We start from the raw sequence: 55,054 nt of genomic DNA, 5'->3' as shown, positions 1-55,054 counted from the left end.
CGGTCCCGGCCACAACGCGCGGGCGGAGCATGTCTATGCCGCGCTCCATCACGTGCCGGCCTTCCGCAGCTGGGCCGGCGTGCGCCGCGCCTCGCAGGAACTGCTGTGGCAGTCCGTCTGGGATACCGTGGAGCGGCAGGCGCCTTCGCTGGACGGCCTGGCTCAGGCTGCCCCCGCGCTGGGCTCGCTCAGCCTCGACCCGCATTTCACGGTTCCCGACTACCTGGAGGACGCTCACGTGCACCTCATGCCCGGCGGCTACAGCCTCGATGCCGACGGGGTGCGGCAGGGTGCGGTCATGGACCGGGGCGGCGCGGTCTACATGCTCGGGCGCAACGGCGGGTTCATGAACGACGGTCGCGGGCAGACCGTGCTGGGGCATCTCGCCGCCTGCTACCCGGACTTGGTGCCGGCGCGGCTGCTCGAACTGGGCTGCGGCATCGGCGCCAGCATCGTGCCGGTCGCGCGCGCGTTCCCGGACGCCGAGAGCGTCGCGATCGACGTCGGATCCTCGATGCTGCGCTACGCGCATGCCCGCGCCGCGCACCTGGGCGTCGCCGTCGATTTCGTGCAGGCCGACGCAGAGGCGACCGGCTTTGCGGACGAGAGCTTCGACCTGGTGTTCTCCGCCGCGCTGCTGCACGAGACCTCCGCGGAGGCGATCACGCGGATCATGGCCGAGTGCCACCGCCTGCTGCGCAAAGGTGGCGTCGTAGTGCATCTGGAGGTCCCCAGCCGCTACGCCCAGCTCGACCTCTGGACGCAGGTCCGGGCCGAAGTGGAGCACGACTACAACAACGAGCCCGCCTGGCGCGCGGCGACGTCGGCCGACTATGCCGCGCTGCTCACCGCCGCAGGCTTCGTCGATTGCCGGATCGGCTTCCAGGACGCGGTGCGCAACGGCGATCTCGCGGCAAGCCATTTCGGGCCCGAATCCAAGGGCACCTTCCTGTCGTGGTTCGTCGCGTCGGCCCGTAAGGTCTGAGCCGTCCATCTCTTCGACGGCGCATGGAACCGGCAGCGCAGGGCGGCACAGCGAAAGGCTAGCTGAAGGCGCGGCGTGGCGGGGCCTCGTAGACCGCTGCGCCGGCCTGGGTGATGCGCTCCGCCAGGATGGCGGCGGCGCGATGCAGGTCGCCGACGTAGCGGCCCATGATCTGCTTGCGCGCGTCGAGGGTGCCGTGCATGCGCATGTTGAGCGCGCAGGAGATCCGGCCCTCGCACGAGACCGGGACGGCGATGGCGCTGTGCGTCTGCAGGTGGAGGTGGGCAAAGCCGTCGCGCCGGGTTTCCGCCACCTTCTCGCGCACGTCCCCCTCGGTCCAGCCCAGGCGTGCCATCGTCGCGCGGTCGGTCTCCAGCGCGTGCTCCAGGAAGCGATCGCCCTGCGTCGCGGGCAGCAGGGCCATGAGCAGGTATCCCGCGGTGCTTACCAGCGGCGCCACCTCGGTCCCTGCGGAGTCGCGCCGCTCCAGCATCTGCGACCCATGATCGGTAAGCGCCTCGACGATCAGCGTCATCTCGTGCAGCCGGATCACCGCCAGCGGCCAGATCAGGTCCGCCTCCAGTTCGGCGAGGAACGGGCGCACTACGCTGCGCAGCCAGGTCTCCTCCTCGTAGCCGCAGCTCAGGTCGCGCAGCCGGCGGGTGGCCCTGTAGCGTCCGTCGGACTCGGAGCGCGCGACGTAGCCGGCGTCGCTCAGCGTGTTGAGCAGGCGCAGAACGGTGGGGCGGGGCAGCGCCACCAGGCGGCTGAGTTCGGTCGCCTGCAGCCCGTTGTGCTGGTTCAAGGCGCGCAGGATCGCCAGCGATCGGTCGAGGGCGCGGACGTGATAGCGCTGGGATTCGCTCAATGGAGGGCGCCTCCGCGCTGGTCGAGGGTCCGGCTGATCCGTTGCGCTGTCGCCGCCAGCGGGCCAAGAAAGCGCTCGACCGCATCGCTGTGTCGCATGGCCGAGTTGAAATAGCGCAGGGCTAGCGCCGCAACAGCGTGGCCGGAGGCGTCCACCACCGGCACCGCCAGCGCCGACTGCTTGCCCTGCGGCATCGGCAGCACATCGTACCCCCGGGCCCGGATGACGCCGCCGATCGCCTCGAATTCCTCGCCGCAGGTGCGTCCGAAGGTGCTGATCCCGTCCGGCTGGTGGCGCAGGTAATCGAGCAGGGTTCGCTGCCGCCGCTGGGGGGCATAGGCGAGGAGAACGCGCCCCGAAGCGGTGTCGAGCATGGACATGCGGTAACCCGGCTTGGTTTCCGCAAAGACCAGCGTGCTTTCCGGGTCGGTGGTCTCGCGCACGAGGGCAATGCTGCCCGACTGTTCGCTCAGAGTGAGGGGCCAGTGCACGTCGCGGCCCAACTCGCGCATGATCGGACGCGCCACCTCGCAGGTCCAGTCGTCGTCGAAGCCGTGGCTCAGCGTGCGCACCTTCTGCGTGATCCAGTAGCGGTTCTGGATGCGCTCTACGAGGCCCGAGTTCTCGAGCGTGAACAGCATCCGGTAGGCCGTGCCGCGCGGCAGCCCCGATCCCTCGGCCAGCTCCGTCAGGCTCTGGCCCGTCCTCATGTTGAGCAGGCGGAGGATTTCCAGCCCGCGCGTAACCGATTCCACATTCGCCATCGAACCACACCCCCGGTAATTCAAATCAGCGCTGTCAGTCCGCCTCCCCGCAAGTGGTCGCTGCCCCCGCACCCGTGTCGATGGATCGCAATCACCGCAAGAATACTGACATGTGAAGCGGCTATCGCGCAACCTGTGGGCCGGGTGGTCTTCCGGGCAACCCCTTGCAGGCGCGAGTTGAACAAACTGCGCCGCGGTTACCGATTCCCTTTTTCGGATTCGTCCGCAGCGCGAACATCGCGGCGCGATCGGTTGGCCACGGCGCGCGCCGGGTGCGAATCCAAGGGCATGAACATCGTGCCTTCCACGCCGTCCCGGGGCCTGCCGCATGGCTGAGGTCCGCATCGCGCCGCTGATCGACGAGGACTGCTTCGAGATCGGGCTCAATCACCTCTTCCCCTCGGCCGACGCCGCGCGCCTGGCGGGGGAGGCGGACTGGCTCTGCCCCGACCACCTCGACCCCTCGATGGCGACGGTGCGGCTCGGCATGAAGTCCTGGCTGGTGCGCGCGGGCGGGCGCACGATTCTGGTCGACACCTGCATCGGCCAGCACAAGGAGCGTCCGCGTCATCCGGCCTGGCACCGACGTGCGAGCGACCGCCTGCTGCGGGAGCTGTCGCACGCCGGACTTGCCCCGACCGACATCGACCTGGTGCTGTGCACCCACTTGCATGCCGATCACGTGGGCTGGAACACGCGGCTCGAGGACGGGCGCTGGGTGCCGACGTTCCCGCGCGCCCGCTATGCCATGTCGCGGCGGGAGATGGAGGACTGGAGAGCGCGTGCGCGGCATAGCGCGGAGCCGGTCAACCACGGCGCCTTCGCCGACAGCATCCTGCCCGTGGTGGATGCCGGCCTCGCCCTGTTCGTCACCGCCGGTGACGCGCTGGCAGAGGGCGTCACCGTCGAAGCGCTGCCGGGCCATACCGCCGAGCATTTCGGCCTGCACGTGGACCGGCCGCAGGGCGCGGCGCTGTTCTGCGGCGATGCCATCCATTCCCCCGTCCAACTGCTCGTCCCCGAGTGGACGAGCGCCTTCTGCGGAGATCCCGACCTTGCCATCGCCACCCGCATCGCCATGCTCGACCGCGCCGCGCACGAGGGGCTGGAGCTCTATCCCGCTCATTTTCGCGGCGCTGGCAGCCTGCGCATCCGCCGCCACGGCGGCGCCTTCCGGCCCGCCTGACGGTCGCGCCTCGCCGCCCGCCGCGCAGGTCGTGCCCGTGCATGCTAGCGCCGTGGCGCCCGGGACCACCAAGCCAGGGACCACCAAGGAGGCATCGTTGCACACGCTGGAAACGCTGCGGGCGCGCTATGCGACCGAACGGTCGCGCTTCGCGACGCTGGAGGGCATCCCGCTCCACTACACCGACGAGGGCGCGCGCGACCCGGATGCGCCGGTCATCGTGCTGGTCCACGGCTCGTTCCTCGACCTTGCATCCTACGATCCCTGGCTTCCGGCTTTCGCTGGTTACCGCGTGGTGCGCTACGACCGGCTGCGGTGGGGGCTCACCGGGCAGGGCGCCGGGCCGACGATCACCTATGCCGACGAGGAGGCGCTCCTGGCAGCCCTGGTCGCGCACCTTGGTCTCGAACGCTTCGTGCTGGCCGGCTCTTCAAGCGGGGGCATGACCGCCGCGGCCTATGCCGCGCATCACCCGGAGCGCGTCTCCCGGCTCGTGCTCATCAACTTCCCGCTGGGGCACGGGCGCATCAACAATGCCGCGAAAGCCAAGGAGCCTGCTCCGGCGCCGCTCCCGCCGGTGGAGGCGATGCGCAAGCTGCTGGTGGCCAACTTCGCCGAGCCGGGCCTGGTCACCGAAGCGATGGTGTCGCGGTATGGCGAGATGATGGACCGCGAGGATCCGACCGGCGCGATCGCCTCCAGCTACGCGCAGGCGGCGCTGTGGGGCGAAGCGGAGCGGGCGAAGCTGCTGGGCGAGCTGAGCATGCCGACGCTGGTCATGTGGTCGCGCCACAACCGCACGCTGGCGGTCGAGCACGGTGAGGCAGCCTTCGCCGCGGTTGGCGGGCAGGACAAGCAGTTCGTGGTGATCGAGGGCGCGGGCCATATGCTGCCGCTGGAGAAGGGGGAACTCTCGGGCCAGGTGGCGGGCCGGTTCGCCGATGGCGAGGAACTGCCCGCCGCCATTTCCGAGTGACCGCCGAACGCACCGTGCAGGCGCTCGCACCCTGTGGCCGGGCGGTCGACATCGCGCTGCGAGCGCCCGCGCGGCCCGGCGCCGTGGTGGGCGGCATCGTGTTCTCGCACGGGGCCAACGCCTCGCCGGCACGCTACCGGGTGCTGCTGGACCATTGGGCAGGTGCGGGCTTCGCGGTGGCGGCCCCGCTGCACCTCGATTCGGAAGAGCATCCCGCGCGCCTGGTGGACGATCCGCTTCGCGTGCGCCGCACCCGCCTGGAGGACTTCGCCCTATGCGCAAGGCTGCTGTGCGAAGGCGGCGGGGGGCTGCCGCCTGTGCGCCGGCACGTGGCGGCGGGGCACAGCTACGGCGCGCTCGTCGCCCAGGTGGCGGGGGGCGCGCGCCTGGCGAGTGGCGAAGGCGGCTGTGGACCGGCGCCGGCCTGCGTCATCGCGCTCTCCCCGCCGCCGCCGATACCCGGGGTCATCGATGCGCAGGGCTGGAGCGCGTGTCGCGCGCCGATGCTCTGCATCACCGGCACGGCCGACGTGCTGCCGGGCTTCGTCGACGACTGGCGGCTGCACCTCGCCTCCTACGAGGCCGTGGGGCAGGGCTTTGCCGCGGTGTTCGACGGGATGGACCACTATGGCAACGGCGCCTTCGGCCGCCTTCGGCCGGGTCATGGCGATCGCGATGCGAGAATCGCGGCGCTGAACGCGATGGTCACGGCCTTCGCCCGCGCCTGGACGGCGGGTGGCCCAGTGGCGGCGCGGGATTGGGCCGCGCAGGACCTGCCCGGCATACGCTGCTTCGCCCGCCCGGCTTGAGCCCGGCAGTGCAGGCGCTCATGCGCGCGCGGGCGCTGTCTCCCCGGACGGGGCGGCGGGACGGCCCGTGGACAGTTCGGCGCTGATCGCGGCGGCGCAGGTGAGGACCAGTTCGGCGAAACGCTCCACCGCGTCCTCCATCTTCATGGCCGAGGCGAAGAAGGCGAGCGAGATCGCGCCGGCGGGCTGCTCGCCCTCGAACACGGCGGCGGCCAGCGAGGAGGTCTTGCCCGGGTTGCGCGTGAAGCGGTTGAAGCTGCGGGTGGTGTAGCCCTGGCGCCGCACCTGGGCGATGAAGCCGTCATCCTCGATCTGCCCGACGGCGTGCGCCCACTCGGAATTTTCGAGCACGCGCAGCGATGCCACCAGCGCCGCGCGCTTCGCGTCGTCGATCGAGGCGAGGAAGATCAGCCCCGATGCGGTCTCCAGCAGCGGGCTGGCGTAGCCGGGGAAGTACTCGTTGAAGGTCAGCGCGCTCAGCGCATGGGTTGAATCGCGAATCACCATCGAGTGCCCGACGTGAGTGGAGAGCGTGATCGGCCACCCCACCATGCGCGTCAGCTCGACGATGTGCGGGCGTGCCGCTTTCACCAGGCGAGCATCGCCCTGGAAGCCGTGGGCCAGGGTTTGCACCAGCGCCGTGGGCCGGTAGTGGCGGCGGTTCGGCTCGCGCTCGATCAAACCTTCGTGAAGCAGCGACTGGACCAGCCGGGATACCGTCGGAAACGGCAGGCGACAGGTCTTGGCGATGTCCGTCAGCGTCGCCGAGCCGTCCCGGTTGATCGCCTGCAGGACCGCGATCCCGCGCGAAAGCGACCGGATCGGAATGCCGTTGTCCATGGTGTGCGCCCCCGAGATGCTGGCGCCTTGAACGGCGGCCTAGTGCGCGCATCATGCCGATGCTGCGCTGCAATGTCCACCGTGCGGATATCATGCCGCAACGCCGTTCTAACCCGCCGCGGCGCGGCATAGGGAGGATCCATGCCGCGCGGTCGATCGCCGGAACGCTCCACCCCCGAAGAGGACACCATGGCCCAGCCGATCCTGCGCAAGATGCTCGCCGAAGGCCGGTTCGTGACCGCGCCCGGCATCCAGGACATGATCTCCGCCGTCGTCGCCGCGCAGTTCGACTTCGAGGTGGTCTACGGCTCGGGCTACTGGCTCACCGCCTCGGCGCACGGGCTTCCCGATGCGGGCATCGCCTCGGTCACGCAGATGACCGACCGCATGGCGACGCTGGTCCGCTCCTCCAAGGCGGCGGTCATCGCCGATGCGGACACCGGCTTCGGGGGGCTGCTCAACGTCCACCACACGGTGCGCGGGTACGAGGCGGCGGGCGTCACCGCGATCCAGATCGAGGATCAGGAGTTCCCCAAGAAGTGCGGCCACACCCCGAACAAGCGGGTGATCCCGGTGGCGGACATGGCGCGCAAGATCGAGGTCGCCTGCGACGCGCGCTCCTCGGAGGACTTCCTCGTCATCGCCCGCACCGATGCGCGCCAGTCGGAGGGCTACGACGGCGTCATGCGCCGCATGGAGGCCTATGCCAAGGCCGGCGCCGACGTGCTCTTCCCCGAGGCGCTGGTGAGCCAGGAGGAGGTCCGCGCGATCACCGCCGCGTTCGACCTGCCGATGCTCGCCAACATGGCGCACGGCGGGCTCACGCCGATCGTCTCGCCGGCGGAGCTGCAGGCGCTGGGCTATGCCATCGGCATCTACCCGGCGATGGCCTCGCTGACCGCGGCGGCGGCGATGGAGGACGCGTTCCGACGCCTGCGCGCGGGCGAGGCCCCGCGCAACGACGAGATGTTCGACTTCCAGCGCTTCTGCCGCCTGATCGGCTTCGAGGACGTCTGGGCGTTCGAGAAGCGTTGGGCGCAGGACTGACGCCGTGGCGCCCCGCACCCTCTACCAGAAGATCTGGGATGCGCACGTCGTCTCCAGCCGCGAGGACGGCACCAGCCTGATCTACATCGACCGCCACCTCGTCCACGAGGTCAGCAGCGCGCAGGCCTTCGAGGGGCTGCGCCAGGCGGGCCTGCCGGTGCGCCGCACCGACCTGACGCTGGCGATGCCCGACCACAACGTGCCGACCACCCCGCGTGTCGACGCGGCGGGCAGGCCCGTTCCGGTCGCCGACCCGGCCAGCGCCCGGCAGCTCGCCGCGCTGGAGGCCAACGTCGCGCAGTTCGGCGTGCCCTTCTTCACCGCGACCGCGCCCGAGCAGGGGATCGTCCACGTCGTCGGGCCCGAGCAGGGCTTCACGCTGCCGGGTTGCACCCTCGTGTGCGGCGATAGCCACACGGCCGCCCACGGCGCGCTGGGAGCGCTGGCCTTCGGCATCGGCACGACCGAGGTCGAGCACGTGCTCGCCACCCAGACGCTGCGCATGACCCGCGCGCGGGCGATGGAAGTGCGCGTCGAGGGCAAGCTGGGGCACGGCGTCTCGGCCAAGGACGTGATCCTGGCGGTGATCGCCCGCATCGGCGTGGGCGGCGGCATCGGCCACGTCATCGAGTACCGCGGCTCCACCTTCGCGGCGATGAGCATCGAGGAGCGCCTGACGGTCGCCAACATGTCGATCGAGGCGGGCGCGCGCACCGGCCTGTTCGCGCCGGACGAGACCGCCTTCGCCTACCTCAAGGGGCGGCCGATGGCGCCCAAGGGCGAGGCCTGGGACCGCGCCGTCGCGCATTGGCGCACGCTGCGCACCGACGAGGGCGCCGTCTTCGACAAGTCGGTCACCATCGACGCCGCCGCAATCGCGCCGAGCGTGACCTGGGGCACCAATCCCGAGCAGGTGGCGCCGGTCACCGGCCGGGCGCCGCGCCTGGAGGACATCGCCGACGAGGCCCGCCGCGCCGCCGTCGCCCGCGCGCTGGACTACATGGGCATCGCCCCGGGGCAGGCGCTGGCGGAAGTGGCGGTCGATCACGTCTTCATCGGCAGCTGCACCAACAGCCGCATCGAGGACCTGCGTGCCGCCGCCCGGGTGGTGCAGGGTCGCCACCTGTCCGACCGCATCCGCTCCGCGATCGTCGTCCCGGGCTCGGGCCTGGTCAAGCGGCAGGCCGAGGCCGAGGGGCTCGACCGCGTCTTCGTCGAGGCGGGCTTCGAGTGGCGCGAGCCCGGCTGCTCGGCGTGCCTGGGCATGAACCCGGACGTGATCCCGCCCGGGGGACGCTGCGCCTCCACCTCCAACCGCAACTTCGTCGGGCGCCAGGGCCCCGACGCGCGCACCCACCTGATGAGCCCGGCGATGGCCGCCGCAGCCGGCGTCGCCGGCCGGCTCGCCGACGTTCGCGAGTTCCTCGGAGAGCCGGCATGACCCTGACCCGCGTCGAGGGGCGGGCCTACCCGCTCGGCCTCAGCAACGTCGACACCGACCAGATCATCGGGTCGGATTGGCTCAAGACGATCAGCAAGGCCGGCCTCGGCGCCGGCGCCTTCGACGCGCTGCGGGCGGGCGGGGTGAGCGTGTTCGACGATCCGCGCTGGAAGGGCGCCGAGATCCTCGTCGCGGGCGCGAACTTCGGCTGCGGGTCGAGCCGCGAGCATGCCGCCTGGGCGATCGCCGACATCGGGATCCGGGTGGTCCTTGCCCCCAGCTTCTCGGACATCTTCTCGGGCAACGCGTTCAAGAACGGCATCCTCACCGCCGTGATCGACGAGGCCGCCCTGGCGCCGCTGATGCGCGCGGCGCAGGCCGAGGGGGCGGCGGGCGTGATCGCCGTCGACCTGGTCGAACAGCGGGTGGAGACCGCACAGGGTGCGTCCTGGCCCTTCCGCATCGACCCCTTCCGCCGCGAATGCCTGATCGAAGGCCTCGACGAGATCGCGCTGACCCGCACCGAGGACGCCGCCATCGCTGCGCACGAGGCGCGCATCGCCGCCGCCGAGCGATGGCTCGCGCGCACGGCCTGAACCCGACCCCCCGGCTCCACCCCTGAGGGCCCCCGGGCCCTCGACACGGAGAATGAGATGACGACCACTCGCAGCAAGGACAGGCAGGGCTACCGGATGAAGTTCGGGGTGCTCGGCCCCTCGACCAACACCATCGTCCAGCCCGACTTCGACGACCTGCGCCCGCGCGGCGTGACCAACCACTACGCCCGCATCCACGTCGACAACGCCCAGGCGGTCTCCAACGACAGCTTCATGGCCGGTGCGTGGAAGATCAGCGAGATGACGCACGACGCGGTGCGCCGGGTGCTGACCTGCGAGCCGAACTACCTGGTCATGGGCATGTCGGCGGTGACGTTCTTCAACGGCGCGGAAGGCGGCCGCAAGTGGCGCGAGCAGGTCGAGGATGTCTCGGGCCTGGGTGTCTCCACCGGCGCCGAGGCGGTGGTCGCCGCGCTGGAGACCTACGGCGGCATCAAAAAGGTGGCGTTCGTCTCGCCCTACTTCCCCACCGCCAACGCGGAGGTGAAGAACTTCCTCTCGGACTACGGCTACGAGACCGTGCGCGACGTCGCGCTGCAGCGGCCGAGCTGGATCGCCATCGCCGAGACCACCGAGCAGGACCTGCGCGCGGCGTTCCACCAGCTCGAGGGCGACGACGTCGACGCGCTCATCCAGGTCGGCACGAACCTCGACTGCATGCGCTTCGCCGCGGCGGCGGAGACGTGGCTGGCCAAGCCGGTGATCGCCATCAACACCGCCACCTACTGGCACGCGCTGCGGCGCAACGGGATCGACGACCAGATCGACGGCTTCGGCCGCCTGATGGCCGAGTTCTGACCACTTTCGATTTTTGAACCGGCGCCCGGTCGTTCCGGCCGGGCCAAGGAGAACAGGGAAATGACGATTACCAAGCGGGTGCAGGTCGTGGTCGCGGGAGCCGGGCCGGTTGGCTCCGTCGCCGCGATGTATCTGGCGATGAACGGCGTGGACGTGATCCTCGCCGAGACCGGCGCGGACTGCGCGGCCGACCTGCGCGCCTCCACGTTCCATCCGCCGACGCTGGAGATGCTCGACCAGCTCAAGGTCACCGACTACCTGATGGGGATGGGCCTGAAGTCGCCCGTCTACCACTGGCGCGATCGCAAGTCCGGCGAGATCTATCCCTTCGACTTCGCGGAGCTGGCCGGCGACACGCGCTATCCCTTCCGCCTGCAGTGCGAGCAGTACCACCTCTCGCGCAAGCTGTCCGACCGCCTGGCGGAGGAGCCCAACGCCGAGGTGCTGTTCAACCACCGCCTGGTGTGGTTCCAGCAGGACGACGACGGCGTGGACGTCGCGCTGGAGACCCCGACCGACCTCGTGAAGGTCCGGGCCGACTACCTGATCGGCGCCGACGGCGCGAGCTCGATCGTGCGCAAGTGGCTCGGCATCGAATTCGACGGGTTCACCTATCCCGAGCGCTTCCTGTGCCTGTCGACGGCGCAGGAGATCCGCGACGAGATCCCGGACCTCGCCTACGTCAACTACGTCTCCGATGCCGACGAGTGGATGGTGCTGCTGCGCGTGCCCACGCTGTGGCGCGTGCTGGTGCCGGCCAACGAGGAGACCACCGAGGAGCTCCTGTCCGACGAGAAGAAGAACCGCGTCTTCAGCGGCTTCCTCAAGGACGGCGAAAGCGTGGAGACGCGCCACCGCACGATCTACCGCGTCCACCAGCGCGTCGCCAAGCAGTTCCGCCAGAACCGCGTGCTGCTGGTGGGCGATGCCGCGCACCTCAACAACCCGCTCGGCGGCTTCGGCATGAACAGCGGCGTCCACGACGCGTTCAACTTGTGCGAGAAGCTGGTCGACGTGCTCAAGGGCGCGGACGATGCCGTGCTCGACGTGTTCGAGCGCCAGCGCCGTACCGTCACGCATGCCTTCACCCAGCAGCAGACCATCGAGAACATGGAAATCATGCGCGGTGGCCAGAGCGAGGCGCATGCCCGCCGCCGCGACAAGATGCAGGCCCTGCTCAACGACGACGACGCACGCCGCAAGTACCTGCTGCGCCAGTCGATGATCGCGAGCCTGCAGGACGCCGCGGCCATCGCGTGACGCCGCTCCGGCGCGCCGTGCCTGCGGCGCGCCGCGAGATGCAGGCTGATGCCGGAGCCGCCTAGGACGCGCTCTTCGCGCGCCGGGCGCTCCGGGTCTTGCGGGCGGCCGGCGCGAGTTCGACCCAGACCGGCGCGTGGTCGCTGGTCTTCTCCCAGCCGCGGGGCCGCCGATCGACGTCGGCGTCCACCAGCCTGGCGGCGGCGGCCGGGTTCAGCAGGATGTGGTCGATGCGCAGGCCCGCATCGCGCTCGAAGGCGCCGCGCCAGTACTTCCAGAAGGTGTAGATCGTCTCGTCCGGGTGCATGTGGCGCAGGGCGTCGGTCCATCCCTGCTCCAGCAGCCGGGCGTAGGCAGCCTTCACTTCCGGCGCGAAGAGCGCATCGTCGCGCCACCGCTCGGGCACGTAGACGTCGCGGTCGGTGGGCATCACGTTGAAGTCCCCCGCGATCACCACCGGCGCGTCCAGCGCCACCAGCTCGGCCAGGTGCGCATGCAGCCGCTCGAACCAGCGCAGCTTGAAGTCGAACTTCGGGCCGGGCCGCGGGTTGCCGTTGGGCAGGTAGAGGCCCGCCACCAGCACCCCGCCGACCGCGGCCTCGATATAGCGGCTCTGCTCGTCCAGCGGATCGCCGGGAAGACCGCGCCGGGTCTCGTGCAGCGTGCCCGAGCGGCTGAGGATCGCCACGCCGTTCCAGCGGCTCTGCCCGTGCCAGATCGCCTCGTAGCCCGCCTCGCGCAGCGCCGCTTCGGGGAACTTGTCCTGCGGCGCCTTGAGTTCCTGCAGGCACACCACGTCGGGCCGGGCGAGCGCAAGCCAGCGCAGCAGCACGGGCAGGCGGCCGTTGACGCCGTTGACGTTGTAGGTGGCGATCCTCACCGGCCGGGCTCCTCGCCCGCGGGTTCCAGCGGGGCGGCGAAGCGGTAGCTCGCCTGCGCCAGGCCCATGCGCCGGAAGAAGCCGTGCGCGTTGCGGATCTCGATGTCGCTCATCACTTCCAGGGCGGTGCAGCCGGCGCCCGGCAGCGCGGCGCGCACCGCATCGAGCAGGGCCCGGCCGACGCCGCGGCGCCGCTCGCGCGCGGCGACGAAGAGGGTCGAGAGGCGACCCACCGGCGGACGATGGAGCGCCGGCACCACGCTCCAGGCGGCGCAGCCCACGATCGCCCCGCGCCGCGCCAGGACCAGCCCGCTGCCCGGGCGGAGCAAGGCGGCGATCCGCGCCTCCAGCGCCGCCTCGGAGGACGCGAGGCCGGCAGCGGACAGGAACTGCGCCAGCGCCGCCACGTCGGCGCGCTTGCCGGGTCCGATCCGCAGCGGCTCCGGTTGCGGCTTCGGCTCTGGGGAAGGTTGCGGGGAGGGCTTGGGGGGCGGCGGGGCTGCGCGGGCGGGCTGCGTACGGCGCGGCTTGCGCGGCGCCGGGGCCGTCGCTGCCGCTGCCGCTGCCGCCCGGCGCCGTCGTCGGGCTGGAGGCTCCGCAGGCGCGGGCGGGGCCGTCTTCCGGGAAGGGGGGGCAGCCGGGCCGAGCGCGGCGGACTTGCGCCAGGTATCGACCTCGCCGCTGCGCAGGAACGCCGCGACTTGCGCGGCGCTGGCGGTCAAGCCGTCCGGACCGAAGCCGAAGACGGGCTTGCCCTCGCCATCCGCCAGCCCGAGCTTGCCGTAGTCCCCGACCCCCGGCTTGCGCCGGCGCGAGCGCACGAGCCGGAAGCCGCGGTGCGCGGCGGCTTCGCGCAGGTCCTCGTCCGAAGGCGTTTCCATCCTCGACGAACCCCCCGCGCGCGGCAAGGTTTCGTGGGGCGGCGCTTGCCGGGCCCGCCTGCGATCAGGACTGGCCGTCCGCCGCCAGGCGGCGCGTGGCGGCGGCGTCGATCAGGTCGCGCACCCGCTCCGCCAGCTCGGACGAGGTGAAGGGCTTGGCGAGCAGGGGCGCCTCCGGGTCGATGCGCTCGGCCGGAGAGATGGTGTTGCCGGTGTAGCCGCTGGTGAACAGCATGCCGAGCCCCGGCCGGCGCCGCCGCAGCTCGTCCCCCAGGTCCTTGCCCGACATGCCGGGCATGACCACGTCGGTGAAGACGAGGTCGATCGTCGATCCCACCTCTTCCAGCGTGCGCAGCGCGGTGGGGCCGTCGGACGCCTCGATCACCCGGTAGCCGAGCTCGCGCAGGATCTCGGCCGAGAAGGCGCGCACCTCGTCGTCGTCCTCGACCACCAGGATGGTCTCGCCGCGGCCGCTGCGCTCGTCCACCGCCAGCGTCTCGGCCTCCTCGCCCTCCACCAACGTGCCGACGAAGCGGGGCAGGTACATCTCGACGCTGGTGCCGCGGCCTTCCTCGGAGTGGAGCACGACGTGCCCGCCCGACTGCTTGACGAAGCCATAGACCTGGCTGAGCCCGAGCCCGGTGCCGCGGCCCACTTCCTTGGTGGTGAAGAATGGTTCGAACACGCGGGTCAGGTGCTCGGGCGGCATCCCGCAGCCGGTGTCGCTGACGGTCAAGAGGACGTAGCTGCCCGGCGGAACGTCACCCTGGCTGGTTTCGATGCGCGCGTTCGCGGTGGTGATCCGCAGCGTCCCGCCCGCCGGCATGGCGTCGCGCGCGTTGACCGCCAGGTTGATGAGCGCGTTCTCCATCTGGTTGGGGTCGGCCTCCACCGGCCAGAGCCCGGGCGTGCCCGCCACGTCCAGCTTCACCAGCTCGCCCAGGGCCCGGTTGAGCAGCTCGGACATGCCCGCGACCAGGGTGTCGAGGTCCAGCGGCTCGGGCGACAGCGGCTGCCGCCGCGCGAAGGCGAGCAGGCGCTGGGTCAGCGCCGCGGCGCGCTCCGCGCCCTTCATGGCATTGCCGATCGAGCGTCGGGCCCGCGCCGTTCCCTCGCCGTCGCCCAGCACCCGCGCGGCGATGTCGAGATTGCCGGAGATGACCGTCAGCAGGTTGTTGAAGTCGTGCGCGATGCCGCCGGTCAGCTGGCCGACCGCTTCCATCTTCTGCGACTGGCGCAGTCTCTCCTCCACGGCGCGGCGTTCGGTGAGGTCGCGGGTGATCTTGGCGAAGCCGATCAGCGTGCCCTCTTCGTCGCGGATCGCGTCGACCACCACGCTGGCCCAGAATTCCGTCCCGTCGCGGCGCAGGCGCCAGCCTTCGGCCTCGAACTTGCCGGTGCGGCGCGCGGTCTCCAGCGTGCGCGCGGGCATTCCGGCTTCGCGGTCGCGCGGGGTGTAGAATGTGGAAAGGTGGCGGCCGACGATTTCCTGCGCGGTGTAACCCTTGATCCGCTCCGCGCCGGCGTTCCAGTTGGTGATGTAGCCGTCGGCGTCGAGCATGTAGATCGCGTAGTCGCTCACCCCGTCGACCAGGATGCGGAAGCGGCGCTCGCTCTCCTCCAGCTGCTCGAAGGCGGCGCGGATCTCTTCCGTGCGCTGCTCGATGCGGCGCTCCAGCGTGGCGTTGAGATCGCGCAGCTCGGATTCGGCGAGGCGGCGCGCGCCCAGTTCGTTCTCGGAGACCTGGTTCAGCCGCGCGTTGTCGATTGCGATGGCGGCGTGGCCCGCCATGCCCAGCAGCACGCTCTCGTGCTCCTGGTTGAAGACGCCTTCGCGGTGGTGGCCGAAGAACAGGCCGCCATGCACTTCGCCGCTGCGCGAGACGACGGGCACGGCGAGATAGCTGGTGACGGGCAGATGCCCCTCCGGCATGCCCTGGCGCGGCGCGTTGTGGCCGTAGCGCGGATCGAGGCGGATATTGTCGGAGCGCACCACCGCCTCGCCGCCGAAAGTGGGGGCGAAGACCGCCGTGTTGCGTGGCATCGGGAACGCGGCGAAGCTCTCGCGCGGGACGCCCGAGAGGCTGTAGAGCATGTAGCTCTCGCCTCGCTCGTCGACCAGGTTGTAGAAGAAGGCGCCGAACTCGGCCCCGGTGAGCTCCACCCCGGCATCGGTGATCAATTGCACGACGCGGTCGATGTCCCGCTCGGCGGCGACCGCGGCGGCGGTGCGGTTCAGGACCTCGAAGGAATCGTGAAGCGCGACGTTGCCGAGCGCGATGCCGATGTTGCCCCCCAGCAGCTGCAGCAGCTGCAGCGCGTCGGGCGGGGGAGCCCCGGTACGCGCCCAGTAGGCGCCGATGGCGAAGCTCGCGCCGCCGGTGCGGACAGGTACCATGACCATGCTCCGCACGAAAGTGTCTCGATAGAGCGCGTGCGGCACCCGCTCGTCGGTATAGATGTCCGGGATCACCGCGGCTTCGCCGTTGCGCATGACCCAGCCCGAGACGCAGTCGGACAGCGGGAACGACTGGCCGGCCCAGAGCGGCCCCACGCCATCCTCGGCGATGTAGGCGCAGCGGTCGGCCTCGCAGCGCACGAACGCGATCCCGTCCGCGCCGACGATCTCGCGGGCGGAGGAGCGGACAACCTCGACCACTTCGTCGAGCGTGCGCACGCGGGCAAGCCGCTCTGCCACCGCGAACAGCGCCGGCCACTTCGCAGAGACGGAATCCACCGACGCTCCCTCAATCATGCTCGTTTGCGTTCGCTCCCCGAGGGGCGCACCATAGCTTGCGCCTGCCGGGGTGCAAAGCCCTTGCGCAGATCGCTGCTGCGCGGCGCGAATGGCACGCCGACAGCGTCTTCTGGTCGACGACAGCCTTCAGTGCCGGAGCGTCGGCTCATCCTTTCGGCGCGCCGTGCGTGCGCCCGTCACCGGAGCGGGGCGGCTGCCCTCGGCCTCGCCGCTGAGCCGCCCGAGCACGCCCGTGGCGAGCGCCCCCACCGCGGAGAGCAGCAGCGGCTTGAGTGTGTGCGCGGGAACTTCCTTGAGCGCGGCATTGATGGTGGAGCGCAGGTCCTTGGGGATCTTCACGCCCATCAGTCGCTTCGGGAGTTTGACCGAACCTTTTTTCTTCTTCTTGCTCACGGGCTCACCTTCCAAGACTCAAGAGCGCGCCCGCAAGGGGAAGCACCCGGTCTCAGGGAACGTGCAGGGGGTGCCCGTGTTCCCGTCGCCCTTCCAGGAAGGAGGCCGAGGTTCGCCATCACAGGCGAAAGCCGCCGCTCGCCTCGATGTTCTGCGCCGTGACCCAGCGCCCGAGCGGCGAGGCGAGGGCATAGACGATGTCGGCGATCTCCTCGGGCGTGCCGAAGCGGCGCAGCGCCGTCGCCTCGGTCACCTGGCGCGCGGCCTCGGGATCCTCGGTGACGTGCGCGTTGGTCTCCCCTGCGGTGAAGCCGGGCGCGACCGAGTTCACCGTGATCCCCCGCGGGCCGAGCTCGGCCGCGAGCACGCGGGTGAACGCATCCACCGCCGCCTTGGCCATGGTATAGACGATGATCCCGGGATCGGTGAGCCGCGAGCCGGTCGAGGACAGGTTGACCACCCGGCCCGAGGCGGCAAGCCGGCCGTGCAGCGCGCGCGTCAGGAAGAAGGCGGCGCGCACGTTGTTGCCGAAGGCCTGGTCGAACGCGGCCTCGTCCACATCCAGGATGCGGCCGTAGTCGCCGCCGCCGATGTTGTTGACCAGGATGTCGAGCTGCCCCGCGCCGGTTCGTGCCGCCAGCTCCTCGTCCAGCCGGGCCGCCAGTTGCTGCGCCCCCGCGATCCCGCCGAGCCGCGCCTGGACCGCGAAGGCCTGGCCGCCCGCGGCGGCGATGCGCGCCACCGTCTCCTCCGCCGCCACCCGGTTCTCGGCGTAGTTGACCGCCACCAGCGCGCCCGCCGACGCGAGCCTTTCGGCGATCGCCCGGCCCAGCCCGCGGCTTGCACCCGTGACGAGCGCGGTCTTGCCTGTCAGTTCCACGGCTACTCCCCCCAACGCCCCAGTCTTGCGCGGAAGCCTGGTGCGGTTCGGGTCGCCCGGCAAGCGGCACGGGTTGACCTGGGACGCAACCTCCCGCGTCCCGGGGCTGCATGCTCCGCTCCGGTGGGGCGGCACCAAACCGCCGCTGCGGCGTTAACCCCGCGGCGGCCTGACGCCGTTCCCTCCATGACGGCCTGACGAGAGGCAACGCAATGACCATCACCGTGAACGGCGTGGCGGCGCCGCTGCCCGAAGATCCGCGCGTATCGCTGCTCGACCTGCTGCGGGAGACGCTGCTGCTGCCCGGCACCAAGAAGGGCTGCAACCAGGGTGCCTGCGGGGCCTGCACCGTGCTGGTCGACGGTGAGCGGATCCTCTCGTGCCTGGCGCTGGCGGTACAGTTCGAGGGCCGCTCGGTCACCACCGTGGAGGGGCTGGGCGCCCCGGGCTCGCTGCATCCGCTGCAGGAGGCGTTCGTCGAGCACGACGGCTTCCAGTGCGGCTACTGCACGCCGGGCCAGATCTGCTCCGCCATCGGCATGGTCGAGGAGGTTCGCCGCGGCGTCCCCAGCCACGTCACGGCCGACCTTGCGAACGACGCCGTCACCCTCACCCCCGAGGAGCTGCGCGAACGGATGAGCGGCAACCTGTGTCGCTGCGGCGCCTACAACGGGATCGTCGCCGCCATCCGGTCCACCTTCGCGGAGGCCGCCGAATGAACCCGTTCCGCTACGATCGCGCCGCCGACGCGGCCGACGCCGTGCGCCGCGGCGGCGCCGAGGGTGCGCGCTATCTCGGGGGCGGGACGAACCTCGTCGACCTGATGCGCGAGACGATCGAGCGTCCGGCGGCGCTGGTCGACGTCACGGGCCTGTCGGCTGCGATCGAGGAGCAGCCTGACGGCGGCCTGCGGATCGGCGCGGCGGCGCGCAACACCGCGGTGGCGGAGCACCCGCTGGTGCGCCGGCGCTATCCCGTGCTGACCCGCGCCATCGTCGCCGGGGCGAGCGCGCAGATCCGCAACATGGCGACCACCGGCGGCAACCTGCTCCAGCGTACGCGCTGCACCTACTTCTACGACGACGCGGCATCGCGCTGCAACAAGCGCCGCCCGGGGCAGGGCTGCGATGCGCGCGAGGGGTTCAACCGCGATCACGCGATCCTCGGCGCCTCGCCCGCCTGCGTCGCGGTCCATCCTTCGGACATGTGCGTGGCGCTGGCAGCGCTCGATGCGCAGGTCCACTTGCGCAGCGGCGCGGGCGAGCGGACGCTGCCGCTGGTGGATTTCCATCGCCTGCCGGGGGACCGGCCGGACATCGAGACGATGCTGGAGCCGGGAGAGCTGATCACCGCGATCGCGCTGCCGCCGCTGCCCCCCGCGGCGCGCTCGACCTATCGCAAGGTCCGCGACCGGTCGAGCTACGCCTTCGCGCTGGTCTCGGTCGCCGCCGTGCTCGAAGTGGAGGACGGGCGCATCCGCGACGTGCGCCTGGCGCTGGGCGGCGTGGCGCACAAGCCCTGGCGCGCGCACGCCGCGGAGGAGATGCTGCGCGAAGGGCCGGCCACGGCGCAGGCCTTCGCCGCGGCGGCCGAGGCAGAGCTCGCCGCGGCCGAGGGCCTGAAGGACAACGGCTTCAAGATCGAGCTGGCGCGCCGGACCATCGCCGCCGTGCTCACCGAACTTGCGGGAGACGCGGCATGAGCATCTTCGAGGACGGCAAGCAGATCGTGCAAGGCCTGGTGCAGGGCGCCATGGGCAAGGCTGTGGCGCTGGCACCCGACAGCTGGATCCCGGGCGGCGAGCCCGATCCCCTGATCCGCGCGCGGCATGGCCATGTCGGGCGTCCGCTCTCGCGCCTGGACGGGCCGCTGAAGGTGTCCGGCAAGGCGCCCTTCGCCGCCGAGTTCCCGATGGACGGCATGGTCTATGCGGCGCTGGCGTTCAGCACCATCGCCAAGGGGCGCATCACCGCGATCGACACGCAGGCGGCGGAAGCCGCGCCCGGCGTGCTGGGGGTCATGACCTATCGCAATGCGCCTCGACTGGCGCCGCCTCCGGTGTTCCTGTCCAACTCCAAGGCGGCCGGGGGCGACAACCTGCCGGTGATGCAGGACGCGACGATCCACTGGAACGGCGAGCCGGTGGCGGTGGTGCTGGCCGAGACGCAGGAGCAGGCGGATCACGCCAAGTCGCTGATCCGGGTCGAGTACCAGGCGGACCCCGCAGTGACGGGCTTTGCCGAGGCGCGGGCGCGCGGTACGCGGACCGGGCTGTTCATGGGCCAGCCGCTGCACAACACCAAGGGAGATGCCGAGAAGGCTTTGGCGGAGGCGGACGTGCGCATCGACGCGACTTACACGACGCCGCGCCACACCCACAATCCGATCGAGCTGCACGGCGTCACCGCCGCCTGGGAGGGCGACACGCTGCGCATCCACGATGCCTCGCAGCTCGTCGCCCACACCTCCTGGTCGATCTCGCAGATGTTCGGCATCGACGAGGACAAGGTGGTGATCACATCGCCCTTCGTCGGCGGCGGGTTCGGCAGCAAGTGCCTGTGGCAGCACCAGGTGCTGGCCGCGGCAGCGGCGAAGTTCGCCGGGCGGCCGGTGCGTCTCGTGCTGTCGCGGGAAGGGGTCTACAGGATCGTCGGGGGGCGCTCGCTCACCGAGCAGCGGGTGGCACTCGGCGCGTCGCGCGACGGCACGCTCAAGGCGCTGATCCACACCGGCGCCACGGCGAAGACCGCCAACAACGTGCTGCCCGAGCCGTTCATCATGCCCACGCGCAGCGCCTACGCGGTCGAGGCGATGGAGCTGGACGTGCAGACGGTCGAGCTAGACATGCTCTCCAACACCTTCATGCGGGCGCCGGGCGAGGCGGTTGGCACGTTCGCGCTGGAATGCGCGATGGACGAGCTGGCCGAGGCGCTGGACATGGATCCGATCGCGCTGCGCCTGCGCAACGAGCCGGAGAAGGACCCCTCCACCGGACTGCCATTCTCTTCCCGCCACATCGAGGAGGCGTGGCGAAGCGGGGCCGAGCGCTTCGGGTGGAAGGACCGCAACCCGCGCCCGGGCCAGCGCCGCGAGGGCGAGTGGCTGGTGGGCATGGGCTGCGCCACGGCGACTTATCCCTACTACCGCATGGCCGGAGGCGCCGCGCGGATCACGCTCGCCGCGGACGGACGTGCGACGATCGACATCGCTGCGCACGAGATGGGAATGGGCACCTCCACCGTGCAGACGCAGGTGACCGCCCAGAGGCTCGGCCTCGAACTGGACGCGGTGACCTTCAACTACGGCGATTCGACCCTGCCGGGCGTGGTCCTTGCCGGCGGCTCGCAGCAGACCGCCGCGATCGGCGCCTCGGTCGGCGCGGCGCACGGCGAGCTGGTGAAGAGCCTGCTCGGGATCGTCGGCAACGATTCACCCCTGGCCGGGCTGAAGCCCGAGGAGGTCGAGAGCCGCGACGCGGGGCTCGGCAAGCGCGACGATCCCGCGCGGCACGAAAGCTACGCCTCGATCCTCGCGCGAGCCGGCCGCTCCGCGCTGAGCGTCGAGGCGCAGGCACCTGCGCCGCTGGAGACGCAGCACTGGTCGATGCACAGCCACGGTGCGATGTTCTGCGAAGTGCGCGTGAACGCGGTCACCGGCGAGCCGCGCGTCACGCGCTTTCTGGGATCGTTCGACTGCGGCCGGATCCTCAACCCGAAGACCGCCGCCAGCCAGTTTCGCGGCGGCATCATCATGGGGCTCGGCCTGGCGTTGATGGAAGAGACCGAGTTCGACGAGCGGACCGCGCGCATCATGAACCCCAGCCTTGCCGAATACCACGTGCCGGTTCACATGGACGTGCCGGAACTCGACGTGATGTGGACCGACATCCCGGACCCCAGAACCCCGATGGGCGCGCGCGGCATCGGCGAGATCGGCATCACCGGAACCGGCGCGGCCGTCGCCAACGCCATCTACAACGCCACGGGCAAGCGCGTGCGCGACCTGCCGATCACGCTGGACAAGCTGCTCTGAGAAAGCGCGCGGCCGGTCGCCGTGCGTGCTCAGAGCCCGGTAAAGTCGCGGAACCACGCGACGAAGCGCGGGACGCCGTCCTCGATCCTCGTCGCCGGTGCATAGCCGGTGGCGCGAGTGAGCGCGGCGATGTCGGCGTAAGTCGCGGGGACATCGCCTGGCTGCATCGGCAGGAGGTTGAGCCGGGCCTTGCGCCCGCAGGCATCCTCCAGCACCGCGATGAGGCGCATCAGGTGCTCGGAGCGGTGATTGCCGATGTTGTAGAGCGCGTGCGGCTTGGCGCTGCCCCCGGCCTTCACGGTGCCGTCGTCCGCCGGCGGGCGATCGAGGCAGGCGAGCACGCCCGCGACCACATCGTCGATGTAGGTGAAGTCACGGTGCATCTCGCCGTGGTTGTACACGTCGATCGCGCGGTCCTGGAGGATGCGCTCGGCGAACTTCCACATGGCCATGTCGGGACGCCCCCAGGGACCGTAGACGGTGAAGAAGCGCAGCCCCGTCAGCGGCAGTCGGAACAGATGGGCATATGTCTCGCTCATCAGCTCGTCCGCCCGCTTGGTGGCGGCGTAGAGCGAGATCGGATGGTCGGTGCGGTCCTCCACCGCGAAGGGCAGGCTGGTGTTGCCGCCGTAGACCGAGCTGGAACTGGCATAGACCATGTGCCGCACCGCGCGCGCCCGGGCCAGTTCCAGCATGTTGACGTGGCCGGCGAGGTTGGAGGCGACATAGGCCTGCGGGTTGTCGAGCGAATAGCGCACGCCCGCCTGCGCTCCGAGATGGACGATGGCGTCGAACGGATGCGGAGCCAGTGCTGCGGTGAGCGCGTCCATGTCGGCGAAGTTGAGCCGCAGGAACCGGAACAGGCCGCCGCCGCGCGCCTCGGCCTGCGCGACCCGCGCCTGCTTGAGTGCGGGCGAATAGTAGTCGCCAAGATTGTCGATGCCGATCACGGGCTGGCCGCGGGCCATCAGCGCCTCTGCCACGGCGGCGCCGATGAACCCGGCCGCACCCGTGACCAGTACCGTACCTTGCGCCGTCATCGTCGTCTCCAACTGCTGTGCCGCGTCGCGGGTCGCGAGCCGGCTCTAGGCGATAAAGGTGGACCAGGCGCTAACGTCAGAACGATCTGCGCAGGCTCGCTCCCGCCGCGGTGATGTTCCCTGCCATCACGCCGAAGCTGCGCGTGGCGAAGAGGTCCAGGGTGAGCGTGGCTCCCAGCCGCATGCTGGTGGTGGCGCCGGCTTCGGTCCAGCCGTCGGCATAGTGCTTGCTGTCGAGCAGCACGGGCTGCGCGGGATCGGTGCCGGCTCGGCGCCGCAGCGCGGAGACGCCGTTGCTGGTCCAGTTGCGCGAGACGGACAGCCCGACGTAGTGGACGTCGCGAGGACCGAAGGCGTGGTCGACCCGGATGGCGGCGTTGGCCGACCATGTTGGCTCGCGCGTCTCCAGGTCTCTCAGGCCCGAGCCGGTGGGCGCGGGGCGGAGCAGCCGGCCATTGGCGAACGAACCCGCCACGGTGGGCGTCAGGAAGAGGTCCTGCGCCAGGGGCAGCACCCGGCCAAGATCACCGCCGGCCGCGAAGTAGGGGCTGCCCGTGGCGCCGGTGCTGGCGCGGCTGCCCGCGCTCGTGCTGATGCGTCCGTAGTCCTGCCAGCCGTAGCTCACCCAGCCGTCCACGACCCAGTTCGCGAAGTTGCCCCCGGCGCCCAGCGTGCCGACCAGGTAGTCCGAGGGGAGCGCGACATCGGCCTGCAGCAGGGTTCCGTGGTAGCGCATCACGCCGGCGCGGACATAGCCCCGGCCGATGCCGCGGGTGAGGCTGAGCGACTGCCAGCCGCCGTCGGGACCATCGTCGCGCGCGCTGACGCCCGCCGAGGCCGCCGCGTTCCACAGCGGTTCGGCCGCGGCGGTCGATGCCGCAACCGTCTGAGCCGGCGCGTCGGCCGCCGCCTCCTCCTCCTCGGCGCAGAAGGCCGGGGCAGGAGCGGCAGCGAGCAGGGCGGCCAGGGCAGGCTTGCGCCACGGCAATCGCATCAGGCCGCCTGTCGCAGTGTGGGATCGAACGCCGCGGGGACGGCGAAGCGGGCCACGAAGCCGGCGTCGTCGTGCGCGAAGGAAACGTCTCCGCCGTGCGCCCGCGCGATCGAGCGGCACACGGCGAGCCCGAGCCCGCTGCCGGTGCGACCGGAACGGCGCGCGGTCTCGCTGCGGTAGAACGGCTCGAACGCGCGGTCGAACTCCTCTTCCGGAATGCCGGGGCCGGCGTCGACGATCTCCGCGACCGCCTCTCCCGCGACGAGCGAGACGCGCACCTTGGCGCTGCGCCCGTACTTGACCGCGTTCTCGAGCAGATTGCCGAGCAGGCGGCGGATGCCGACGGGGTCGACTTCGACGGGGATGTGGAGGTTGCGCTCGATCTCCACGTCGGCCCCCACCAGCCGCCAGTCCGCCACGCTGCCCGCCACGAGATCGGCGAAGTCCAGGCGCTCGCGCGGGCCGGGGGTCGAGGCATCCCGGATGAAGGCGATGACCTGGCTGATCATCGCCTCCATCTCGGTCACTTCCTTCAGCAACCCCTCGCGCTGGTCGTCGGGGACATCCTCGATGCGGAAGCGCAGGCGGGTGAGGGGGGTGCGCAAGTCGTGGCTGATGGCACCGACCATCGCGGTGCGGTCGTCGACGAAGGCGCGCAGGCGGTGGCGCATCTGGTTGAAGGCATTGGCGGCGCGCCCGATCTCGGCGGGGCCGGAGAGCGGGAGGATGGTGGCCGAAGGATCGCGGCCGAGCTGCTCCGCCGCACGCGCGAAGTCGCGCAGCGGCACGACGATGCGCCGCGCGAAGAGCCACGCCAGCGGACTGACAATGGCGAGCGAGAGCGCGAACCAGAGCATCACGCGGCGTTGCCACGCGTTGGGGAACGGCTCGGCCCGCGGGGCGACGGCCACCCAGCTGCCGTCCGCACGGCGGGCAGCGGCCACGAAGTCGCCCTCGATGAACGGCGGGGACGCCATGGCGAAGACGGACCTGGCGGACCGGCGGAAGGGGATCGGCTGCGGTGTCGCGCGGGGGGCGGACACCGCCTGGGGCGCCCGGGCCGCCGTCGGCGCGGGGAGCGGCGCAGCGGCCGCCAGGCTCGGCACGCTCGCGGGGGGCTGCGCCGGTGCGTTGGTCGGCATCGCGGGCGAGCGAGGGGTTCGCTCCACCGTCTCCACGTCATCGACGGGGCGCGGCGGAACGATCGCCGGGACGGGAGCGGGAATGGCGGGGAGCACGGATAGGCCGCCGGGCCCCGCCCCCTGCAAGGCGCCGGCTCGCGCCACGCCGGGACCCTCGGGAGCGCCGCGCCCGCCGCTCCCGGATCCGGGCTGCCCGGAGGGGGCGGGGCCTCCCGGCCTGTCCTGCCCTGTCGCCGGAACGGGCCCGCCGCCCGGCCGGGCGCTACCGACGGCGCCGCCTTGCGGCTGCGACGGGCGGGGCATGGCGGTGCTCGGTTGCGAGGGGGGGCGACCTGCAGGCATGCCACCGCCCGGGAAGCTCCCGCCCGGCATGCGGCCGCCCGGAAATCCCCCGCCGGGCATGCCTGCGGGGCCGGGTCTGCCGCCCGGCGGCGGCCCACCGGGGATCGCCTGGGCCTGTGCGGTCTCCACCAGGAGCGAGCCCAGTCCCATGGTTCCGCGCGTTTCCGCCGCCAGCGGCGAGCGCGCTCCGGCCGGCGCCGCCACGCCGCCCACCGGCAACTGGGTGTAGAACGCCAGGACGATGTCTTCCGCCGGGCGGTGCAAGCGACGGGCAAGCGCCTCGCGCGAGGATTCGGAGACCAGCCAGCCCTGGCCGGAGACGTCGGGCGGCCCCAGCATCGTCTTGCGCTCGAGTCGGTCGAGGGCGCCGTCGCCCGCCAGCGCCGCGGCCACTTCGTCCATGTTCCACCGTGCTGTCGGCTGCGGCGGCAGCAGCACGGTGAGGGCCAGGGTCACCAGTTGGGCAGCAAGCAGCACGCAGACGAGCACGGCGATCAGCTGCATCGCCAGCGGCATGCCGAGCCGGCGCGGGAGAGGGGGAGGGATCATGGCGCCTGCTTTGGCACGCCGGACGCGCGGTTTCGAGACGCAGCTTTGTCGCAAGGGGAAAGGAAGGCGTTATGCGAAGCGGGGACAGGAGAGAGGGACACGTCCCTCCTGTCCCCGCTCCGCGTTCCCGCCGCCGCCCAAGGGGACGGGTGGCGGGAACGGTCACCTCGGAGCGTCCGGCCGTGGTCCGCAAGTGGATCCGGCGGCAGGACGGGAAATTCCTCTGCTGCGGCGCGCGGTGTCCAGCGCGGCTCGCGCGGCAAGTACCACGCCGCCGTGACAGTTTTCGGTCGCCTCCGGCCACGGCGGGCTGCAGTTCCGGGGCCGTCGCCGAGCAGGGCGGGTGCGACTTCATGACCTGCTCGGGCGACGACCCCGGCGCCGCCGGACACTCTGGCGGAGGTGTCCGGGGCGAAGGCCGTGGGCGCCCGGGAGCCGGCTCTCCGGCCCCGGGACGCGAGGGGTGCGCCCGGAACGGAGAGGCCGACGGCTCGATGCGCCTTCTGGCTGCCTCGTCTGTCCATGCCCCGGGTTGTCACCAAGGCAGGTTGCCCCCGGATTTCACCGCTTTTGCAGCCTCATTTCAGACCTGTCGCAAGCGGTAACACCGGCTGAAATCCGCGGCCGACACGCACTGTTCACAAGCGGCGAATGATCCTAGAACTTCCCGCAATGGACCTGCAGACCCGCATTCTCATCGTCGATGACGACGAGGGCATACGCGCCCTGATCGGCGACTTTCTGGCCAAGCACGGCTACGAGACCAAGACCGCCGCCGATCCGCTGGAAATGCGCGCGTTGCTGGCGCAGGAGCGGTTCGACCTGATCGTGCTCGACGTGATGATGCCCCGCGAGGACGGACTGACGGCGCTGCGCCAGCTGGGTCTGGACGCGCCGCCGGTCATCATGCTCTCGGCCGTGGGCAGCGACGTCGACCGCATCGTCGGCCTCGAGATGGGCGCGGACGACTACCTGGCCAAGCCCTGCAACCCGCGCGAGCTGCTGGCGCGGATCCGGACGGTGCTGCGTCGCCGGGCGACGGCGAACGTCACTGCGGTCCCGGCCTTCGCCGAAGCGGCGACAGAGGCCGATTCGGGAGACTGCCTGCGATTCGCGGGCTGGCGCATGGACCTGGGGTTGCGGCTTTTGTTCGATCCGACCGGCGCGCCGATCACGCTGTCGGACGGCGAGTTTCGCTTGCTGCGCGCCTTCGCCGAGCATCCCCGCCGCGTGCTCACGCGCGACCAGCTGCTCGACTGGTCCCGAGGCGAGGATTCGGAGCATTACGACCGGGCCATCGACGTGCAGCTCTCGCGCCTGCGGCGCAAGCTGGCGGAAGGACAGGGCGGCGGCGAGATCATTCGCACCGTGCGCAACGAGGGTTACCTTTTCGTTCCCGCCGTGAGCGGCGGCGCCGCCGCAAACTAGCGCAATGCTCTGAAATCCGCCCGCAAACGGCGGCGCACAGTGCTCCCCTCCACGGGACCAACGATGGCGTTGGGCGGATGGAGGATCACATGGAGCGACATGACACTGGCCACGGCGAAGGGCTGGCGCAGGATCTGGAGGCGATCGCCGGCCGCATGATCGCACGGCGGCGGGCGCTGGCGCTGCTGGCGGGCGTCGGCACCAGCGCGGCGCTGGCCTCCTGCGGCGGGGACGAGAGCTCCGCCTCGACCGCCAGCTCAGGCACGACGACCTCGTCGTCATCGTCTTCATCCTCCACCTCGACCGGTTCGAGCTCTTCGACATCGTCGACGAGCTCGTCCTCGGGCGGCACGTCGGCCAGCGCCTGCGTGGCCGACCCCAGCGAAACCAACGGCCCCTATCCGGCCGACGGCACCAACACCGCCAGCGGAGCGACCTCGAACGTACTGAGCCAGAGCGGCGTCGTGCGCTCGGACATCCGCTCCAGCTTCATCGGCTCGACGGCCACCGCGGACGGCGTGCAGCTCCAGCTCGTGCTCCAGCTGGTCGATGTCAGCGACGGCTGCGCGCCGGTCGTGGGCGCAGCGGTCTACGTGTGGCATTGCGATGCGCAAGGGCGCTACTCGCTCTATTCCAGCGGCGTGACCACCGAGAGCTACCTGCGCGGCGTGCAGGTGACGGACAGCGAGGGGAAGGTCACCTTCACCACGATCTATCCCGCCTGCTACGACGGGCGCTGGCCGCACATCCACTTCGAGGTCTTCACCGGGGGGCTCACCGCCGCGAGCACCGGCCGGACGGCCACGCTGATCTCGCAGCTGGCGATGCCCGCCGCGGTGAACACGGCGATCTACAGCAGCGACACCCGCTACACCGCCAGCATCGCGAACTACAACGCGGTCTCGCTCTCCGCCGACAACGTGTTCGGCGACAATTCCTCGGCGGAGCTGGCGCAGATGACGCCCGCGCTCAGCGGCAGCGTCTCCGCCGGATACACCGGCACGGCCCTGATCGGGATCGCCTGAGCGCGCCCCATCCACGTTTCCCCACCACCTCTCCGAAAGCCAGCCATGTCTTCGCTGTACAGCACCACCAGTCTGGGCGCGCTCGTGCTCGCCCTCGTTCCCGTCTGCGCTCTTGCCGACACCACCGTGTCGAACGACAGCACCACCGCGCTTACGACATCGGCCGCAGGCAACGTCACCGTCACCACCGATGGCGCGATCACGCTCCCCAGCGGCAATGCGGTGACGGTCGACAGCGACGCTGCCGTGACGATGAACGGCAGCATCGCAATGGGCGGCGCGAACGGGGCCACCGGCATCCGCGTCACCTCGGGCGCGGCGACCGACATCACCATCGGCGAGGACGCCACGATCTCGGTTCTGGAGGACTACGTCCTCGAGGATGATGACGACGACGGGATCGTCACCAGCGGCATTGCCTCTGCCACCGGCCGCTATGGCGTCTACGTTGGGGAGGACGGCGGATCGGGGTCGATCCTCAACGAAGGCGCGATCACGGTGGAAGGCCAGAACTCCGGCGGCATCGTGCTCGCGGGCGACTGGACCGGGGACGTGAAGAGCTCCGGCACGATCTACGCGGTGGGCGACGATGCCGTGGGCATCGCCACGCGCGGCGTCGATGGCGACGTGACCGTCGAGGGGTCAGTCGCGGTCGTGGGTGCCAATGCCAGCGCGCTCACCGTGGCAGGCGACGTGACCGGCGCCGTGACCATCCAGGGCGCCCTCTCTCGCGGATATTCCTACTCCGACGACGACGGCGGCACGCAGGTCCTCTCCCGCGCCGCGCTGCGCAGCGGGACCGCCGTCGTCTCGATCACCGGCAACGTCGCGGGCGGCATCTACGTGGCCGCGCCGCCCACCAATGAGGATGACGACGACACCGACGAGGACGACGATGGCGTCGCCGACAGCGACGAGGGAACCGGCACCATCGCCACTTACGGCAACGGCCCGGCCATCCAGATCGGCGGCACCAGCGACATCACAATCGGTGCTGCCGATGCCAACATCGGCGCCTATTCCGTCGCAATCGAAGGCTCGGTCACGGCCAACTCGTACTACAGCAATACTGACGCCTACGGTCTCGTGATCGGTGGCCAGGGAGGCGCGGTCACCCTGACCAACGGGATCGGCGTATCCGGCACGCTTTCCGCGACCTCCTACGATTCGACGGCGGTGGCGCTGCAGATCAACGCCGACAGCACCGTCACCAAGCTCTACAACAGCGGAACCATCGTGGCCTCGCTGACCTCTGCGGGCGAGGGCGCGACTGTGGCGATCCAGGACCTCTCGGGGACGCTCTCCACGCTGGAGAACACCGGCTACATCACGGCCAACGGATCCAGCACCGATACCCGCACCGCCATCGACCTGTCGGCGAACACCGGCGGGGTGACGATCTCGCAGTACCTGAACGCCGTCGATGCCGAGACCAGCGCCGAGTACGTGGAAGACAACGATGAGGACGATCCCACCATCTACGCCAGAATAACCGGCGACATCCTGCTGGGATCGGGGAACGACACGATCAGCGCATCGACCGGCCAGATCGTCGGCGACACCACCTTTGGTGTCGGCGACGATGCGCTGGCGCTGTCCGGCAACGCCGTCTACGTCGGCGATGTCGCCTTCGGCAGCGGGACCGGCGCCGCCAACCTCTCGGGCAGTTCCGTGTTCTCCGGCACCATGGATTTCGCGGGCGCGGCAGGCACGGTCACCATTGCCGATAGCGCCGTCTATTCGGGCCAGCTTGCCGACGCCGCGAACGTCGCGGTGACGGTAAACGGGGGCACGTTTATTCCGGACGCGGCGACGACAGTCAGCTTCGGCAGCCTCCACGTGGCTTCGGGGGGCACCATCGGCGTCTACGTGGACGGGGACGAGAGCTCGACGATAGCGGTCGCCAGCGCCACGTTGGAGGATGGAGCGAACGTCATCGCCACGGTAAACGACCTGGCCACGGCGGAAGGCACTTATACCGTGCTGACGGCCGGCGACCTGTCGATCGAGGGCGCGCTGAACACCTCTGTCGACACACCGTTCATCTACAGCGGCGCGGTCAGCACCGACGACAACAGCGTCTATCTTACCCTGTCGCGCAAGAGCGCGAGCGAACTGGGGCTCAGCAAGGGGCAGTCCTCGGCCTGGGATGCGGTCTATGCCGCGGCGCAGAACGACGACCACGTGACCGCGAGCCTGCTGGAGGTGGCGGACTCCGCCACGCTGCGCGCGCAGGTCGGCGGATTGCTGCCGGACCATGCCGGCGGCGTGTTCAAGGCGGCAACCATGGGTGACCGCCTCGCCGCCCGGCACATCAGCGACGACACCTCGCTGTTCGACATCTCCGACGTCGGCGGCTGGCTGGAGCCGGTCTACTGGCGCTCCAGCAAGGAGACCACCGGCACTGCCGGGTACAAGGCCAGTGGCTGGGGCCTTTCGGGCGGCGTGGAGCGGCGCACCGGGCTGGGATATTTCGGCGTGTCCTATGCCTGGCTGCAAGGCAGCGTGAAGAACGACGGCGGCGCCGGCAAGCTCGACATTGGACAGCACGACGTGGGCCTGTTCTGGCGCATCAACGAGGGACCCCTCCTCGCCTGGGCCCGCCTGGGCGGCTCGCGCATTGCGATCGACTCCACGCGTACCTACACCGGGACGATCGACGACACCGACTTTTCCTATGCCGCCGATGCCAGCTGGAACGGGTGGCTGTTCTCGGGCCTGCTGGGTGCATCCTACCGCTTCGACATGTCGCGCCGCTTCAGCCTCAAGCCCAAGCTGGAGGTGGAGCAGATGTGGCTGAAAGAGGACGGCTACGACGAGACCGCGGACAACGACGCCATCGCCCTCTCCGTCGCGAGCCGCACCAGCAAGGCGCTCACCGCCACGCCCAGCGTTACCGCAGCCTACTCGCTCGGCACGATATCGCCCGACTGGCGACCGCTGACGTTTCAGTTCGAAGGCGGCCGCCGCGAGGTGCTGGCGGGAGGCCTGGGCAGCACGACGGCGTGGTTCAACGGCGGCGACAGCTACGATGCGGGCGACGCTTTCACCATCGCCGGAGACGGCTCGAAGGGCGCTTGGATCGGCGAGGCCAGCATGCTGGCAGGCGGCTACGATTTCACCTGGAAGCTCGCCACGCGCGTGGAGCGGACCAGCACCAGTACGGACCTTTCCGCCAGGGCCTCGCTCAGCGTCGCGTTCTGACCAGCGTATTGACGAGAAAACGGGCGGGAGCCTCGCGACTCCCGCCCGCCTCTCGTTAACTCGGTCGGGGCTCAGGCGGCCTGTGCGGCCTGGGCGATCTCGGCCGGGGCTTCGTTGCGGATCAGGTAGTCGAAGGCCGAGAGGGCGGCCTTCGATCCCTCGCCCATGGCGATGATGATCTGCTTGTAGGGCACCGTGGTCACGTCGCCCGCGGCGAAGATGCCGGGCAGGTTGGTCGCGGCCTTCTCGTCGATGACGATCTCGCCGCGGCCGGTGAGCTCGAGGCCCGAGTCCTTGAGCCACTCGGTGTTGGGCACCAGGCCGATCTGGACGAACACGCCCTCCAGTTCGATCTTGTGCTCCTGCCCGGTCTCGCGATCCTTGTAGACCAGCGCGTTGACCTTCTCGCCGTCGCCCTCGACCTCGGTGGTCTGGGCGCTGGTGAGGATCACGACGTTCTTCATCGACTTGAGCTTGTCGACCAGCACCTGGTCGGCTCGCAGCTTGGAGTCGAATTCGATCAGCGTCACGTGGCCGACGATATTGGCAAGGTCGATCGCCGCCTCCACGCCCGAGTTGCCGCCGCCGATCACCGCCACGCGCTTGCCCTTGAACAGCGGGCCGTCGCAGTGCGGGCAATAGGCCACGCCCTTGGTCTGGTACTCGGCCTCGCCGGGAACGCCCAGGTTGCGCCAGCGCGCGCCGGTGCTGATGACCAGGCTGCGGGCCTTGAGCGAGGCGCCGTTGGCGAAGACCACCTCGTGGTAGCCGCCGACCTCGCGCGCGGGGATGAGCTTCTCGGCGCGCTGCAGGTTCATCACGTCGATGTCGTATTCACCGACATGCGCCTCCAGCGCGGCAGCCAGCTTGGGACCTTCGGTGTAGGGAACCGAGATGAAGTTCTCGATGCCCATCGTGTCCTGCACCTGGCCGCCGAAGCGCTCGGCAGCAACGCCTGTGGAGAAGCCCTTGCGCGCCGTGTAGATCGCGGCCGAGGCGCCGGCGGGGCCACCGCCCACGACCAGCACTTCGAACGGCTTCTTCTCCGCCAGCTTGGCGGCGGCCTTGGCATCGGCGCCGGTGTCGAGCTTGCCGAGGATCTCCTCGACGCTCATCTTGCCCGAACCCCACATCTGGCCGTTCAGGAAGACCGCTGGCACCGCCATGACGCCGCGCTCCTCGACCTCGGCCTGGAAGGCGCCGCCTTCGATCAGCGTGGCTTCCACGTGGGGGTTGTTGAGCGCGAGCAGCGTCAGCGCCTGCACCACGTCGGGGCAGTTGTGGCAGGAGAGCGAGAAGTACATCTCGAACTGGTGCGTGCCTTCGAGCGCACGCGCCTGCTCGAGCACCTCGTCCGAGACCTTGGGGGGATGGCCGCCGGCCCACAGCAGGGCGAGGACGAGCGAGGTGAATTCGTGGCCGAGCGGCAGGCCGGCGAAGCGCACCCAGGCGCTGGCGTCGGCGGCGCGGCGGATGACGAAGCTGGGACGGCGCGCATCGTCGCCGTCGAAAGTGGCGGTGACCTTGTCCGAAAGCGAGGCGATGGTGGTCAGCAGCTCGCGAGTTTCGGCGGACTTCGCGTCGTCGCCCAGGGAGGCGACGAGCTCGATCGGCTCGCGCAGCATGCCGAGGTACTGCGAGAGCTGTTGCTTCAGGGTGGCGTCGAGCATGAGTCAGGGTCCTGTCGTATGATGTGGAGAGATGGCGGCCCGGGGCAGGGGAGGGGGGGGAATGCCCCGGGCCGTCTCTGGTGGGGCCTGCCGCTAGGCAGGCCCCTGATCCCTCAGGTGCGACCCGAAGGAGTGTTCTTAGAGCTTGCCGACGAGGTCGAGCGAGGGGGCGAGGGTCTCGCCGCCTTCTTCCCACTTGGCCGGGCAGACCTGGCCGGGGTGCTCGCGCCAGTACTTGGCGGCCTTGATCTTGCGCACCAGCTCCTTGGCGTTGCGGCCCACGCCCTCGGGGGTGATCTCGACGAGCTGGATGACGCCGTCCGGATCGACCACGAAGGTGGCGCGGTCGGCCAGGCCGGCTTCTTCACGCAGCACGCCGAAGTTGTTGGTCAGCTTGTGGTTCTGGTCGCCGAGGAACGCGTACTTGATCTTGCCGATCTTGTCCGAGGTGTCGTGCCAGGCCTTGTGGCTGAAGTGCGTGTCGGTCGACACGCCGTAGACTTCCACGCCCATGCCCTGGAGCGTCTCGTACTGCTCACCGAGGTCTTCCAGCTCGGTCGGGCACACGAAGGTGAAGTCGGCCGGATAGAAGAAGAACACGGCCCACTTGCCGGCGATGTCGGCTTCGGTGACGTCGAAGAAGTCCTTGCCCTGCTGGAAGGCGGTGTTCTTGAACGGCTTGATGGTGCTTCCGACGATACCCATGGATGTAGCTCCCTTGCGTGGGTGGTTGAAACTGACTGGACGGAGATAGTCCGAGGCTGTGACGATTTTAAGCGGCTTGATCCGATTGACCTCATCGGGTGTGCCGATCACCCAGAGATGGATTGTGCGGAAGCGTCGATAAGACGCGCTGCCCGCGCCTGGCTTCGGCTCAGGGCAGGCGGCGCGCCAGCTTCACCAGCATCTCGTCCAGGCTCGAGAGAAAGCGCGAGCGATCCTGCTTGGAGAACGGCGGCGGCCCGCCGATGGTGTCGCCCCCGGCCCTCAGGTCCGCCATGATCGCCCGGGTGGCGATCGCCCCTCCGATCGAGGAGGTGGTGAAGGGCTTGCCATTGGGTGCCAGCACGCTTGCGCCCAGCTTCAGGCAGCGATCGGCAAGCAGGATGTCGGCGGTGATGACGATGCACCCCGGATCGACGTTGTCGACGATCCAGTCGTCCGCGGCGTCGAAGGCGTCGCCTACCAGCTTGCGCGCGATCAGCGCGCTCTGCGGAACCCGGATGGGGCTGTTGCTGACGACGACCACCGGCACCTTGTGGCGCGCGGCCACGCGATAGACCTCGTCCTTGACCGGGCAGGCATCGGCGTCGACGAGGATGCGGGCCACGTCAGCAGGCTCCGATCAGCCGCACTGGCCGCGGTGGAGCAGCTTGTGATCGGCGAGCACGAGCGCCATCATCGCCTCCACCACTGGGACGCCGCGGATGCCGACGCAGGGGTCGTGCCGGCCCTTGGTGAACATCTCGGTGGCCTCGCCGGAACGCGTGATCGTCGGCTGCGGGGTCAGGATCGAACTGGTCGGCTTGAAGGCGACGCGACAAGTGACCGGCTGTCCGGTGGAGATGCCGCCGGCGATCCCGCCCGCATGATTGGCCAGGAACGCCGGCGCGCCGTCGGGGCCTTCGACCGAGGGCCGCATCGGATCGGCATTCTCCTCTCCGGACAGGCGCGCGGCGGCGAAGCCGTCGCCGATCTCCACGCCCTTGACGGCATTGATGCCCATCATCGCGGCCGCCAGGTCGGCATCCAGCTTGGCGTAGAGCGGGGCGCCCCAGCCGGCCGGCACGCCACTGGCGTAGCATTCCACCACCGCCCCGACGGAGGACCCGGCCTTGCGCGCATCGTCGACGATCTTCTCCCAGCGCAACGCGGCGGCGGCGTCGGGGCAGAAGAAGGGATTGTTGCCGATCTCCTGTTCGTCGAACTTGCCCGGATCGATCATGTCGCCGCCCACTTCGGAGACGTAGGCGCGAATGGTGACTTCCGGGAGGACCAGCCGCGCGACGGCGCCCGCGGCCACCCGGCTCGCCGTCTCCCGGGCCGAGGAACGCCCTCCGCCGCGATAGTCGCGAAAGCCATACTTGGCGTCGTAGGCGTAGTCGGCGTGCCCGGGACGATAGGCGAGCGCGACCTCGGAGTAGTCCTTGGAGCGCTGGTCCACGTTCTCGATCATCAGGCTGATCGGCGTGCCGGTGGTGCGGCCTTCGAACACGCCCGAGAGGATGCGGACCTGGTCCGGCTCCTGGCGCTGCGTGGTGAAGCGGGACTGGCCCGGCCGCCGCGCGTCGAGGAACGGCTGGATCTGGCCCTCGTCGATGGCGAGCCCCGGCGGGCATCCGTCGACGACGGCGCCGATCGCCGGCCCGTGGCTTTCGCCCCAGGTGGTGAAACGGAAAAGGCGGCCGAAGCTGTTCACGCTCATGGCCGGGCCTTGTCTCCAATCCCGCGCTTTGTCCAGTGGGCCGGCTTCGCTCGGGCGCGCGGAGAGTCACGTCGCAGGCGCCGGGCCGATGCGCTCGCATCGGCTGCAATCCTTCCGCGGGTGCGACATTTGGCGCGCGGAATGAATGCGATCGGCTCTTGTCTACGGGCATGTCCGGATGCACAGGAGCGCCATGTTCCTCGTTCTCTTCCGCAATCGCAAGCGCACCGACATCGACGCGGATTCCTACATCCACGATGCCTTGGAAATGGAAGCGATAGCCGCGCTCCAGCCCGGATTCCTCTCGTTCAAAAGCTACACCGCGGACGATGGCGAAGTGCTGTCGATGTCGGAATGGGAATCGCAGGACGCGGCCCGCGCCTGGGGGCGCGATGCCGAGCACCTGATCGTCCAGCGACGCGGCCGCGCCCAATATTACGAGAACTACACGGTGTTCGCTTGCGATTCGCCCCACGTGCAGCGCTTCGGCCTCGACGACGCCGGGCGGCAGTAACCTGCTGGGCGTAGTCGGCACTCGGCCGGGCGCCCCCCGCTTCGCGTCGTTGCACTCACGCCCGAGGCGGCTAAACAGACCGGCCAAGCGGATGGAACATGCAGGCGGAACCGATGCTAGACCTTTACGGCATACCTAACTGCGACACGGTGAAGAAGGCCCGCGCCTGGCTTGATGGCCAGGGCATCGCCTATGCGTTCCACGACTACAAGAAGGAAGGCGCTTCCCCCGAGAAGCTGGTGGCCTGGATCGAAGCGGTCGGGCTGGAGAGAGTGCTGAACCGGGCGGGCACCACCTTCCGCAAGCTGCCGGATGCCGACAAGGTCGATCTCGACCAGGCGCGCGCGGTAGCGCTGATGGTGGCCAATCCCAGCACGATCCGACGGCCGGTGGTCGAACATGCGGGCGGCATCCTGACGGGCTTCAAGGAGCCGGAATGGGCGGCGGCGCTGGCCTGACCGGCGCATGAACATGCTCGAGTGGATCGCTGCCGGGCTGGGCCTCGCCAACATCGCGCTGCTCGTGCGGCGCAGCGTGTGGAACTATCCGTTCGGCATGGCCATGGTCGCGCTCTATGCCTTCGTCTTCTTCGAGGCGAAGCTCTACGGCGAGGCCGGGCTGCAGCTGTTCTTCTTCGCGGCGCAGGCCTGGGGCTGGGTGCTCTGGGTGCGGGCCGGGGGCGCCGAATCTACGGTGCCGGTGCGCTCGCTGGACAATCGCAGCCGCCTGGTCTGGGCCGCCGCCACGGCGGCGCTCGCGCTCAACCTCGGCTGGGTCATGCACCGGTTCACCGATGCGGCGATGCCCTATGCCGACTCCGCGATCGCCGGCGCGAGCATCGCGGCGCAGATCCTGCTGGCGTTCCGCCGGATCGAGAACTGGGTGCTCTGGATCGCCATCGACCTGGCTTCCATCGCGGTCTACGTCGCCAAGGACCTGTGGCCAACCGCGGCGCTCTACGTCGTCTTCCTCGGCATGTCCGTGCTGGGACTGCGTGAATGGATCCTCGCCGGGCGCCGGTCATCGTGAGGACCGTCTGCTTCCACGGTGCCGAGAGCACCGGCAAGTCGGTGCTGTGCGAGCGCTTCCACCGTGGCCGTGGCTGGCCTTGCGTCCCCGAGTACGGCCGCCTCTACTGCGAGGAACACGGAACCGACCTCGCGATGGAGGACCTGCTCGCCATTGCCGAGGGGCAGGCGGCGCTCAACCGGCAGGCCATGGCCGCGCGGCCGCCGCTTCTGCTGCTCGACACCGACCAGCTCATGACCGCGGCGTGGGCCGAGATGCTGTTCGGCGAGGTCCCGGATGCGCTGTTCGCGTACCCGAAGGCGGATCTCTACCTCCTGTTCGAGCCCGACGTGCCCTGGCGGGCGGACGGCACCCGCTTCTTCGGCGAGGACGAGAGCCGCGCCCGTTTCGCGGCTCTGGCGGAAGCGATGCTGGAGCGCACCCGGGTGCCCTTCGTGCGGATCGCCGGGACCTGGCAGGAGCGCGAGGCGCAGGCCCTGGCCGCGATCGAGCGGCTACATTCAGGAGATCCGCGGCCCTGATCCAGGCGCAGGCAGGGGCTCAGCCGCGCGCCCGCCTCCAGGCGCCGACGGGCGCCACCGGGAGGCCGACGTCGAGCAGGCCCAGCACGCCCGGGCGCGCCGCCTTGATCTGCGGCACGGCGCTCACCGCGGGCAAGGCGGTCATGATGTCCCAGTCGTGGTTCTTCCAGTGCGCCGCCGGGATCAGCCGGATGCGGTTGTCGATGCTCGGCTCTCCGTCCACGACAAGGTGATACTGGTCATCGTCGATGGACCAGCCTTGCGCCAGTTCGCGGGTGAGATACCAGACGACGGTGATCGTCACCACGGTCTGGCCTTTCAGCTTGCCCTGCCAGCCTCCGCGCAGGGCTGCATTGGTGCCCTTGTCCATCCGCATCCAGCCGAGGTCGACATCGCGGGCGGCGGTCGCGTATTCGCAGAAGAAGGTGATATCGTCCAAGGCGAGATCTAGGGCGGCGGCGATGCGCTCCACCGCGTCCTTGAACAGGATCAGCCAGCTTTGCGCGCGGTCCATCAGCTCGGGCGTCATGCCACCCGGCTCTCCCATGCCGAGGAAGCCCCAGGTCTCGACGGATTCGTAGACCGAGCAGTCGGCGGATTCGGTGAGCTCCACTGCCCGCACGTCGCGGCAGATCGCCGTCATGCTCGCGATCACCGAATTGATCCAGCCTGGGTTGATGCCGGTGATATAGAGCGAGGAGCCGCCGCGGGCGCAGGCAGCCTCCAGCCTGTCCTTCACCTCGCCGCGAATCCGGCCAAGGTTCAGAAACAGGTTGGTCGAGACCACGTCGAGCCCGCTCTCCAGCAGCCGGATCACCTGGTCGAGGTCGGCCTCGAACGGATTGTAGAGCACGGTGTCGGCGCCCAGTGCGATCAGCGCCTCGATGTCGTTGGTGGCCGTTATGCCCGTATCGGGCCGGCCGCAAAGCGAGCCGGCGTCGTGGCCCTTCTTCGCGTCCGACCAGGCGTAGCAGCCGGCCAGTTCAAGCCGGGGATCGTCCAGGATCGCGCGCAGCGCATGCTTGCCGACCTTGCCGGTGGTCCATTGGATGACGCGCAGCTTGTCCATGGTTCTCTCCCTCTTCGCCGGGAGTTTTCCGCCAAGCCGCGCCGCGCGATAGTTCCCCGCTGGGTACAGATGCCGGTGAAGGAAGCCTCAGGCCCTGGTTGCGGTGACGATGTAGTTGAGCGCGAGATCCTCGGAGAGGTGCAGGCCCTGCACCGGCGACCAGGCGATGCCGCGAGGCTCACCGACCCGCAGGCCGGCGCCTGCGGCGAGATCGGTCAGTTCCGCCGGCGTCACGAACTGGTCCCAGGCATGGGTTCCCCGCGGCACCTTGCCGAGCCGCTCCGCCGCTTCCACCAGCAGAAGGCGCGAGCGCGCGGTGCGATTGGGGCAGGAGAGGATCATCAGCCCTCCCGGCGCGAGCGCCCCGGCAAGGTGGCGCAGGAACGCCGGCTTGTCGGCCACGTGCTCGATCACTTCGAGCGAACAGACGAGGTCGAAGGCGCAGAGGGAAAGGGCGCCCAGCTCTCCCGCGCGATAGTCGATGTCGAGGCCCATGGCGATGGCATGGGCGCGGGCGGCCGTGATGTTCTCGGGCGCGGCATCCACGCCGGTGACGGCCGCACCCATCCGCGCCAGCGGCTCGCACAGCAGCCCCGCGCCGCATCCCGCATCCAGCGCGCGGCGGCCCTGCAGCGGCCGCAGCGAGCGGGTATCGGTGCCGAAATGCGTATCGATGGCCGTTCGGATAAAGCCAAGCCTGACCGGGTTGAGCTTGTGGAGCATGGCGGAGGACCCTTCCGGGTCCCACCATTCGGCGGCGAGGGTGCCGAAGTGGGCGGCCTCCCGGGGATCGATTGTTGCGCCGGAGGGGGCGATCGTCGCAGTTGCATTGTCCATGATCCACCCCTAACAGCGCGCCCGACTCTTATCCACACCGCACGGCATCTCGTGCGGGCTTTGACAGGGAGGCATCGGCGCCTTGGCACGTATCGTGATGAAATTCGGCGGCACTTCCATGGCCGGCACCGAGCGCATCCGGCGCGTGGCGGGTATCGTCAAGCGCCAGCAGGAAGCGGGGCACGAAGTCGCCGTCGTCGTCTCTGCGATGGCCGGCGAGACCGATCGCCTGGTCAACTTCTGCCGCGAAGCCAACGCGCTCTACGACCCGGCCGAGTACGACGTGGTCGTCGCCAGCGGCGAGCAGGTCACCTCGGGCTTGCTGGCGCTCACGCTGCAGGCGATGGGCTGCAAGGCGCGCTCGTGGCTGGGCTGGCAGGTGCCGATCAAGACCGACGACGCCCACGCAAAGGCGCGCATCGAGGACATCGACGCGGATGCGCTGATGGCTTCCATGGCCGCGGGCGAGATTGCCGTGATCCCGGGCTTCCAGGGCATCTCTCCCGCCGGCCGGGTGACGACGCTCGGCCGCGGTGGCTCGGACACATCGGCGGTCGCCGTCGCCGCGGCGGTGCAGGCCGACCGCTGCGACATCTACACCGACGTCGACGGCGTCTACACCACCGACCCGCGGATCGTCGCCAAGGCGCGCAAGCTGCCGCTGGTGACCTATGAGGAAATGCTCGAGCTCGCCTCGGTCGGCTCGAAGGTGTTGCAGACCCGCTCCGTCTCCCTGGCCATGAAGGAGAACGTGCGGGTCCAGGTGCTCTCCTCGTTCATCGACGAGAACGCGCCGGCCGCGGACACCCTGCCCGGAACCCTGATCGTCAGCGACGAAGAACTGGAAGGAAGCGACATGGAGCGCCAGCTCATCACCGGCATCGCCGCCGACAAGAACGAAGCCAAGATCACCCTGACCCGCATTGCCGACCGTCCCGGCGCGGTGGCGTCGATCTTCGCGCCGCTCGCGGAATCGAGCATCAACGTGGACATGATCATCCAGAACGTCGCGAAGGACAAAGGCGAGACCGACGTCACCTTTACGGTGCCCCAGGCGGACCTTGCGCGCGCGCAGGCGCTGCTCGAGGAGCAGCAGGAGAAGATCGGCTACTACCGCATGATCGCCGAAGGCAACGTCGCCAAGATCAGCGTCGTGGGCGTCGGCATGCGCAGCCACGCCGGCGTGGCCTCCACCATGTTCAAGACGCTGGCCGACCGCGGCATCAACATCATCGCCATCTCGACCAGCGAGATCAAGGTGTCGGTCCTGATCGACACCGACGAGACCGAACTGGCGGTGCGCGTGCTGCACACCGCCTACGGCCTCGACGCCGCGGCGTAAGGCCGGTGCGATGCCGCGAGGGGCTTTGACCCGAAGCGCCTGAGCGGGGCCAAAGTTCTAAGCGGGCTCGAAGTGCGCCTTCGACCGTCGCCGCTGAACCCATTCAGGCTGCGTTTGTCGAAGCTCCGCGAGCACACACGACGAGGGGCCCCGCACGAAAGGCGTGCGGGGCCCCTCGCGTTTCACTCGGCGAGTTCGGGCTCGGGCGAAAGCGCGGGATTGACGCTCATGCCCAGGGCTGCTGCCACGCCGGCACCGTAAGCGGGGTCGCAGCGGGTGCAATTGTCGATGTGCCGCTGCTTGATGAAGGCCGGCGCATCACACATGGCCCGGGCGGTGTTCTCGAACAGTCGCTGCTTCTGACCGGCGTCGTAGAGGTGGAACAGCGCGCGGGCCTGGCTGAAGTAGTCGTCATCGTCCTCGCGGAAGTTCCAGAAGTCTGCGTCTCCGGAAAGCCGCAGCGGCGGCTCTGTATATTCGGGTTGGTCCTGCCACTGACCAAACGAGTTCGGGTGATAGTGCGGAAGGCCGCCATAGTTGCCGTCGACCCTGCCCTGTCCATCCCGATGGTTGGTGAAGACCGGGCAGCGGGGAGCGTTGACGGGAATCTGGTGATGGTTCACCCCCAGCCGGTAGCGCTGCGCGTCCGAGTACGCGAAGAGTCGCGCCTGCAACATCTTGTCGGGCGAGACGCCGATCCCCGGCACCAGGTTCGAAGGTGCGAAGGCGCTCTGCTCGACATCGGCGAAGAAATTCTCCGGATTGCGGTTAAGCTCCATGACCCCGACTTCGATCAGCGGGTACTGCGCGTGCGGCCAGACCTTGGTGAGGTCGAACGGGTGAAAGCCGCAGGTCTCGGCCTCTGCTTCGGGCATGATCTGGACCATGACCTTCCAGCGCGGGAACTCGCCGCGGTCGATCGCGTCCAACAGGTCGCGCTGGTGACTTTCGCGATCGCTGCCCACGAGGGCCGCGGCCTCGGCATCGGTGAGGAACGCGTGTCCCTGCTCGGTCTTGAAGTGCCACTGTACCCAATACCGTTCGCCGGCGTCGTTCCAGAACGAGTAGGTGTGGCTGGAGTAACCGTTCATGTGGCGGTAGCTGCGGGGGATGCCGCGATCACCCATGACGTAGGTCACCTGGTGGAACGATTCCGGCAGCAGCGTCCAGAAGTCCCAATTGTTGGTAGCGCTCCGCAAGTTGGTGCGGGGATCGCGCTTAACGGCCTTGTTGAGGTCCGGGAACTTGCGGGGGTCGCGCAGGAAGAAGACGGGTGTGTTGTTGCCCACCATGTCCCAGTTCCCCTCCTCGGTGTAGAACTTGACCGCGAAGCCACGGATGTCCCGTTCGGCGTCTGCTGCGCCGCGCTCGCCGGCCACGGTCGTGAAGCGGGCGAACAGCTCCGTCTGCTTGCCGACCTGGCTCAGGAACTTCGCACGGGTGTACTTCGACACGTCCCCGGTGACGGTGAACGTCCCGAATGCGCCGGAGCCCTTGGCGTGCATGCGACGTTCCGGGATGACTTCGCGATTGAGGTTGGCGAGCTTCTCGAGCAGCCACACGTCCTGCATCAGCAGCGGACCGCGCGGTCCGGCCGTCAGCGAATTCATGTTGTCGGGCACCGGGGCACCGAACGCGGTGGTCAGGGTGGTAGGGGCAAGGGCGGCACCGCCATGCCCATAAGGGCAACTGCCGCCCGGGGGGTTCGATCCGTGCATCGCTGGTCTCCTTGACTTGCCACGCCGACGAAGGGCGGGCCGATGCCAAGGACCTAATGCGAGGCGACTGATAGGAGAAGTTGCGGAATTTCCTGACTGTGATCGCCAGAAGCGATCAACAATGGATCAGGCCAAGCTCTCTCGCGCCGTAACGAGAGCTTCGACGATCGCGGCCTGTTGCACACGGACCTGCGGGATATCGCGGATGGCCACAGCCTCGCGAAGCGCCTCCAGTGCGGAGTGCAGCTGCGCCGCCGCCTCGGGTGCAAGGCGGTCTTCGAGCGTGGTGAGTCCTTCCGCGACTTCCTCGACCCGCTCGGTCCGGAGCCCCGCGTCGGAGTTCATCGCCAGGCGCACGGCGCCTTCCACGTCGAGGATGTCCTCGAACAAGGTCTCGGCAGCCAGCGCGGGCGACGGGCCCCGTTCCGGAGCCTGCCCTGCAAGCGGACCGGACGTCCCGATCTCCGCTGCGGCTGCACCCTCGAGCGGTTGCTCATTCTTGTGGATCATCAAGGCCCCGCTCTTCTCGCAATGTGCGTGTCGAGTTCGGTAACGCTCTGGCGTGCCAATGGTTCCGGTCGTCGCCGCTTGTGCAGGGGGCTGGGTGGGCCTATGGCGCTCGCCTTGCAGAACACCCGGCTATGGGAGCCTCGATGATTGCTCACTCCAAGACTTCGGCCCTGATGGCGCGGGGATCCGAATTCCTCGGCAGCGAAACTGCGATCCTGTGCGGCGCGATGTCGTGGGTGTCCGAGCGCAACCTGGTCTCGGCGATCAGCAATGCCGGCGGCTTCGGCGTGATCGCCTGCGGCGCCATGACGCCCGCGCTGCTTGATGCCGAGATCGCCGCGACGCGGGCGCTGACCGACAAGCCGTTCGGCGTCAACCTCATCACCATGCACCCGCAGCTCTTCGAGCTGATCGCGGTCTGTGGCCGCCATGCAGTCAGCCACGTGGTGCTGGCCGGCGGCATCCCGCCCAAGGGCAGCGTCGAGGCGATCCGGGAGCATGGCGCCAAGGTCATCTGCTTCGCGCCCACGCTGGCGCTCGGCAAGAAGCTGCTGCGTTCCGGTGCCGACGCGCTGGTGATCGAGGGCATGGAGGCGGGCGGCCACATAGGGCCGGTCTCCACCTCCGTACTGGCGCAGGAGATCCTGCCGAGCCTCGCGGCCGAGCATCTGGTGTTCGTGGCGGGCGGGATCGGCCGCGGGGAGGCGATCGCCGGCTACCTGGAGATGGGCGCTGCCGGCGTTCAGCTCGGGACGCGCTTCGCCTGCGCCAGCGAATCGATCGCGCACCCGGCGTTCAAGAAGGCCTTCTTCCGCGCCTCCGCGCGCGATGCGATTGCATCCGTCCAGGTGGACCCGCGCCTTCCGGTCATTCCCGTGCGCGCCCTGCGCAACAAGGGCACCGAGGAGTTCACCGCCAAGCAGATCGAGGTGGCACGCCGACTGGACGCCGGCGAAGTGGACATGGGCGAGGCGCAGCTCGCGATCGAGCACTTCTGGGCCGGCGCGCTGCGCCGCGCGGTGATCGACGGCGACGTGGAGAGCGGCTCGATCATGGCCGGCCAGTCCGTCGGCATGGTCACGAGCGAGGAGCCGGTGGCGCAGATCATCGCGGCACTCATGGCGGAGAGCGAAGCGGCGCTGGATCATCGCGCCGGCGCACGCTCGATCGCAGCGTAAGGAGCGGGCGCCTTGGCCGAACCCCTGATCCTGGCGCTATCCTGCGCCGACCGCCCGGGCATCGTCGCGCGGGTGACCGGCTACCTGGCGCAGATGGGCGCCAACATCATCGAGGCGCAGCAGTTCGACGATCTCGAGGAAGGCCGCTTCTTCATGCGCGTCGCCTTCGATCCCGGCGCGACCGACCGCGAGGAGATCCGCGAGGGGTTCGGCCCGATTGCGCACGAGTACGCGATGGCGTGGTCGATGCTGCGTCGCGATCGCCCGCGCCGGGTCCTGCTTCTCGTCAGCAAGTTCGACCATTGCCTGGCCGACCTGCTCTACCGCCAGCGCATCGGCGAGATCGCGATGGAGATCGTCGGCGTCGTCTCCAACCACCCACGCGAGGCGATCAACACGCTGATGCTGGGAGACATCCCCTTCCATCACCTGCCGGTGACGAAGGAGACCAAGGCTGCGCAGGAAGCGCAGGTGCGCGCACTGGTGCAGGAGACCCGCGCCGAACTGGTGGTGCTGGCGCGCTACATGCAGATCCTCTCGGACGAGATGGCATCGTTCCTCTCCGGGCGCTGCATCAACATCCACCACTCGTTCCTGCCCGGCTTCAAGGGCGCCAAGCCTTACCACCAGGCGCATGCGCGCGGAGTGAAGATGATCGGTGCGACCGCGCACTACGTCACCGCCGATCTCGACGAGGGTCCGATCATCCACCAGGACGTCGAGCCGGTCACCCACGCCGACACGCCCGACGACATGGTTCGCAAGGGCCGCGACATCGAACGCCGGGTGCTGGCGGAGGCGGTGCGCCTTCACCTGGAGGACCGGGTGCTGCTCAACGGCGCGCGCACGGTGGTCTTCCGCAGCTAGGCGCTTGCTCCGCCGCGCCGCTTGGGCGAAGGTTCCGCCCGGGACACGAGGAGGAGCACCATGCCGGTCAGCGGAATCGACCACGTCAACATCCTGACCGACGACCTGGAGGCCACCGCCAGCTTCTACGAGCGGCTGCTCGGTCTCACCCGCAGCGAGAACCCGGCGATCCGGTCCGGCATCGCAGGCTACTGGCTGCGCGATGCCGAGGGGATGCCGATCATCCATCTGGTGGACCGCCTGTCGGCCAGCGAGCGCTACGAAGGGTATCGACCCGGGTCGTCGACGAATGCCCTCCACCATGTCGCCCTGCGCTGCGATGATTTTGTGGAGATGAAGGCGCGGGTGGAAGCCATGGGGCTGGAGCACCGCGTGAACGATCTCTCGCGCATGGGGGTGATGCAGATCTTCCTGTCCGACCCCAACGCCGTGAATCTGGAGCTGAATTTCCACAAGGTGTCGGCCTGATCCTCTTTAACCGGTGCGCCGCCCCGGGCACCGGCCTCGCGTTCGTTCATTGTTGATCGCGGGGCATTTCCGCCCTGAAGACGGATGACGATGAACTTTACGCAATGGCTGTCGGTCGGGGTCCTCGTGGTGACCATGGCCTTGTTTGTCTGGGGGCGCTTCCGCTACGATGTGACCGCCGTGATCGCGCTGCTCGGAGCGCTGGCGATTGGGCTGGTCAAGCCGGAGGATGCCTTCGCCGGCTTTTCCGACGACATCGTGGTGATCGTCGGATCGGCGCTGGTGATCTCGGCCGCCGTCCAGCGTTCGGGCGTGATCGAGACCCTGGTCAGCTTCGTGGGCAAGCGGCTCCGCCGCTTCGGTTCGCAGCTGGTGTTCCTCACCGCCATGGTCGGGGTCGCCTCGGCGCTGGTCAAGAACGTGGGGGCGCTGGCGATGCTGATGCCGGCCGCGGGCCAGCTCGCGCGCAAGAGCGGGAGCAATCCCTCGCGCTTCCTCATGCCGATGTCGTTCGCCTCGCTGCTGGGCGGGCTGATGACGCTGGTGGGCACCTCGCCCAACATCATCGTCAGCCGCGTGCGTGAGGAGATGACCGGAGAACCGTTCCGGATGTTCGACTACCTGCCGACCGGGCTGGGCCTCCTGATCGTCGGATTGGTGTTCCTCCGGCTGGCCCATCGCCTGCTGCCGGCGGACCGCCGGGCAGCCGCAACGATGGGTGAGGCGCTGAACATCTCCGGCTACGTCACCGCCGCGGAGGTGGGGGAGAGCTCGGCTCTGGTCGGCGAGACCATCGCCGACTTCCTCGCCCGCCACGAAGGTGAGGTGGACGTCACCGCCGTGCTGCGGGACGGCCGCCATGGCGCGGTCCATCCCGGCATGCACTTCCACGAGGGCGACGTCATCGTCCTGTCCGGCGAGCCCGACGCGCTCGAGCGCGCAATTGCCGGCGACCGCCTGACGCTCTCCGGCGAGGGCGGCGGGGTGCTGGATGACGACGAGGTGGGCGTGGTGGAGGGCGTGGTCACTGCGCGCTCGCCGCTGATCGACCGGTCGGCCACGCGCATGCAGCTGCAGGACCGTCTGGGCCTGCGCCTCATCGCGATCTCGCGCGAGGGAGAGAGCCTGCGCAATCGACCCGGCAAGGTGATCCTGAAGCCGGGGGACGTGCTGGTGCTCCAGGGCAACGTCGAGATGATGCCAGGTCGGCTGAGCCAGCTCGGCATCCTGCCGATTGCAGCCCGCCACATCCGCCTGGGTTCGGTGCGGCGAGGCTGGCTAGCCGTCGCCATCCTGGCGGCGGCGATGGTTGCGACGGCGACCGGGCTGGTGCCGGTGGCGGTGGCCTTCTTCGCGGCTGCGGGTCTTGTCGTGATCAGCGGCGGGCTGCCCGTGGACGAGGCCTACGAAGCGGTAGAGTGGCCGATCCTCATCATGCTGGCGGCGCTGATCCCCGTGAGCGCCACGCTGCAGAGCACGGGCGCTTCCGACGTGATCGCGACCAGCCTGGCGCAGTTCGCGACGCGCCTGCCGCCCTGGGGCGCGGTCATGCTGATCCTTGGCGTGGCGATGCTGGTCACCCCCTTCCTCAACAACGCCGCCACCGTGCTGGTCATGGCGCCGATCGCGGCCGTCTTCGCCCATGATCTCGGCTACCGGCCCGAGGCCTTCCTGATCGCGACGGCGGTGGGCGCGGGCTGCGACTTCCTCACGCCGATCGGGCACCAGTGCAACACCCTGGTCCTGGGGCCGGGCGGCTATCGCTTCGGCGACTATGCTCGCCTGGGCGCGCCGCTTTCGCTGCTCGTGCTCCTGATCGGGACGCCGCTGATCCTCTGGGTCTGGCCGCTGCACTGACGCGCTTCCCTTTTGCTGCGACTCCAGTAGCCTGCATTCGGCGCAATCCACCGGAGACGACGAGCATGTGTGACGACTTCACCGCCGAAGCCGACTTCGGGCAGGCGGGCCTCAGCCGCCGCGCCTTTGCGGCGCTGGGTGCCAGCGCGGCGCTGGCGGGCTGCGCGGGACCGATCGCTGCGGAAGGGGGCGCCGCGGTCACCGAGAAGATGGTGTCGATCACCACGGCGGACGGGGTGTGCGACGCCTTCCTCGTCCATCCCGGCGAAGGGGCGCACCCCGGCATCGTCATGTGGCCCGACATCGCCGGCCTGCGCGAGGCGAAGAAGATCATGGCGCGCTCGCTCGCCGCGCAGGGCTTTGCGGTGCTGGTGGTCAACCAGTACTATCGCGCCGGACCCGCACCGGTGATGAAGAGCTTCGCCGAGTACAGCACGCCCGAAGGACAGGCGCGCATCGCGCCGATGCGCGCGGCGCTCACGCCCGATGCGATCACCCGCGATGCCCGGGCGTTCGTCGCCTTCCTCGACAGCCACGACGCGGTGGACCGCAAGCGTGGCATCGGCAGCAACGGCTACTGCATGGGCGGACCCTTCACCGTGCGCACCGCGGCCGCGGTTCCGGGCCGGGTGCGCGCGGCGGCTTCGCTGCATGGGGCGGGGCTGGTGACCGAGGAGGCGGACAGCCCGCACCGGCTGCTGGCCCGCACCCACGCTGCCTGCCTCTTCGCCATCGCGCGCAACGACGATGCCAAGCAGCCGACCCAGAAGGACGACCTGCGCAAGGCGGCCGAGAGCGCGGGTCGGGCGGCGCAGGTGGAGGTCTACGCCGCCGACCACGGCTGGTGCGTGCCAGATTCCCCGGCCTACGACCCGCAGGAGGCGGACCGCGCCTGGCAGCACATGCTGGCGCTTTTCGGCCGTCTGTGAGGCTGCGCGGCGGCATTCGGCATCAGGGCACCGCCGCTGCGAGCAGGGCGATGGCGGCGGCGGCGAGGGCCAGGAGGAGGGCACCCAGCAGCAGGTCGCGGGCGGTCAGGCGGTCGCGGTGGGCCTTGCTATAGGCCCGGTACTGGGCGGCGACGGCGGGGTCGCTGGCGAGCAGGCCGACGTCGAGCGCGCTCGCCTCGCGCCGGAACCAGTGCGTCAGGCTGTCGAGTTCGGTGTCGGTAAGGTGGGGATAGCGCGCCATTAGCGCGGCAGCATGGGCGCGGCCGCCGCGATGCGGCGCGCCGGTGTCATCTTGAGGCATGGGAGTATCGTCCTGAAAAGGCGGGGGATCGGGCGCGCACGAGGGCGCCGGGTCGAACCGGTTCAGGCGAGAGGGGGCGCGGTGCTGTCGGGCAGACGGGCAGGATGGCGCCGCGGAGGCGGTGCACGGACCCGGGATGGCAGGGGGCTGGCCGGGCGCTCTGCGGCCTCCGCCCAGGCCCGCTGCACCACCCCGGCCGCTCGCGACGGGGGCAGCACCAGCGGCTCGGCCACCTGGACCGGCTCGCCCTGGAGCCTGCGCGGCGCGGCCAGCGCCACGTCCAGCGTCGCGGCGCTGAAGGCCGAGCCCTGTACGCGCTCGAGCGGCGCATGAATCGGGGCCGCCGCCTGCGTGGTGATCGCGGCCAGCAGCAGCAACGGCCAGAGGCGCAGGCGCGCCAGCAGGGCGGGGAGGGACGTCACCGGGGCCGGCTACGCAACCGAAGCGGGCCTGACAACCCCGGGGGCGCTCCCCGCGCGCCCCGCAAGCGGGCGCCTGCCGCACTTGATCCCCCGCCAACGCGGTCTATATGACCGGGCCGAGGCCACGCCCTCACCTGTCGACGGACGCCTGCCCGGCGCGCGGCGGGCTGGAAGTCCGGGACGGCCCGGCAGCTCTCGGATGAAGGAGGCTGGGGTGGCGTGGGTCTATCTCGTCGTAGCGGGTATTCTGGAGGTCGTCTGGGCCTATGCGATGAAGCTGTCCGACGGGTTCTCCCGGCCGGTGCCGGCCGCGGTCACCCTCGTCGGCATGATCGCGAGCTTTGCGCTGCTCTCGTTCTCGATGAAGACGCTGCCGCTGGGGACGGCCTATACGGTCTGGACCGGCATCGGCGCGGTCGGCGCCTTCCTCCTCGGCATCCTGGTGCTGGGCGAGCAGGTCAGCCTCATGCGCGTGGTCGCGGGAGGGCTGATCGTCGCCGGGCTCATCCTGATGAAGCTCTCGTCGAGCAGCTGACGGCGGAGCCGTCGCCGCACTCAGCGCGGCGCCAGCGCCTCCGGCGTGCGCGGGGAAGCGGGCCGCACCTCCACCCCGGTCCTGGCACGCGCCCGCGTCGCCAGCACCTGGAACAGCGCGGCGACGAGGGCGATCCGCCGGCCGCGTCTGCAAGGATTCTGGGGGTGTCGCAATCTGGCGCTCCGCGTTGTCGGGCGTCCAGATTGCGGGCGGCGCGCGCCGGTTCTAGTGTCATTATCGGTATGGAGGTCATAGCCCAAGGCTATGACCGGCCGGCTTACCGCCCGCTCAGCGCTCGTCCCCCCAGCGCCACTTCCACCCGCCCCGGGTGCGCCGGGCGGCCACGGCGATGAACAGGCTCGTCACCAGCACGAAGAGTGCGAAGGCGCCAGCGCGGGCCGCGACGCCGCCGGTGCGGTCGAGCAGGCCTATCCCGCCGAGGGCGGCCACATAGGAGGCCAGGAGCATCCAGCCCTGCCAGGCGATCGGCAGCCCCGCCCCATAGCCGTAGCGCCGAGGCGCGAACCAGTCGCCGCGCGCGAAGATCTTGTGCAGCATCAGCCTGCCTCCTTGGGCGGTCGCCCCCGGCGCACCGGTTCGGCCGCCTCCACCTTGATTCCGCGCCGGCCCAGCGCCTCGCGCAGCAACACTTCGACCTCGGCGTTCACAGAGCGCAGGTCGCACGCCGCCGCCCGCTCCAGCGCCGCGTAGAGCGCCGGATCGAGACGGAGCGGAAACGCCTTCCTGCCAGGGCTCGCCATGGTTGCGCCGGTCCCCCGCGCTTTACTGGTAGAGCGTGCCGGTATTGACCACCGGCTGCGTGTCGCGCTCACCGCAGAGCACGACCATGAGGTTGGAGACCATCGCTGCGCGGCGCTCGTCGTCGAGCTCCACCACGTTCTTCTCCGAGAGCTGCGAGAGCGCCATCTCCACCATCGAGACCGCGCCTTCCACCAGCTTGCGGCGGGCGCCGATCACCGCCTCCGCCTGCTGGCGGCGCAGCATGGCCCCGGCGATCTCGGGCGCGTAGGCGAGGTGGGTCAGGCCGCACTCGTCGACGGTGATGCCGGCCACCTGCAGGCGCGCGATCAGTTCGGTGCGCAGTTCGGCGTTCACCTCCTCGTGGCTGCCGCGCAGCGTGACCTCGGCGTCCTCGACGTCGTCGTAGGCGTAGCGCGATCCGATCGAGCGGACCGCCGCCTCGATCTGCACGTTGACGAAGGCCTTGTAGTCGTCGACGTCGTAGAGCGCCTGCGCGGTGTCGGCCACGCGCCACACGACGTTGGTGGCGATCTCGATCGGGTTGCCGCGCAGGTCGTTCACCTTCAGCTTCTCCGACACCACGTTGTTGGCGCGCACCGAGATCTTGGTCTTGGCCATCCACGGCCAGACCCAGCGCAGGCCGGTGTGCCGGTCGGTGCCGCGATAGCTGCCGAAGAGGGTGATCGCGGCGGCCTGGTTGGGCTGGACCATGTAGAAGCCGCATAGGATCAGCACTTGTGCCGCGACGGCCACGACGATGAAAGCAAGGAAGGCCAGGATCACGCCCGCGCCAGGGTTCGTGCGGGAGGCCAGCCCCGCCACCGCAGCGATCGTCGCGATCAGCAGCGCCAGGAACAGGACGAGCACGAGGTAGCCGCTGCGCGTGGAGGCGAGGCTCTCCCGGCTGGCGTTGATGGGCAGATGCGAATCGGACATCGGTGGCACCCCTGTTAATGTGATATCACTTTAATATCGTTTTTTGGGGCGGGGTCAATGGAAGCCGGTGTGACAGGCGCGAGGCCTTCGACAGGCTCAGGCCGAGCGGCGTGGGAAGGTCTGTCCTCGGGCGGAGAGCCACCGCACCACACTCCGCTCATGCTGAGCCTGTCGAAGCATGCGACCCTTGCGCCATGCCGCAGGGCCTTGAACAACCTGCCGATCACGACAAACCGTCCGATCCGATGCTAAAGTCTGTATCCGCCGGAGCCGATCCGTTGCACAGTCACCCGCAAGCATCGAAACGGCCTTGGGGGGGCGAGAATGGAAGGTTCGACACAATCTCTATGTGAAGAGGTCACCGGCATTCCGATCCTGCATCAGAATGTCTTCCAGTCCGTGGCCGACCGAACCGGCAACATCATCGCCAGTCGGGCGGTGGGCATCTATGCAACCGGCCTCATTCTGGAGAACTACGCGTCCAAGGGGTTTCACAACAAGGCGAAATCCTGCAATTGGGGGCCCATGGCCGGCTTTGTGCTGGACGACGTGCGCTTCACCAAGGTGGGCGGTACGGCCGAAGGGCAGAGGGACCAGCGCAAGGCGCTGATCCACGCGATCGACGATGGCGCGATGGAAGTACCGCTGATCATTTCCGACGAGCGGCGGCAGTGGCTGCTCGCCAAGGGGCTCATCAAGTTCGTCGATCGCGACAGCAATTCCCTCTTCTACGCGGCGTCGTCCGGCTGGAGAGAGAACAACGTCTCGATGACCTTCAAGCTGCTGCGTGAGCGCGTGGACGGCGCGCCCGGCGTGATGTGGTCCGTCCACTACAAGGGCGCGGACCGCCGCAGCGCGGCCGATACGGTCTCCCGGGAATGGACGCCGGTGATCGCGATGCGCGATCCGATGTGCCCCTTGCCGCCCTCGGACTATCATTCCGCCACGACCGGCGACTACGACCTGTTCATGGTCCTGGCCCGGACCGGCACATATGCCCCGGACGGCGCCGATCGTCGCAAGGTGGGGGTGAACGCCCTGGAAGCGGCGATCCGCGCGGGGGGTCCGACCGGCGAGGACGCGCATCTCGGCAACATCACCGGCCGGATCGCGCAAGTGCGCATGCTGCTCAACATCGGCTTCGTCGGGGCAGGCTATCGCGGCGGCAACATGGTCCACCACAGCGACGAGGGTGGGCGACCCTTCGTCGATTCGGTGGACCTGCCGGTGTTCGCGGTGGTGCCCTTCGCGTCCAAGCCTTTCCTGATCCGGTCGATACCGGACCTGCGGCACTTCATCGCGACCGTGACGCCGGTCTATGCGCCGGTCTTCAATCCAGGGTGGATGAGTCAGCTGGTCCACGGGTCCTGGCAATGGGATCGAAACGCCCAGACCGGACGATGGGAGAAGACCTTCACCGGCGATCGGCTGCGAAGCGCTATCCGCGGCTTCGACCGGACCAACCGGCGGCACGTGCCCTGACAGGAACCCGGCGGACGCGGGTGGGAAGGGGCAGGCGCGGGCCCGGATACAGTGGTCGGCCTTGCATTCTGCGCCCGGCAGCCGTATAACAAGCGCTGCGGGCCGGGCCCCTCTGGCGCGGCGCGGGATGATCCTGCGCCTCGTGATGTCGGACCGCATCGGGTGAAACCGATGCAGGTTCCAGACGTCTTCGCCGCTCCGGCATCATTTCGTTACGCAACCTGCCCCGGGCTCATCCGATCGAACCAACGCCTGTTCGATAGGGATTTGATATGACCGAACGCATGTTCCGCCTGCTCGAGCGCCAGCAGAAGCTCGATGCCCTGTTCCAGCGCGCCAAGGCCAGCGCGCTGACCGATCCGCTCGAGCTCGCCTGGCTGCGCAAGCGCAAGCGCGACCTCCGGGCCCGGCTCGCCGCGCTGCTGCCCTCGCAGCAGTGGCGCAGCCCCGCCGCTTCGCACTGACCGGGGGGCGCGCCATGGAATTCCTCTTCGCCGACTGGCTCGGCACCCCGGCCTGGTTCTGGCTGGCCTTCGCGGCGGTCGTGCTGCTGCTCACCGCGTTCGACCTGGGCGTTCTGCACAAGGACGACCGCGAGATGGGCATCGCGGAATCGCTGCGGCTCTCCGTGTTCTACATCGCCATCGCCATGGTGTTCGGCGGCTGGATCTGGTGGGCCAAGGGATCGGCCCCCGCCATCGACTACTACACCGGCTACTTCATCGAGAAGGCGCTCTCGATCGACAACGTCTTCGTCATCTCGATGATCTTCGGCTACTTCGCCGTTCCGGCCAAGTACCAGTACCGCGCGCTGCTGTGGGGCATCCTGGCGGTGATCGTGCTGCGCGGCCTGATGATCGCCGGGGGCGCGGCGCTGATCGCGCATGCGCACTGGGTCATGTACCTCTTCGCGGGATTCCTGATCTACACCGGCGTCAAGATGCTGTTCGCCAGCGACCACGACCCGGACATCGGCAACAATGCCGCGATCCGCTGGATCTCGCGGCACATGCGGGTGACCAAGGCGCATCACGGCGAGCACTTCTTCGTGCGCGAGCCGAACGCCGCGGGCCGCCTGGTCTGGGCCGCGACGCCGCTGTTCCTGGCGCTGGTGGTCATCAACCTCGCCGACCTGGTCTTCGCCATCGATTCGGTGCCGGCGATCTTCTCGATCACCACCGACACCTTCATCGTCTACACCTCGAACATCATGGCGATCCTCGGGCTGCGCGCGCTCTACTTCGCGCTGGCGGCGATGGTCCACCGCTTCCACTACCTCAAGTACGCGCTGGCGCTGGTGCTGGTGTTCATCGGCGGCAAGATCCTGGTCGCCGACTTCGCGATGGGCGGGGCCAAGTTCCCCCCGCTGGCGAGCCTGGGCATCACCCTGGCGCTGATCGCGGGTGGCGTGGGGTGGTCCTTGTGGAAGACCCGCGGCGAGGACGCCGGCCGCCTGCCGCACTGAGCCACGGGGCGACTTGGCATCCGCGCGCCCGCTTCTTGATCGCGGCGCGCGGACCGTCATTAAGCAGGTGCGCCGGGGGCCGCGCGGCGCTACGAGGCGGCGATGAGCACGATCCCCGCATCGCCCGCCAGCCGCGCCGAACCGGACTGGACGCCGCGCCACCTGCTGGCGCTGCTGGCGGCCAACGTGGCGCTGGCGCTGGGGGCATGGCTGGTGCGGCTGTCGGACACCGGACCGGTCGCCGCCGGGTTCTGGCGGCTGGGGCTCGCGCTGCCGGTGCTGGTGGCGCTGGCCTCGCGCGAGCCGGCGGAGCAGCGGCGCATGGGGCGCGGCACGGTGGCGCTGGTGGCGGGAGCGGGCGTGTTCTTCGCGCTGGACCTCGCTGCCTGGCACGTCGGGATCGTGCAGACCCGGCTCGGCAACGCCTCGTTGTTCGGCAACTCGGGCAGCATCCTGGTGATGGCCTGGGGCGTGATCTCCGCCCGGCGGGCGCCGCGCGGGCTCGAGCTGGCGGCGATCTGCGCCTCGCTGGCGGGCGCGGGGCTGCTGATGGGCGGGTCGCTGGAAATCAGCCACGCCAACCTGGTGGGCGACCTGTTCTGCGTCTTGGCGGGGGTGTTCTACGCCTTCTACATCATCATGCTCAACGCCGCGCGCGAGCGGCTGGGCCAGTTCTCGGTGCTGGCGGTCTCGACCCTGGCGAGCGCACCGGTCATGCTCGCGATCGCGGTCGGCCTGGGCGAGACGATCATGCCGACCAACTGGACCCCGCTGGTCGCGCTGGCGGTCTCCAGCCAGCTCGTCGGGCAGGGGTTCCTCATCTACTCGCTGCGGCACTTCACGCCGCTGGTGATCGGCCTGGCGCTACTGACCCAGCCGGCGCTTTCCGCCACGGTGGGATGGCTGGCCTTCGGCGAGACGCTGAGCGGCCTCGACGTGCTGGGCATGGTGCTGCTCGCGGCCGCGCTGGCGCTGGCCAAGGCCGGGGGCAGGGCGTGACGCGATGGCGCGGCTGATCCTCCTCAACAAGCCGTTCGACGTGCTCTCGCAGTTCACC

Annotated in this window: 56 protein-coding genes (2 of these 56 cut by a window edge); 31 read left to right on the top strand and 25 right to left on the bottom strand. The window is 69.6% G+C overall.

Going from position 1 to position 55,054, the window contains the following annotated elements; all coding sequences use genetic code 11:
• Positions 1–985: the 3' portion of a class I SAM-dependent methyltransferase gene (locus ACFFJC_RS09975; RefSeq protein WP_379487352.1), read on the top strand. Its footprint begins 131 nt before the window's first position; the window shows 985 of its 1,116 coding nt (coding positions 132–1,116); its start codon lies beyond the left edge, outside the window; it ends in the stop codon at positions 983–985.
• Positions 986–1,043: 58 nt separating this feature from the next.
• On the opposite strand, the gene ACFFJC_RS09970 is transcribed toward ACFFJC_RS09975, so the two are convergent.
• The gene (locus ACFFJC_RS09970) at positions 1,044–1,853 is read right to left on the bottom strand and encodes a helix-turn-helix domain-containing protein (protein WP_379487351.1); all 810 of its coding nucleotides are present in this window, start codon (positions 1,851–1,853) and stop codon (positions 1,044–1,046) included.
• Positions 1,850–2,617, bottom strand: coding sequence for a helix-turn-helix domain-containing protein (locus ACFFJC_RS09965; RefSeq protein ID WP_379487350.1), 768 nt, complete (start codon positions 2,615–2,617; stop codon positions 1,850–1,852). Before ACFFJC_RS09965 ends, ACFFJC_RS09970 begins: the two co-directional genes overlap by 4 nt.
• Before the next feature lie 328 nt (positions 2,618–2,945).
• Here ACFFJC_RS09965 and ACFFJC_RS09960 point away from each other — a divergent pair, with 328 nt between their 5' ends.
• The 3 genes from ACFFJC_RS09960 to ACFFJC_RS09950 all read left to right on the top strand — a co-directional run bounded on the left by ACFFJC_RS09960 (position 2,946) and on the right by ACFFJC_RS09950 (position 5,588).
• Entirely contained in the window at positions 2,946–3,803 is an 858-nt protein-coding gene (locus tag ACFFJC_RS09960) for an MBL fold metallo-hydrolase (protein ID WP_379487349.1), read from the top strand.
• Between the two features lie 97 nt (positions 3,804–3,900).
• Positions 3,901–4,779: an alpha/beta fold hydrolase gene (locus ACFFJC_RS09955; RefSeq protein WP_379487348.1), complete on the top strand. Its 879-nt coding sequence runs from the start codon at positions 3,901–3,903 to the stop codon at positions 4,777–4,779.
• Positions 4,776–5,588 carry an alpha/beta hydrolase family protein gene (locus tag ACFFJC_RS09950; protein ID WP_379487347.1) on the top strand — a complete coding sequence of 271 codons (813 nt, stop codon included), beginning with the start codon at positions 4,776–4,778 and terminating at the stop codon, positions 5,586–5,588. Before ACFFJC_RS09955 ends, ACFFJC_RS09950 begins: the two co-directional genes overlap by 4 nt.
• A gap of 18 nt (positions 5,589–5,606) precedes the next feature.
• On the opposite strand, the gene ACFFJC_RS09945 is transcribed toward ACFFJC_RS09950, so the two are convergent.
• Positions 5,607–6,428 (bottom strand): helix-turn-helix domain-containing protein, encoded by an 822-nt coding sequence (locus ACFFJC_RS09945; protein WP_379487346.1) that lies wholly within the window; start codon positions 6,426–6,428, stop codon positions 5,607–5,609.
• Between the two features lie 141 nt (positions 6,429–6,569).
• On the opposite strand from ACFFJC_RS09945, the gene ACFFJC_RS09940 reads away from it, so the two are divergent.
• The 5 genes from ACFFJC_RS09940 to ACFFJC_RS09920 are packed head-to-tail and all read left to right on the top strand — an operon-like array spanning position 6,570 to position 11,591.
• Positions 6,570–7,475, top strand: coding sequence for an isocitrate lyase/PEP mutase family protein (locus ACFFJC_RS09940; RefSeq protein ID WP_379487345.1), 906 nt, complete (start codon positions 6,570–6,572; stop codon positions 7,473–7,475).
• Positions 7,476–7,479: 4 nt separating this feature from the next.
• A complete protein-coding gene (gene leuC, locus ACFFJC_RS09935) occupies positions 7,480–8,916 on the top strand; it encodes a 3-isopropylmalate dehydratase large subunit (RefSeq protein WP_379487344.1) in 1,437 nt (478 codons plus the stop codon).
• Entirely contained in the window at positions 8,913–9,512 is a 600-nt protein-coding gene (gene leuD / locus ACFFJC_RS09930; protein ID WP_379487343.1) for a 3-isopropylmalate dehydratase small subunit, read from the top strand. Before leuC ends, leuD begins: the two co-directional genes overlap by 4 nt.
• 57 nt (positions 9,513–9,569) lie before the next feature.
• Positions 9,570–10,331, top strand: a complete 762-nt coding sequence (locus ACFFJC_RS09925; RefSeq protein ID WP_379487342.1) for a maleate cis-trans isomerase family protein — start codon at positions 9,570–9,572, stop codon at positions 10,329–10,331.
• Between the two features lie 60 nt (positions 10,332–10,391).
• Positions 10,392–11,591 carry an FAD-dependent oxidoreductase gene (locus ACFFJC_RS09920; protein ID WP_379487341.1) on the top strand — a complete coding sequence of 400 codons (1,200 nt, stop codon included), beginning with the start codon at positions 10,392–10,394 and terminating at the stop codon, positions 11,589–11,591.
• A 61-nt stretch (positions 11,592–11,652) separates the two neighbouring features.
• Here the strand turns inward: ACFFJC_RS09920 and xth are convergent, their stop codons facing one another.
• From xth to ACFFJC_RS09895, 5 genes are all read right to left on the bottom strand, one after another.
• Positions 11,653–12,471, bottom strand: a complete 819-nt coding sequence (gene xth / locus ACFFJC_RS09915; RefSeq protein WP_379487340.1) for an exodeoxyribonuclease III — start codon at positions 12,469–12,471, stop codon at positions 11,653–11,655.
• Complete coding sequence (locus ACFFJC_RS09910) at positions 12,468–13,352, bottom strand: GNAT family N-acetyltransferase (protein ID WP_379487339.1); 885 nt, start codon at positions 13,350–13,352, stop codon at positions 12,468–12,470. The genes xth and ACFFJC_RS09910 overlap by 4 nt, the downstream gene beginning before the upstream one ends.
• A gap of 64 nt (positions 13,353–13,416) precedes the next feature.
• Complete coding sequence (locus tag ACFFJC_RS09905) at positions 13,417–16,089, bottom strand: GAF domain-containing protein (RefSeq protein WP_379487338.1); 2,673 nt, start codon at positions 16,087–16,089, stop codon at positions 13,417–13,419.
• 147 nt (positions 16,090–16,236) lie between these two features.
• Positions 16,237–16,503, bottom strand: a complete 267-nt coding sequence (locus ACFFJC_RS09900) for a hypothetical protein (RefSeq protein ID WP_379487337.1) — start codon at positions 16,501–16,503, stop codon at positions 16,237–16,239.
• Between the two features lie 118 nt (positions 16,504–16,621).
• Complete coding sequence (locus tag ACFFJC_RS09895) at positions 16,622–17,383, bottom strand: SDR family NAD(P)-dependent oxidoreductase (RefSeq protein WP_379487336.1); 762 nt, start codon at positions 17,381–17,383, stop codon at positions 16,622–16,624.
• A 212-nt stretch (positions 17,384–17,595) separates the two neighbouring features.
• Between ACFFJC_RS09895 and ACFFJC_RS09890 the strand changes: the two genes are divergently transcribed.
• Genes ACFFJC_RS09890 through ACFFJC_RS09880 form a run of 3 tightly spaced genes read left to right on the top strand, consistent with a single transcriptional unit; the run spans position 17,596 to position 21,415 of the window.
• On the top strand, positions 17,596–18,102 hold the full coding sequence (locus tag ACFFJC_RS09890) for a 2Fe-2S iron-sulfur cluster-binding protein (RefSeq protein WP_379487335.1): 507 nt from the start codon (positions 17,596–17,598) through the stop codon (positions 18,100–18,102).
• Positions 18,099–19,085 carry an FAD binding domain-containing protein gene (locus tag ACFFJC_RS09885; protein ID WP_379487334.1) on the top strand — a complete coding sequence of 329 codons (987 nt, stop codon included), beginning with the start codon at positions 18,099–18,101 and terminating at the stop codon, positions 19,083–19,085. Before ACFFJC_RS09890 ends, ACFFJC_RS09885 begins: the two co-directional genes overlap by 4 nt.
• Entirely contained in the window at positions 19,082–21,415 is a 2,334-nt protein-coding gene (locus ACFFJC_RS09880) for a xanthine dehydrogenase family protein molybdopterin-binding subunit (RefSeq protein WP_379487333.1), read from the top strand. The genes ACFFJC_RS09885 and ACFFJC_RS09880 overlap by 4 nt, the downstream gene beginning before the upstream one ends.
• 29 nt (positions 21,416–21,444) lie before the next feature.
• Here ACFFJC_RS09880 and ACFFJC_RS09875 read toward each other — a convergent pair whose 3' ends face one another.
• From ACFFJC_RS09875 to ACFFJC_RS09865, 3 genes are all read right to left on the bottom strand, one after another.
• On the bottom strand, positions 21,445–22,455 hold the full coding sequence (locus ACFFJC_RS09875) for an NAD-dependent epimerase/dehydratase family protein (protein ID WP_379487332.1): 1,011 nt from the start codon (positions 22,453–22,455) through the stop codon (positions 21,445–21,447).
• 76 nt (positions 22,456–22,531) lie between these two features.
• Positions 22,532–23,449, bottom strand: coding sequence for an autotransporter domain-containing protein (locus tag ACFFJC_RS09870; RefSeq protein ID WP_379487331.1), 918 nt, complete (start codon positions 23,447–23,449; stop codon positions 22,532–22,534).
• The gene (locus tag ACFFJC_RS09865; protein ID WP_379487330.1) at positions 23,449–25,482 is read right to left on the bottom strand and encodes an ATP-binding protein; all 2,034 of its coding nucleotides are present in this window, start codon (positions 25,480–25,482) and stop codon (positions 23,449–23,451) included. The genes ACFFJC_RS09870 and ACFFJC_RS09865 overlap by 1 nt, the downstream gene beginning before the upstream one ends.
• 672 nt (positions 25,483–26,154) lie before the next feature.
• On the opposite strand from ACFFJC_RS09865, the gene ACFFJC_RS09860 reads away from it, so the two are divergent.
• The 3 genes from ACFFJC_RS09860 to ACFFJC_RS09850 all read left to right on the top strand — a co-directional run bounded on the left by ACFFJC_RS09860 (position 26,155) and on the right by ACFFJC_RS09850 (position 31,139).
• Positions 26,155–26,910: a response regulator gene (locus ACFFJC_RS09860; RefSeq protein ID WP_379487329.1), complete on the top strand. Its 756-nt coding sequence runs from the start codon at positions 26,155–26,157 to the stop codon at positions 26,908–26,910.
• A gap of 89 nt (positions 26,911–26,999) precedes the next feature.
• Positions 27,000–27,935, top strand: a complete 936-nt coding sequence (locus ACFFJC_RS09855; RefSeq protein WP_379487328.1) for a dioxygenase family protein — start codon at positions 27,000–27,002, stop codon at positions 27,933–27,935.
• Between the two features lie 45 nt (positions 27,936–27,980).
• Entirely contained in the window at positions 27,981–31,139 is a 3,159-nt protein-coding gene (locus ACFFJC_RS09850) for an autotransporter outer membrane beta-barrel domain-containing protein (protein WP_379487327.1), read from the top strand.
• 71 nt (positions 31,140–31,210) lie between these two features.
• Here ACFFJC_RS09850 and ahpF read toward each other — a convergent pair whose 3' ends face one another.
• From ahpF to aroC, 4 genes are all read right to left on the bottom strand, one after another.
• Complete coding sequence (gene ahpF, locus ACFFJC_RS09845) at positions 31,211–32,809, bottom strand: alkyl hydroperoxide reductase subunit F (RefSeq protein WP_379487326.1); 1,599 nt, start codon at positions 32,807–32,809, stop codon at positions 31,211–31,213.
• Between the two features lie 138 nt (positions 32,810–32,947).
• A complete protein-coding gene (ahpC, locus tag ACFFJC_RS09840; RefSeq protein WP_379487325.1) occupies positions 32,948–33,514 on the bottom strand; it encodes an alkyl hydroperoxide reductase subunit C in 567 nt (188 codons plus the stop codon).
• Positions 33,515–33,683: 169 nt separating this feature from the next.
• On the bottom strand, positions 33,684–34,139 hold the full coding sequence (locus ACFFJC_RS09835) for a YaiI/YqxD family protein (RefSeq protein WP_379487324.1): 456 nt from the start codon (positions 34,137–34,139) through the stop codon (positions 33,684–33,686).
• A 15-nt stretch (positions 34,140–34,154) separates the two neighbouring features.
• On the bottom strand, positions 34,155–35,234 hold the full coding sequence (gene aroC / locus ACFFJC_RS09830; protein WP_379487323.1) for a chorismate synthase: 1,080 nt from the start codon (positions 35,232–35,234) through the stop codon (positions 34,155–34,157).
• A 193-nt stretch (positions 35,235–35,427) separates the two neighbouring features.
• Here aroC and ACFFJC_RS09825 point away from each other — a divergent pair, with 193 nt between their 5' ends.
• The 4 genes from ACFFJC_RS09825 (at position 35,428) to ACFFJC_RS09810 (ending at position 37,298) form a co-directional block, all read left to right on the top strand.
• On the top strand, positions 35,428–35,748 hold the full coding sequence (locus ACFFJC_RS09825) for an antibiotic biosynthesis monooxygenase family protein (protein WP_379487322.1): 321 nt from the start codon (positions 35,428–35,430) through the stop codon (positions 35,746–35,748).
• A 113-nt stretch (positions 35,749–35,861) separates the two neighbouring features.
• Positions 35,862–36,206, top strand: a complete 345-nt coding sequence (locus ACFFJC_RS09820) for an arsenate reductase (RefSeq protein ID WP_379487321.1) — start codon at positions 35,862–35,864, stop codon at positions 36,204–36,206.
• A 7-nt stretch (positions 36,207–36,213) separates the two neighbouring features.
• On the top strand, positions 36,214–36,777 hold the full coding sequence (pnuC, locus tag ACFFJC_RS09815; RefSeq protein ID WP_379487320.1) for a nicotinamide riboside transporter PnuC: 564 nt from the start codon (positions 36,214–36,216) through the stop codon (positions 36,775–36,777).
• Positions 36,774–37,298 carry an AAA family ATPase gene (locus ACFFJC_RS09810; protein WP_379487319.1) on the top strand — a complete coding sequence of 175 codons (525 nt, stop codon included), beginning with the start codon at positions 36,774–36,776 and terminating at the stop codon, positions 37,296–37,298. The genes pnuC and ACFFJC_RS09810 overlap by 4 nt, the downstream gene beginning before the upstream one ends.
• 19 nt (positions 37,299–37,317) lie before the next feature.
• On the opposite strand, the gene ACFFJC_RS09805 is transcribed toward ACFFJC_RS09810, so the two are convergent.
• Positions 37,318–38,367 carry an NAD(P)H-dependent amine dehydrogenase family protein gene (locus ACFFJC_RS09805; protein ID WP_379487318.1) on the bottom strand — a complete coding sequence of 350 codons (1,050 nt, stop codon included), beginning with the start codon at positions 38,365–38,367 and terminating at the stop codon, positions 37,318–37,320.
• A gap of 87 nt (positions 38,368–38,454) precedes the next feature.
• Entirely contained in the window at positions 38,455–39,204 is a 750-nt protein-coding gene (gene ubiG / locus ACFFJC_RS09800; protein ID WP_379487317.1) for a bifunctional 2-polyprenyl-6-hydroxyphenol methylase/3-demethylubiquinol 3-O-methyltransferase UbiG, read from the bottom strand.
• An 82-nt stretch (positions 39,205–39,286) separates the two neighbouring features.
• On the opposite strand from ubiG, the gene ACFFJC_RS09795 reads away from it, so the two are divergent.
• A complete protein-coding gene (locus tag ACFFJC_RS09795) occupies positions 39,287–40,546 on the top strand; it encodes an aspartate kinase (RefSeq protein WP_379556189.1) in 1,260 nt (419 codons plus the stop codon).
• A 182-nt stretch (positions 40,547–40,728) separates the two neighbouring features.
• Here the strand turns inward: ACFFJC_RS09795 and ACFFJC_RS09790 are convergent, their stop codons facing one another.
• Positions 40,729–42,264: a catalase gene (locus ACFFJC_RS09790; RefSeq protein WP_379487316.1), complete on the bottom strand. Its 1,536-nt coding sequence runs from the start codon at positions 42,262–42,264 to the stop codon at positions 40,729–40,731.
• A 126-nt stretch (positions 42,265–42,390) separates the two neighbouring features.
• Positions 42,391–42,774: a hypothetical protein gene (locus ACFFJC_RS09785; RefSeq protein WP_379487315.1), complete on the bottom strand. Its 384-nt coding sequence runs from the start codon at positions 42,772–42,774 to the stop codon at positions 42,391–42,393.
• A gap of 143 nt (positions 42,775–42,917) precedes the next feature.
• Between ACFFJC_RS09785 and ACFFJC_RS09780 the strand changes: the two genes are divergently transcribed.
• The 5 genes from ACFFJC_RS09780 to ACFFJC_RS09760 all read left to right on the top strand — a co-directional run bounded on the left by ACFFJC_RS09780 (position 42,918) and on the right by ACFFJC_RS09760 (position 48,073).
• On the top strand, positions 42,918–43,952 hold the full coding sequence (locus ACFFJC_RS09780; protein WP_379487314.1) for an NAD(P)H-dependent flavin oxidoreductase: 1,035 nt from the start codon (positions 42,918–42,920) through the stop codon (positions 43,950–43,952).
• 12 nt (positions 43,953–43,964) lie between these two features.
• Positions 43,965–44,819: a formyltetrahydrofolate deformylase gene (gene purU, locus ACFFJC_RS09775; RefSeq protein WP_379487313.1), complete on the top strand. Its 855-nt coding sequence runs from the start codon at positions 43,965–43,967 to the stop codon at positions 44,817–44,819.
• Between the two features lie 60 nt (positions 44,820–44,879).
• Entirely contained in the window at positions 44,880–45,287 is a 408-nt protein-coding gene (locus ACFFJC_RS09770) for a VOC family protein (protein ID WP_379487312.1), read from the top strand.
• 90 nt (positions 45,288–45,377) lie between these two features.
• Complete coding sequence (locus ACFFJC_RS09765; RefSeq protein WP_379487311.1) at positions 45,378–47,144, top strand: SLC13 family permease; 1,767 nt, start codon at positions 45,378–45,380, stop codon at positions 47,142–47,144.
• Between the two features lie 65 nt (positions 47,145–47,209).
• The gene (locus tag ACFFJC_RS09760; protein WP_379487310.1) at positions 47,210–48,073 is read left to right on the top strand and encodes a dienelactone hydrolase family protein; all 864 of its coding nucleotides are present in this window, start codon (positions 47,210–47,212) and stop codon (positions 48,071–48,073) included.
• A 22-nt stretch (positions 48,074–48,095) separates the two neighbouring features.
• Here ACFFJC_RS09760 and ACFFJC_RS09755 read toward each other — a convergent pair whose 3' ends face one another.
• Both ACFFJC_RS09755 and ACFFJC_RS09750 read right to left on the bottom strand, forming a co-directional pair.
• Positions 48,096–48,395: a hypothetical protein gene (locus ACFFJC_RS09755; protein WP_379487309.1), complete on the bottom strand. Its 300-nt coding sequence runs from the start codon at positions 48,393–48,395 to the stop codon at positions 48,096–48,098.
• A gap of 62 nt (positions 48,396–48,457) precedes the next feature.
• Positions 48,458–48,817 (bottom strand): hypothetical protein, encoded by a 360-nt coding sequence (locus ACFFJC_RS09750; RefSeq protein ID WP_379487308.1) that lies wholly within the window; start codon positions 48,815–48,817, stop codon positions 48,458–48,460.
• A 214-nt stretch (positions 48,818–49,031) separates the two neighbouring features.
• Here ACFFJC_RS09750 and ACFFJC_RS09745 point away from each other — a divergent pair, with 214 nt between their 5' ends.
• A complete protein-coding gene (locus ACFFJC_RS09745; protein ID WP_379487307.1) occupies positions 49,032–49,352 on the top strand; it encodes a DMT family transporter in 321 nt (106 codons plus the stop codon).
• Between the two features lie 20 nt (positions 49,353–49,372).
• Here ACFFJC_RS09745 and ACFFJC_RS09740 read toward each other — a convergent pair whose 3' ends face one another.
• From ACFFJC_RS09740 to ACFFJC_RS09725, 4 genes are all read right to left on the bottom strand, one after another.
• Positions 49,373–49,525, bottom strand: a complete 153-nt coding sequence (locus ACFFJC_RS09740) for a hypothetical protein (RefSeq protein WP_379487306.1) — start codon at positions 49,523–49,525, stop codon at positions 49,373–49,375.
• A gap of 115 nt (positions 49,526–49,640) precedes the next feature.
• Entirely contained in the window at positions 49,641–49,910 is a 270-nt protein-coding gene (locus tag ACFFJC_RS09735) for a hypothetical protein (RefSeq protein ID WP_379487305.1), read from the bottom strand.
• Positions 49,910–50,113, bottom strand: a complete 204-nt coding sequence (locus ACFFJC_RS09730) for a type II toxin-antitoxin system antitoxin (protein ID WP_379487304.1) — start codon at positions 50,111–50,113, stop codon at positions 49,910–49,912. Before ACFFJC_RS09730 ends, ACFFJC_RS09735 begins: the two co-directional genes overlap by 1 nt.
• Before the next feature lie 22 nt (positions 50,114–50,135).
• The gene (locus ACFFJC_RS09725) at positions 50,136–51,050 is read right to left on the bottom strand and encodes an SPFH domain-containing protein (protein WP_379487303.1); all 915 of its coding nucleotides are present in this window, start codon (positions 51,048–51,050) and stop codon (positions 50,136–50,138) included.
• 324 nt (positions 51,051–51,374) lie between these two features.
• On the opposite strand from ACFFJC_RS09725, the gene ACFFJC_RS09720 reads away from it, so the two are divergent.
• From ACFFJC_RS09720 to ACFFJC_RS09700, 5 genes are all read left to right on the top strand, one after another.
• Positions 51,375–52,532, top strand: coding sequence for an anthrax toxin-like adenylyl cyclase domain-containing protein (locus tag ACFFJC_RS09720; protein WP_379487302.1), 1,158 nt, complete (start codon positions 51,375–51,377; stop codon positions 52,530–52,532).
• Positions 52,533–52,804: 272 nt separating this feature from the next.
• Positions 52,805–52,996, top strand: a complete 192-nt coding sequence (locus tag ACFFJC_RS09715) for a DUF465 domain-containing protein (protein WP_379487301.1) — start codon at positions 52,805–52,807, stop codon at positions 52,994–52,996.
• A 14-nt stretch (positions 52,997–53,010) separates the two neighbouring features.
• Positions 53,011–53,997, top strand: a complete 987-nt coding sequence (locus ACFFJC_RS09710) for a TerC family protein (protein WP_379487300.1) — start codon at positions 53,011–53,013, stop codon at positions 53,995–53,997.
• A gap of 102 nt (positions 53,998–54,099) precedes the next feature.
• Complete coding sequence (locus ACFFJC_RS09705) at positions 54,100–54,996, top strand: DMT family transporter (RefSeq protein WP_379487299.1); 897 nt, start codon at positions 54,100–54,102, stop codon at positions 54,994–54,996.
• 4 nt (positions 54,997–55,000) lie between these two features.
• Positions 55,001–55,054, top strand: partial view of a pseudouridine synthase gene (locus ACFFJC_RS09700; protein ID WP_379487298.1) — the 5' end (the start) only. 495 nt of this gene lie beyond the right edge of the window; 54 of the gene's 549 nt are visible here — the first part of the coding sequence; the start codon lies at positions 55,001–55,003; the stop codon falls past the right edge of the window.

Source organism: Novosphingobium soli, from assembly GCF_042432915.1.
Classification (GTDB): domain Bacteria; phylum Pseudomonadota; class Alphaproteobacteria; order Sphingomonadales; family Sphingomonadaceae; genus Novosphingobium; species Novosphingobium soli.
Note: the sequence above shows the minus strand (reverse complement) of the source record. Positions and strands in the feature narration are given on the sequence as shown.

Bases quoted from the DNA above. Each gene is read 5' to 3' on its own strand.
- ACFFJC_RS09965 (WP_379487350.1), bottom strand. From the start codon at position 2,617: ATGGCGAATGTGGAATCGGTTACGCGCGGGCTGGAAATCCTCCGCCTG.
- ACFFJC_RS09960 (WP_379487349.1), top strand. From the start codon at position 2,946: ATGGCTGAGGTCCGCATCGCGCCGCTGATCGACGAGGACTGCTTCGAG.
- ACFFJC_RS09945 (WP_379487346.1), bottom strand. From the start codon at position 6,428: ATGGACAACGGCATTCCGATCCGGTCGCTTTCGCGCGGGATCGCGGTC.
- ACFFJC_RS09940 (WP_379487345.1), top strand. From the start codon at position 6,570: ATGCCGCGCGGTCGATCGCCGGAACGCTCCACCCCCGAAGAGGACACC.
- leuD (WP_379487343.1), top strand. From the start codon at position 8,913: ATGACCCTGACCCGCGTCGAGGGGCGGGCCTACCCGCTCGGCCTCAGC.
- ACFFJC_RS09925 (WP_379487342.1), top strand. From the start codon at position 9,570: ATGACGACCACTCGCAGCAAGGACAGGCAGGGCTACCGGATGAAGTTC.
- ACFFJC_RS09920 (WP_379487341.1), top strand. From the start codon at position 10,392: ATGACGATTACCAAGCGGGTGCAGGTCGTGGTCGCGGGAGCCGGGCCG.
- ACFFJC_RS09910 (WP_379487339.1), bottom strand. From the start codon at position 13,352: ATGGAAACGCCTTCGGACGAGGACCTGCGCGAAGCCGCCGCGCACCGC.
- ACFFJC_RS09890 (WP_379487335.1), top strand. From the start codon at position 17,596: ATGACCATCACCGTGAACGGCGTGGCGGCGCCGCTGCCCGAAGATCCG.
- ACFFJC_RS09885 (WP_379487334.1), top strand. From the start codon at position 18,099: ATGAACCCGTTCCGCTACGATCGCGCCGCCGACGCGGCCGACGCCGTG.
- ACFFJC_RS09880 (WP_379487333.1), top strand. From the start codon at position 19,082: ATGAGCATCTTCGAGGACGGCAAGCAGATCGTGCAAGGCCTGGTGCAG.
- ACFFJC_RS09875 (WP_379487332.1), bottom strand. From the start codon at position 22,455: ATGACGGCGCAAGGTACGGTACTGGTCACGGGTGCGGCCGGGTTCATC.
- ACFFJC_RS09870 (WP_379487331.1), bottom strand. From the start codon at position 23,449: ATGCGATTGCCGTGGCGCAAGCCTGCCCTGGCCGCCCTGCTCGCTGCC.
- ACFFJC_RS09865 (WP_379487330.1), bottom strand. From the start codon at position 25,482: ATGATCCCTCCCCCTCTCCCGCGCCGGCTCGGCATGCCGCTGGCGATG.
- ACFFJC_RS09860 (WP_379487329.1), top strand. From the start codon at position 26,155: ATGGACCTGCAGACCCGCATTCTCATCGTCGATGACGACGAGGGCATA.
- ACFFJC_RS09855 (WP_379487328.1), top strand. From the start codon at position 27,000: ATGGAGCGACATGACACTGGCCACGGCGAAGGGCTGGCGCAGGATCTG.
- ACFFJC_RS09850 (WP_379487327.1), top strand. From the start codon at position 27,981: ATGTCTTCGCTGTACAGCACCACCAGTCTGGGCGCGCTCGTGCTCGCC.
- ahpF (WP_379487326.1), bottom strand. From the start codon at position 32,809: ATGCTCGACGCCACCCTGAAGCAACAGCTCTCGCAGTACCTCGGCATG.
- ahpC (WP_379487325.1), bottom strand. From the start codon at position 33,514: ATGGGTATCGTCGGAAGCACCATCAAGCCGTTCAAGAACACCGCCTTC.
- aroC (WP_379487323.1), bottom strand. From the start codon at position 35,234: ATGAGCGTGAACAGCTTCGGCCGCCTTTTCCGTTTCACCACCTGGGGC.
- ACFFJC_RS09825 (WP_379487322.1), top strand. From the start codon at position 35,428: ATGTTCCTCGTTCTCTTCCGCAATCGCAAGCGCACCGACATCGACGCG.
- ACFFJC_RS09820 (WP_379487321.1), top strand. From the start codon at position 35,862: ATGCTAGACCTTTACGGCATACCTAACTGCGACACGGTGAAGAAGGCC.
- pnuC (WP_379487320.1), top strand. From the start codon at position 36,214: ATGAACATGCTCGAGTGGATCGCTGCCGGGCTGGGCCTCGCCAACATC.
- ACFFJC_RS09805 (WP_379487318.1), bottom strand. From the start codon at position 38,367: ATGGACAAGCTGCGCGTCATCCAATGGACCACCGGCAAGGTCGGCAAG.
- ubiG (WP_379487317.1), bottom strand. From the start codon at position 39,204: ATGGACAATGCAACTGCGACGATCGCCCCCTCCGGCGCAACAATCGAT.
- ACFFJC_RS09790 (WP_379487316.1), bottom strand. From the start codon at position 42,264: ATGCACGGATCGAACCCCCCGGGCGGCAGTTGCCCTTATGGGCATGGC.
- ACFFJC_RS09785 (WP_379487315.1), bottom strand. From the start codon at position 42,774: ATGATCCACAAGAATGAGCAACCGCTCGAGGGTGCAGCCGCAGCGGAG.
- ACFFJC_RS09780 (WP_379487314.1), top strand. From the start codon at position 42,918: ATGATTGCTCACTCCAAGACTTCGGCCCTGATGGCGCGGGGATCCGAA.
- ACFFJC_RS09770 (WP_379487312.1), top strand. From the start codon at position 44,880: ATGCCGGTCAGCGGAATCGACCACGTCAACATCCTGACCGACGACCTG.
- ACFFJC_RS09765 (WP_379487311.1), top strand. From the start codon at position 45,378: ATGAACTTTACGCAATGGCTGTCGGTCGGGGTCCTCGTGGTGACCATG.
- ACFFJC_RS09760 (WP_379487310.1), top strand. From the start codon at position 47,210: ATGTGTGACGACTTCACCGCCGAAGCCGACTTCGGGCAGGCGGGCCTC.
- ACFFJC_RS09755 (WP_379487309.1), bottom strand. From the start codon at position 48,395: ATGCCTCAAGATGACACCGGCGCGCCGCATCGCGGCGGCCGCGCCCAT.
- ACFFJC_RS09735 (WP_379487305.1), bottom strand. From the start codon at position 49,910: ATGCTGCACAAGATCTTCGCGCGCGGCGACTGGTTCGCGCCTCGGCGC.
- ACFFJC_RS09730 (WP_379487304.1), bottom strand. From the start codon at position 50,113: ATGGCGAGCCCTGGCAGGAAGGCGTTTCCGCTCCGTCTCGATCCGGCG.
- ACFFJC_RS09725 (WP_379487303.1), bottom strand. From the start codon at position 51,050: ATGTCCGATTCGCATCTGCCCATCAACGCCAGCCGGGAGAGCCTCGCC.
- ACFFJC_RS09720 (WP_379487302.1), top strand. From the start codon at position 51,375: ATGGAAGGTTCGACACAATCTCTATGTGAAGAGGTCACCGGCATTCCG.
- ACFFJC_RS09715 (WP_379487301.1), top strand. From the start codon at position 52,805: ATGACCGAACGCATGTTCCGCCTGCTCGAGCGCCAGCAGAAGCTCGAT.
- ACFFJC_RS09710 (WP_379487300.1), top strand. From the start codon at position 53,011: ATGGAATTCCTCTTCGCCGACTGGCTCGGCACCCCGGCCTGGTTCTGG.
- ACFFJC_RS09705 (WP_379487299.1), top strand. From the start codon at position 54,100: ATGAGCACGATCCCCGCATCGCCCGCCAGCCGCGCCGAACCGGACTGG.